Raw genomic sequence first — 56,604 nt, 5'->3', positions numbered from 1 at the left:
ATATGACAATGTCACACTTGGAATCGGACCTGTCATCGAAAATGGATTTTACTATGATATGAAGCTAAATCAAACATTAAGCGTAGAGGATTTGGCAGAGATTGAAAAAGAGATGGAAAAGATCATAAACGAGAATCATCTCATCCAAAGAAAGGAGGTCTCTTACAAAGAAGCTGAATCGTTGTTTGCACATGATCCATATAAGCTGGAGATTTTAAAACGACTCCCATCTGAAGAAGCCATCACAGTGTATCAGCAGGGTGAATTTATCGACTTATGCCGCGGGCCTCATTTACCTTCTACTGGGTTCGTAAAGTCATTTAAACTAACACGTGTTGCAGGTGCTTATTGGCGGGGTGACAGTCATCAAGATGTATTGCAGCGAGTGTATGGTGTAGCGTTTCAACTTCCAAAACATCTAGCTGAGTATCTTCATTTCATGGAAGAAGCAAACAAGCGTGATCACCGGAAATTAGGGAAACAATTATCTCTGTTCATGTTTTCGGAAGAAGCGCCAGGTATGCCGTTTTATTTACCAAAAGGTCAGCTTGTCAAAAATGAATTAATGGCTTTTTCTAGAGAAGTGCGAGGCAAAGCGCAATATGAAGAAGTGAGCACACCGTTTATGATGAACCAAGAGCTTTGGGAAAAGTCGGGACATTGGGATCATTATCATGAAAATATGTATTTCTCAGAAGTAGACCATACAAGCTTTGCTTTAAAGCCTATGAATTGTCCAGGACATATGCTCATGTTTAAAAACAGCTTATTTTCATACAGAGACCTTCCGATCAGGATGGCTGAGTTTGGTCAGGTGCATCGTCATGAATTTAGCGGAGCATTAAATGGATTGTTCAGGGTCAGAACATTTTGCCAAGATGATGCCCATATTTTTTTGAGAGAAGATCAAATTGAAGCTGAAATCAAACGGATTTTCCAATTAGTTGATCATGTGTATCGGACATTTGGGTTTGAGTACTCTGTGGAACTATCCACTCGTCCTGAAAAAGCGTTAGGCGATGATGCCATTTGGGATATCTCTGAATCAGCGCTAAAGAATGTGCTTGATCGGCTAAAAGTCGATTATCAGCTAAATGAAGGAGATGGGGCATTTTATGGCCCGAAAATCGATTTTCATATAAAAGATGCCTTGCAGCGGAGCCATCAGTGCGCCACAATTCAGTTAGATTTTCAAATGCCTGAGAAATTTGATTTAACATATATCAATGAAAAGAATGAAAAGGTACGGCCAGTTGTCATTCATAGTGCCATTTTCGGTTCTCTGGATCGTTTCCTTGGCATTCTCATCGAGCATTTTGCAGGCGCCTTCCCGTTATGGCTGGCACCAGTACAAGTACAAATCATCCCTGTCTCAACGGTTCACCTTGATCACTGCCTTGAGGTGCAGCAGCAATTAAGAAAGATCGGAATAAGAGTGATAATCGATGAACGGGATGAAAAACTCGGCTATAAAATGAGAGAAGCACAAATGCAAAAAATCCCTTATATCGCTGTCATTGGCGATACAGAAATGGAAGAAAAAACACTGAACATCAGACAGCATGGAGAAAAGACATCTAGACAGCTGTCTGTTGATGACTTTAAACACCTGGCAGCCCACCAAATAAAAAACAGATCAGCTGTTCAAATATGATGTGCTGATTTCATGAAGAAAGATAAGACGTTCATTGAATGATGGGCGTCTTTTCATTTGCGAAAAAAGCCGAATTGACAGTAGAAAGGGAAAATATTGAAACATTTTTTCGGTAAAATCGTAATAAAGATAGAGCGTTCAACAGAAACATTTAAAACGGAGAGGAGTATTACATGGAACAAGCTGCACTGAAAAAGATGAGGACAAAACAAATAGCTGTCTCTAATTTGATATTCGGACTTATGATCATCGCTTTTTTTATGGTGATTCAAATCTTTAATATCCAACTTACACATTTCTTTTTGTGTTTAGGCATTTTAATGCTTCTCCAAGGCATTATAGGCTTTATCAAAAAAGGAAAAACAAAGTTTTTCATACCTATTTTTGAGCAGGTAGCTATTTATGAAAAAGAGAAATTAGGAAAAGAGTGGGAGAAAGAAAAATTTTTAGAGAATGTTTGGAAAGTCGTATTGAGTGGCATTATGTTTTTTCAATCATTTAGTTTTCAAAATGTAACGAATCCATTTAGTGACATCGAGCCTGTATTTACCATTTTCTTGTTTTTAATCGTTCTAGCCTCTATCAATATAAGCATGCTTTTTCGCTTTCGAAAAATCGACAGATCGACTGAAGGAGAATTAACAGGCTATACAAAAGAGTCTAACATGATGGGAATTGCTTTAGGGTTATTGATGGCAATCATCATCTCTATCTTTATCGTAATTTTTCTTCTTCCATAAAACATCATTATTTTGAGGTGAAACCATTGAATGCAAAAATTAAACAACTGATTGATCAGACAAAGGCGAAATTTGGCTTAGATCTTTATCATCTAAAAAGACACAGCTTTCATCGTTACGTCAATATGTTTAATGAAACGATTTATACATTCAATATGGAATGGTTCCCCTCTCATGAAACGGAACCTGAGGACGACGATTTAAACCCAGACGGCACAGCCATTATTGAAGTGAATTTGAATACGGGACAGGTGGAAACAGTTATTTTTGTCATGGACAAAACCTATGCGCAGCATGGTGTCACATTTAAGAGACCATATCCAGCTCATGTCATTCAATGGATCGAACAAGAAACAGGGTTGATCTATGGTGAGCATTTTCACATGCATCAGAAGGAGAAAGGGGGACTTTTTTTCGAAGAAGCAATAGATGGTGTGAAAGTGACGCCTTCAGGCAGAATTGAGGTGAAATGGGATGAACATGGACAGCTCATGTACTTTACACACCACGGACCATTTTTAGCCAAAACATTACTGAGAGCTGAGGAATATGTGCTTTCTATTGATAAGCTGGAGAACTTAGCCGAGCAGCAAGTGCAGCAGTTTCAATGGCCTTCCTTCGAGCACAATCGAATTCGAACAATTTATGCATTAGAAGAAATCTATGTCAAGAACGATGGAACAGGAACTATACCGTTTGAAATTGGGCGTGAAGAAACACTTTGTATACACATGAATGAGATCATTGAATGGAATGAACCGTTAAACAAAGCCTTTGAAAAAAAGGAAATGAATATCCATGAGGACATTTCAGCTGAACAAGCTTTCTCATTGGAGCCTTCACCGGATACCATCCCGATATCAAAAGAAGAGCAAGCTGAGTGTATAAAAGCAGTCCGAACCTTTTTGGCGCAAAAATATTCAAAGGATACAGGAAAGTGGGTTCTGAAAACACTCCATCGTGATCATGGATACATCCATGCGATATTAAAAATGAACGGGCAAGAAGGCAGTGGATTTATGGACAAGATCAAGGTCTTCATTGATGCCAGCTCGTTTGAAGCCGTTAATTACATAGATAAAAAAGAAATGTTTCAAGTGTGCGGGATACTGAGTCCCTCTCAAGCGGCAAGTGAAATTACTGTATCTCAGAAAGAAGCCTTTGAAAAATTGAGAGAACGTCTTGAACTGACACCTATCTACGTCTATGACGAAGCGCAAAAACAATATGTTCTATGCGGAAAGCTCGATTGCCATGATGGTGTTGATGCAGAGAGCGGCGAAGTGTTTTCTTTGAAAGACCTCTCATAATGTCTGAAAGAACAGTGAGGAGCTGTTCTTTTTTGTCTCATTGCACCAATTTTTTGAAGAAATTTGGAATTTTGTAGCAGGAAGTTGTCGTTTCATCACGAAAGAAACAGATAAGAATATGATCATAGGTCCATCGGTTGGAATATAGTAGACGTCATACATAGTAAACACTCCTGACAGTAAAGTTGAGCTACAATGCTTTTTGAAGAAAAATGAAATCGTGTCTCTAGTAGTATACGACATTTGGTGGACTGACATCATAGGATGACTTGAACACGTTTGTTTTTAGGTAAGCTTGAAGCCATGATAGAAGAAAGTGAGGATATCTACCTTGAGTACATTGGAAGTGTTTCGTCAGTTTTTGGTTGACCATTATCCTGCGTTACAAGATGAACTTTGGCTGAAAGATGTTGATACCCTTCGAATCTCTCCTATTCTTCATCCTTTTCTGAAAAGCAAGCTGCCAGAGGGGATCGAAAAATTCACTTGTGTACTATTCACGCAGCAGACAGATCAAACCGCTGCACCGCTCAAAGTATACCTTCTATTAGATGAATATGAGCAATCACTTTACGCCATTGATTTGATGAATGAACAAATCGTGCTTCATTAATACAGAAGCAAAAAGCTGCTTGAGAAGCTCTCAAGCAGCTTTTTTTGAATGAAGATTAGTCGATCATATCAACCAATCTTCGGTTCAAGTTGTCCAATTCTTTCTTTGTTGGAAAAGAGCTGATCAGCAGTGTATATCGTCCAAATTGAATAGGGAGCTCGGTATCGGTCACGATCATATCAATCCCAAGTTGATCCATCGTTACATCATTTAATGTATTTTCTGGACTTGTAAAAGTGTGAATGAGAGGAGGCACGCTTAATTTAATTAAATCTGCTATAAACAAACTATGATAATAGCCTAATGTTGAAATAACAAATATGTTCAACACGTTTCTTCGCTCCATTTCAAATTGAACAAGCCCTCTCCAGGTAGACGTAATGATACGGATCAATTCCCGTTCATTTTTCACAAAAGAAGCGAGTATATCGTCTGTTTTTAACTCTTGGATGATATGAGTAATCCTCGAATAGAAGTAAGGAAGCTGCTCTTTCACCTCTGATAAATAACTCGATTTCTTTTTGAAAAGGAATCCATCTCTCACGGTAATTTCCTTAGAATACACATAATATTGGAGAAGAATCAGTGTCATCACCTTGCGATTAGCCACCTCTTGATGATAAATCAACTCCAATTGATTGATAAATGAATGAATGGCTTCAAAGAGGTGTGGTGTATGCGATTGAAAGAACGTCAACTTTTCTTCGACAGATTCAATTGATTTAAAGTGGCCAATAGCTGGTTCGATCAATAGTAAAAAGACAAATTCGTGATGATCCAGTGTAATACCAAAAATGTCCTTTGTCATTTGGCAAATATGCTCTTCCCAGTTTTTGATTTGATTATAGATACCTTTGGCTGTAGAGGTCTGTTTTTCTTCATTCATCGAGTACGTATAATTGCGTCGTATGGTAAAATTTTTCCTCACTCGGTGAATGGAAACACCGAGCCACAGGCAGTATTTATCTATAGCCACATCTGGTACATTGACTTCGAGCACCTGAAATAGCTCTTGTAATAAATCAACTGCGTCTTGCTTTTGAATATCATCGAATGGCCAAAGCCGGCTTCCATACACTTCAAACAAAAACTCAACAAAGAATTGACGAATCTCCTTCTCATTCCCATGGAACTGCATACTATCTGGGCGTAACTCGATGTCATAGGATGTAAGGATCGAATTGATTTTATGAATGGTGTTATACAATGTGGATCTACTAATATTAAGCGTGTCCATCCATTCATAGAAAGACCTGTTTTGTTCGAAAAAAATGCCGTCAATCAATCGAATTTCAATCGTATCTTTTAAAATTTCTTTGATATAGTAGTCTACTCGTATCGTCTGTGTATAACAAATGGATATGCCTTGTCTTGGCTTTATGTGGATTAACGGCTCTCCATTCTCTGTTTTGAACGATTTCATTTGTTCTAAATCGCTTTGAATGGCACGAACCGAACCGATATGTTCATTCGATATTTCTTGAAGGCTCCACCACTTATTTTTGGATACAAGCAGTTTTAAAATTTTTATCCATCTCTTTGATTTATTATCAATGAGCTCCATCAAACAACTAACTCCTTCCCTTGGCTTGCCTCTATATTATGAAGTTCACTTAAAGAACATTTGATTCTCAAAATAGGCATGAAATGATTGTAATGTTTAGGCTAAATCGTTTTGTCTTCACTTTTGATGATAAAAGAGAAAAAAATTAGACGAAAACAAATGTTATGCGCTGATTCTCCATATTTTTCTTTTAAAAGGTGATAAGTAAGCCATGAATCCTATAAAAATGGATCATTTTAGATATTTTGTTTATTTTTTTGCTGTTGAAACGGTAAATGTAAGAATAAAACGGAGAAGCTTTTTGATTACCATATGAAAGGGAGTAGAAAGGAATGCGATCTATATGATGCTGAACTGTCTCACCATACATACCATATGATACATGCTTGTTTCATATGAATGAACCATATGTGAATATATGATTATATAAGCATGTAAACATCATTTATTGTTCATTCCAGTATAAATAGAAAATTCACATTTATTTTTTCATGATCCCTCTCACTATTCCCCATTTCTATAGACCCCTATCCAGTTACTATATCCACTACTCATGATTACCTTTCAAGCTCATGATTGATCATCTCATTTTATTCATAGGGTCTTAAGGTGCAATTTTTAGAAAATATTTGATTAGAAACGGAGTGGTTTATCAGACAAGATACAAATGGTTTTTTATCGTTGTTGAAAATTAATTTTAGAAAAGGGTGGATGTATTGAAAAGAATATTGTCATTGGCTCTCATCGCGGTGTTAGTCATACAGTCTAGTATATTAGGAATCTTGCCTCTGGCAGGGGCACAAGCCAAAGAAAGCCAAGAAAACATTTATGGGGATATTGAGTTTGCTGATAGCGAAGGAAACAAGTTATCAAACATGGAAGATCAGCAAGTAAGAAAGGCCACTGTCCATTGGTCTATAAAAGGAATTGATCTAAAAAAGCAATATCCGTATGTTCTCTCTCTTCCTTCAGCCATTCAGGTAGAGAAGGAGCAGAATGAACCAATTATTGTCAATGAAGTATCTGTTGGAGAGTATACCGTTTCAAAACAAAATGAAGTGACGGTCATATTTAAAGAAGATGTTGAGCTTGATCCAAATTTAGAAGGAGCAATAGACATCGATGTCACTAGTATATCTGAGCAAAAAGAGAAAACAAAGCAAAACGAGCGTAAAGAAAGCCTTCCAAAAGATGACACAACCTCAACTGAGAAAGACAAAGCAGCTAAGAATCAAGAAGCCGCTCAAACGAAACAAAGCGATGAGGATGAATTACTAAAAAACAAAGTGAGCATATCTAAGCGTGTAGGGCTGCAAAGTGTTTCAAAACAAATGCTGATACAAGAAAATCTCCTCACTGATGCGAAATTGATATTTGAAGATCAGGAAGGAAATTCAGTTGATAGGCCTGATATCAACTCGCTGATTTCCATTAACTATAAGTGGGCCATCCCGAATGGGCATAGCTATAATGGCGGTGATGAATTCCATTTCAAGGTTCCAGAGGAATTAGTGATTTACGAAAAAATCGATCGTCTCGAGATGAAATTTAATCAAGCAACCATTGGTTATTTTTCTGTAGATGAAAGTGGAAATGCCTCCATCGAATTCACTGACTTTATCAAACAATATTCAAATATCCATGGAACACTTCAAGTGTGGACGCAATTAGATAAAAAAACTGTCATTACTGAAGAAAAAGAAGTGGTCATTACTCCAATTGAAGGCAAAGATACGATATCGATCCCGATTCAATACATTCCAAATGGCCCAAATGTCTCTAAAAAGGGAAAACCCAATCGATCTTACAATGCTGAAACCATTCAATGGACAGTCGATTTTAATATGGACTTAGACGATGTGAAACAAGCGAGACTGTTAGATCCGATTCAAGAAGGTCAAGCGTTAAAAAAAGATTCAATCAAGCTTTACCGTGTTGATACAAAGCTAAATGGTGAAACCTCGCTTGGTCAGCTGCTTGACGAAAACCACTACACAATCGGCCAAACAGCAGATGGTCAAGATTTCACGATTGAATTTAAAGATGACGTGCATCTAGCTTACCGTTTAATGTATGAAACGGACATTACGAATCAAGATCAGTCTGCGTTTCGTAATAAAGCGTCCCTTGTCTCTGCTGATAAAGTGATTAGTTCAGCAGAAGGAACAGTGAATGTGACAAGAGGCAGTCCTTTAAGTAAAAAAGCCGCCCACTACGACCCAGTCACACAAATAATTACGTGGGAAATTCGTTATAACTATAACGAAAAAAAGATTGCTGAAAAGGATGCTTTGTTAGAAGACTTCTTTAATGGCACACAGGCGCTGATTTCTGATTCATTTCAAGTCAAGGAAGTCACAATTGATCAGGATGGCAAAGAATCAGGAACAAAAGCGTTTGGAAATTATGTGGTTCAACCTCAAAAAAAGGATGAACAAAACGGGTTTACCTTGCAATTCAATCAAGATATTCAATCTGCTTATCTCATCACATATCAAACAAAAGCAACCGAGCGGATTTTTGAAGCTGAAGAGATTATCAATACTGTAACAGCTGGCAAAGAGAGCAAACAAGGGAAGCAAAGAATTGACCAACAAATCCTAACGAAAAATCATGGAACACCGAATTACAAAAACAAGACCATTCCATGGCGTATCATCTTCAACAAAGATCAACAAACCATGAACAACCTGATATTAAAAGATACGTTTACAAACGAAGGATTGACGCTGCAAAAAGATAGTTTAAAAGTGACGACAGGAAATACAGTGCTTGAAGAAGGCACAGATTATCAAATAGTTGAACATGCAAATGGATTTGATATTCAATTTACGAAAGAAATAAAGACAGAACATGTAGTCACATATACAACGTCTTTTGATTATGAAAAAAGAGCAGATAAAGATCAAAAGAACTTGCGTAATCATGTAAAGCTTGAATGGGTAAATGAAGATGGCAAGGAATTGACGAAGGAAAATCAGTCTGTCTTCACGCCTGACACATATACGCAGTCAAATGGGTTCAAGAACGGAACATATGATGCAAAGAAAAAAGAGATCACCTGGAATATCGGTGTGAACTATAACTTGAAACATTTAGAAGAGGCGAAAATCGAGGATTTCATTCAAGGAAATCAGCGTTTGCTTAAAGATTCAATCACCATCTACTCGCTTGATTTACATGGCGGGGAAAATGGAGCAGAAGAAAAAGAGGTATTAGCGAAAGAACATTATGACATCAAATTCCTTGAAAATGAAAAGGGAGAATCAGGCTTCGAAGTCATTTTCAAAAATGCCATTGATTCCCCATACAAAATCACGTATCAAACAAGTGTTGAAGGAATGGATTTAGTACAGAAAACCTACGAAAATAAAGCGGCCCTTTATGATGGAAAGACGAAAGAATCAGATGTGAACGCTGTAGTGTCCATTCCAAATGGAGGGAAATACACGAGCAAATCAGGAAATCAGCAAGGGAAAGTTATTGATTGGAAACTGAATATCAATTTTGGTCAATCAACAGTCCAAGATGCGACGATTATAGACCATCCGAGCAGTAACCAAGCCATAATAGAAAACTCATTTCATCTCTATTCGACGACAATAGATGAAAAGGGGCAAGTGACCAAAAAGGAAGAGCTGGAAAAAGGGAAGGATTATGAGCTAGACCTTGAATTCGATCCAGACTCTTTTCAAATCAAATTTAAAGAAGACATCACCAGACCATATATTTTAGAATATCAATCTCTCATTTTAGATAAGGTGGGAAGTACACTTCAAAACGAAGTAACGTTTAGAGGTGAAAATGTAAAAGAAATAAAAAAGGAATCCGAAGCCTCAATTGTGGTAAAACGCACCGCTGGCATGGGAGATGGCACGGGAGCGATTGGCGCTTTAACCATTAAAAAGGTAGATGCGAGTAGTGGAAAAGTGCTAAAAGGAGCAAGCTTTTCTCTGACAGATGCTGCGAGCGGTATCGTCATTGGAACAAAGGCAACAGATGAAGAAGGAGCTCTTCGATTTGATCGTCTCTTGTATGGTGACTATATAGTGACAGAGGTGAAAGCACCTGATGGTTATATGAAGACCAAAGAACCGATCCATGTAACGATTGATCAGCCTTACGAATCAGGAGATCAAGCGAAAACAGGAAATAGCATGACGGTGCAGAACCAAGAAATCCGCCAGCATGTCAAGTTAACAAAAAAAGACAAAGAGACGGGTGCAGCATTAGAAAATGCAGAATTTGAACTAAGAAATGAATCTGGAGATACCGTCCAAACCCATTTGAAAACGGATGAAAAAGGAGAAATTCTTTTCAAACATCTTGAGCCAGGTTCCTATTATTTCGTTGAGACAAACGCACCGAAAGGCTATCAATTAAATCAGCAAAAATGGCCGTTCACAATTAAAGAGAATCAAACAGATACAACGACTGTAACCGCAGTAAATGACATGATAAAAGGCTCTGCAGAATTGAGCAAAATAGGCGAAGGCGGAGAGAGACTAGAAGGTGCACAATTCAAGCTCTTAGATCAAGATGGGCATGAGCTAAATGGTTCGCTTGTCACAGGAGAAAATGGCAAGGTCACGATAAATGAACTAAGACCGGGTACGTATCAGCTCATTGAAACAAAAGCACCTGATGGTTATGTATTAGATGAAACGCCAATCAAATTTGAAGTACCACTCGATCCAAAGGAACCAGTCATCATTTCGAAAAAGAACCTCTATGAAACAAGTGCATTAGAAGTGATGAAAGAAGGGGAAGATGGCAAGAAGCTTCAAGGTGTTCGATTTGAAATCATGGATCAAAATGATGAAGTTGTGCGTAAAGATTTGACAACAGATGAAGATGGGAAGCTTTTGGTCGACAACCTCAAACCGGGCAAATATCAGCTCGTGGAGACAGAGAGTATTGATGGTTACCAAAAGAAAAATAAACCTTATCCTTTTACCATCGAAGTCGCACAAAAAACTCAGGCAGAGATCAAAGTAATCAATGATCTTAAAACTGGAGCTGTCCAGCTCACGAAGCTCGGTGAAAAGAATGATGTGCTTAAAGGAGCAGAATTCAAGCTTTTAGATGCAAATGGAAAAGAGATTGAAACGGGTCTCGTCTCAGATCAGAACGGGCAGATCACAATCAGCGATCTTAAACCTGGAACCTATCAGTTTGTTGAAACGAAGGCTCCATTCGGTCATGAGCTTGACGAAACACCTGTCACTTTTGCTATTCCATTTAACCCACAGAAGCTGGTCAGTGTCACAAAAGAAAATAGCCGCACAACAGGCGGAGTGCTGCTGCACAAAAAAGGCGAAGATGGGAAATCTTTAGAAGGGGTTGTCTTTGATCTATCTGATGCTAAAGGAAAGATAGTGGCAGGAGGAGAAGGGATTACAACCAATCAGGATGGAAAAATCACCTTCACAGGTCTAAAACCTGGAACCTATCAATTTGTTGAAAGAAAGAGTCTTGAAGGCTATGAATTGAATGCGAAACCACTTGTCTTTCAAGTTGAATTAGGTCAAAAAAAGTTGATTCAAGTGGAGGCAATCAATCAGCTCAAAAAAGGTGCTGTAGAACTAACAAAAATAGGGGAAGAAAAAGAGAGATTGAAAGGCGCAGAATTTACCCTTTTCAATGACGATGGCAAAGAATTGATGTCGGGTTTAACAACCAACGAGAAAGGCATCATCACTGTCAACGATTTGAAACCAGGCGCTTACCAATTGGTTGAAACGAAGGCTCCTTTTGGACATAAACTTGATGCAGAACCAGTAGACTTTAAGATTGAATTCAACCCAAATCAACTGGTGAAAGTGACAAAAGAAAATATTCGGACGACAAGTGCTGTGAAGCTTCAGAAAAAAGGAGAAGATGGTCAGTTGCTCAATGGAGTGACCTTCGATCTGCTTGATGAGCACGATCAACGTATAAAGAAAGACTTAAAGACAGACAAAAACGGTCAACTGACAGTCGATCAACTGAAGCCAGGCACCTACCAATTTGTCGAAACAGCAAGCATTGCCGGCTATGAATTGGATCAGACACCTGTCTCATTTACGATTCGTTTAGGTCAAGACAAACCAGCAAAAGTAGAAATGATCAACAAACTGACGCCGGGAGCAGTGGAACTGACCAAAGTGGATGATGAGGGACATACGCTGGAAAATGCTGAGTTTGTTCTTCTAAGTAAAGAAGGGAAAACGTTGAAGAAATCACTTGTAACGGATCAAAAAGGAAAGCTCCACATCAACCATCTAAAACCGGGAGAATATCAATTCGTTGAAACGAAAGCACCTCACGGCTATCAATTGGATGATCAGCCGATCCTGTTTACAATTGAGAAAAATCAGCAGAAGCCACTTCAATTAACAGCGAAGAATCACTTGATCTTAGGAAGTCTGCATATCATAAAAGTAGATCAGCAGACAGATAGAACCTTAAAAGGTGCAGCCTTTGACATTCGTACAAAAGCCGGGAAAACCATAAAATCTGTGACAACAGGAAAAGACGGAGAAGCCATTGTAAAAGGGCTTAAACCTGGTGAGTATATACTCACAGAGACGAAAGCTCCAAATGGTTATGTAGCTTTAAAGAAGCCGCTCATCTTTACAATTCAAATGGGAGAAGTGGAGATCAAGACAATGATTGTGAAAAATGCACCAGTGAAGAATGAAGAGGAACACACGAATCCTCCAGCCTCATCTAAATGGGATCAACATCCGCCTCATGACTCAAACGGTGAGCTGCCAAAGACTGGAGAAGAATGGCTGCGTTATTTGATGTATGCAGGGATTTTACTAGTAGCTTCTGGAACTGTTCTTCTTGTTGTCAGAAGAAGAACCATTCAGTAAAAGGAAGGAACGAGTTTATTGATGAAAAAAAGAACCTTATTAGGCAGCTTTTTGGTGTTCACAGGGCTGATGCTCATCTCCATTCCTTTTATATATGAGTGGCGAACTTCTCAAGAGACAGCGGCAATGGAACAGGCATTAAAGATGATTGAAGAAAATGACAGTGATGCCCTTTCTTCTATTCCACATTTAACTGTGTCAGAGGAAGACCTACGAGATGTGATGGAGCTAGAGATCCCGTCAATTGATTTAAACGAAAAAGTGCTTCCAGTTACATCAAAAGAAAATTTAGGTATTGCACTGACTCAAATCAAATCTCATCAAATGCCAGGTGAAGGGAATTTCACGATTGCAGGGCATAGAGGGTATAGAGGTGATCGTCTTTTCAGGCAGCTGCCAGAGGTGCCGAAAGGAGAAAAAGTCGTCTTACATCATCAAGCGGAAACATATGAATATAAAATTGTCAGCTCAGCTACGATTGAACCGACGGATGTTGATGTACTAAAGGATCGCGGGAAAAATGAACTGACATTGATCACTTGTACTCTTGATGGTCAGAAACGATTTGTCTTAAAAGGAATACGAGTCAATGCTTCAAAGGGTGAGCAACCGTCGGATGTATAACACCAACATAATAGATGATGGGTACGATGGAAAAGCAGCGCTCACGACCGACATGTTACACCAATTGTTATCAGAGCATTATCCAACATTAAAAAACGAACTTTGGGATGTTGATGTAGATACAATTCGGACTTCGCCTATTCTTCATCCTATATTAAAAAGAAAGCTTCCAATTGGTATCGAAAAATTCACCTGTGTTTTGTTCACGCAGCAAACAGCAGCTTTTGGAGAGCCTTTGATTGTGTACTTTTTATTAGATGAAAAAGGCGAATCGATTTACGCAATGGATCTCTTGCTCGAGCAGCATGATCCACATTAAACGAGAAATAAAAAAGGAAGGGGCTTTGACTCCCTTCCTTTTTTGTCATTCAATTATGCAAACAACTTCAGCCCGACCACACCAATCACGATCAGCAGCAAGCTGAGTATACGAATCATGTTTTTCGGCTCTTTAAATAGAATCATATTAAACAAGACAGAGCCCGCCGTTCCAAGTCCAATCCAGACCGTATAGGCAACGGATACTTGAACGGAAGAGAACGAGGCGTATAAAAACAAAAAGGATAAGGCAAATCCGCCAACAAATAAAATGCCTGTCGTGATTTGCTTTTTCTTACTAAACATATTGAGGCCAATGGTTCCGCCAATTTCACAGGCAGAGGCTAACAGTACAAAAAACCAGCCCATTTATACCGCTTCTCCTTTCTGCTCATGTGCATCCCCATCAGACACTTTCAGTCCAATAATTCCGAGAATTAAAATGCCCATAAATAAGAGCTTTTCTAATGAAAATGAACCGCCAAACAGCGCATAATCCATCAAAGACGTACCAATCGTTCCAACTCCGGCAAACACGGCGTACACGGTCCCTGTCGGCAGCTTCTCGCAGGCTTTCATTAAAAAGTAAAAATCAACTGGGATCAGGCATATAATGATCGCCCACTCCCACACAGCATCAGCTTTATTTAAACCAAACACCCAAAGTAATTCGAATAAACAAGTGAGTGCGACATACATCCAGCTTTTTTTCATCCTATTTCCTCCTAAAACTGACGATTCGTCATTTTGAAACCAAAAAAGAGCGTACAGCAAGTGCTGTACTAAGTTAAGGTGTCTCTATGCCAAGTGCGTAAAGAAGAAATTGCTTCACCTCTCGCTTTTGAATCAGAACCTCTTCTGTATCTGTTTCTGTAAATAAGTACATTTGCTCAGCAGACGATTCAAGTAAACCGATAATGAATTTGGCTGCATATTGACAGTTCAAATTCGCACGGACTCTTTTGTCCTGCTTTGCTTTTTCTAAAAAAGCAGCGACCCATTTGTAAATCGGCTCATAAATATCTTCCCATTCCTTTAAATGCTCCGTTGCAGCTAAACCTGAGTAGGTCAGAGCAAGGACATCACGGTATTGTCTTGTAAAAGAGAAGATGAATTCAACAAGCGCATCTGCTTGATCGAGGACATCCGCATGCTGAGTTAATTCCTTTTCAATAGCGGGGACCATCTGTGAGATCAGATATTCTGCGATAGCAGGCATGACAGACAGCTTTGAAGGAAAATATAAATAATACGTCCCTTGCGCCACTCCTGCTGCTTTCACAATATCCGATATGGTCGTCTTTTCAATTCCTTTTTCTTTAAACGCGTCAATGGCAGCAAGCATAACCTTTTCTCGTTTCGACACATCTTCACCGACCTTAAATGACTGAATGTCAGTCAGTTTAGCTGAAAAATGACGATTTGTCAATATGGTATTCTCGTCATTGAATATGAGAATAAGTGATGAATAGATGCGTGCAGGCCTGAATAAGCTGTAAATATGGTCAAGCATCATGTGAGAAAGGGGCAGCTCTCCGTATGACATCCAGTGCTATAGTTTCCATTGCTTATTTTCTCCTGCTCGTCCCGCTCTATCTACATATGAGATACAGACAGGCGAAAAAGCAAAAACGATTTATCTATTTACGTACAGAATTAGTTCTTGCCTGTCTATTTATTTATACGAATGTTTTATTATATTTGACGGTCTTTCCAAATCGTTTTTCTGCACCAAGGGATCAGGTGAGTGTCAACCTCATGCCTTTGCAGTCCATTTATCAAAATCTTCACGCCTACCATCACGGCTATCCCAATCTTGTTTTTTTAAATCTGGCAGGGAACATTTTGTTATTTGTGCCACTTGGTTTTTTTCTATATCAAGCATTTCGTACCATGCGCTGGCAAAAGGCGATTCTTGCTGGCTTTTTCTTGTCAACAATGATTGAAGTGCTTCAATGGATGTTCTCGCAATCTGGTATCATTACAAGAAGCAGCGATATTGATGATATCCTCTTAAATACACTTGGCACAGCGCTAGGTTGTATCTTGTATCGGATGTATCGACGAAGGAAGGAGAAAATCAAGTGAAGCGAGTTTGTATCATTCCATGTGGGGCTAAGAAAATTTGGGACGTCCATCCAGAGGCAGGGAGCCAGCCGGCGAATCTTGTTTATTTAAGTCCGCTGCATCAGTGCACGAAAAGCTATGCCCAAACGTTCTTTTCAGACTGGCTGATCTTATCAGCGAAGCATGGATTCTTAAAGGCAGATGAGATCATTCATGAAAATTATGATGTGGCTTTTGGTACACCGCATGCTGATCAAATGACACGAGAAGCACTAAGGCAACAATTTCATGAAAAACATCTCACTGCATATGATGAACTAGTGATTCTAGGTGGAAAGAAATATCGAAAGGTGATCGATCCTTTGTTACTTCCTCATCAAACAGCGATTTATCCGCTGGCTCCATATAAAGGAATTGGCTACATGCTTCAGGCGTTAAAGCAAGCCGTTGAGACAAAAGTAGAACTTCCGCCGCATATTTAAACCATTCACATCTACTGGTAGGCAGGGTTTTGATCATCAAAAAGAGAATGAATGAAGTAGCGATGCTGATTGTTTCATATCTTTTCAGCAGCCACTAGGATGTCCGCATCGCTTAGAAGAGGTGGCTATTTGAAAAAGGGGGCGTATGAACATGACAACCATCTATTTAGCTGGTGATTCAACCGTTTCATCTTACCCAGACCGTCCTGTTCAAGGAGGATGGGGAGAGTTTTTACATCGCTATACAGCGCAAGGCGTGAGCGTCGAAAACCGTGCAATCGGTGGAAGAAGCTCAAAAACATTCATTGAAGAAGGACGGCTTGATGACATATTGGCTGACATTCAGCCAGGGGATTGGCTGTTCACACAAATGGGGCACAATGATGCTTCAACGGAGAAGCCCGAGCGGCATACAGATCCTTTCACGACGTATAAAAGCTATTTGTCTCAATATATTCATGGAGCAAGAGCGAAAGGAGCAACACCGCTTTTATTAACGCCAGTCGGCCGCTTTCATGAAAAAGACGGTGAATATATCAATGATTTCCCTGATTACTGTGCCGCTATGAAAGAACTAGCCGATGAAGAAGAGGTCCTGCTCGTTGATTTGAATACGGCAAGCCTTCAGTTTTATCAAATTTCCGGCATAGAGAAAACGACCTCTTACTTTATGCTGTCAACAGGCATAGAGGATCGCACGCACTTTACAAAAGAAGGAGCAGATGCGATCGCACGACTTGTTTCGCTTGAATTAAAAGACCTTGGATTAACGATTGTGTGATGGATGACAGGACGAGTAAGCGCTCGTCCTGTTCTTTTTTGCAGAAAGCTATTGATTCCTTTCACCAGAGTAGACTACAATAGATACATATGATAATGAGAATCAATATCACTGACAAATAGATCAATCGATGAAAAACTGGAGGGACTCAAATGACAGAGCAGCTTGAATTGTTTGACGTCACCATTATTGGCGGCGGTCCAGCAGGAATGTACACCGCCTTTTATAGTGGGATGCGAGACTTAAAGACCAAGGTACTTGAATACAACGAAAGCCTTGGTGGAAAAATCCTTCTGTATCCTGAAAAAGTCATTTGGGATGTAGGGGGTTTGCCGCCAACAAGAGGAGAACAGCTGATTCAGCAGCTGGAAACGCAGGCGAAAACATTTGAACCAGAGATTGCACTGAATCAGAAAATCACGTCTTTTGAACGCGATGAACATCATCACATCCTGCTGACGGCTGAAAATGGCGATCGCCATTTGACAAAGACCCTCATATTAGCGATGGGTCACGGTATTCCAGTTCAGCGGAAACTTGAAATCGAGCATGCAGACCGCTATGAAGTGACAAACCTTTATTACACAGTGCAGGAGCTTAAGACATTTGCAGGAAAGCGGGTTGTTATCTCTGGAGGCGGCGACTCAGCGGTTGACTGGGCAAATGCGCTTGTTCCGATTGCTGAAAGTGTGACCGTCGTGCATCGCCGTGACATGTTTGGCGGACATGAGAAAAACGTCGCCAACATGAAGGCATCTTGCACACGAATTTTAACCCCGCATGAACTGACAGAACTTCATGGTCAAGGCGATAAAATTGATGCTGTCACCATCCAAAACATAGAGACAGGTGAAATCGAACGAATGGAAACAGACGCTGTCATCGTCAATCACGGCATGAAAGGTGATTTAAGTGTATTATCAGAATGGGGACTCAAGCAAGGTGAATGGGGACTGATCGAGGTCAATGAAAAAATGGAAACCAATTTACCGGGGGTCTATGCGGTAGGTGATTTATGTACACATAAAAGCAAGGTCCGCTTAATAGCTGGGACATTTGTTGACGGAGTCAATGCGCTCAATAGCGCAAAGCTTTATATCGAACCAGAAGCCGAAAAAGTGGCGTACGTGTCCTCACATAATGAACGCTTTAAAGAGAAAAACAAAGAATTGCAAACGGCTGGAGCTCGTTAAATCATTCAAATCACATCATAAAAGTGCTGCCCGCATGTGGCAGCACTTTTTATGTGGGACTATGAACTGCGGGGCGCAAATAACATCACACTGACCCCGGCTAAATAGATCAAAGCACCTATCCAGTCGTAAGAAAAAGGGAACTTTTTGGCAAATGAGACGTAGTACATATGGAGGTGAAACAGATGAAATCATACATAGAAAAAGAACTATTTCTCTTATCAGTCAGACACGCATGTATTGCATGTTATTTTTTAGTATTTCCGTTTGCTGCACAAGTCCTTTATACCCCATCACCTTTATTGATCGCCCTCATCGCTCTTTTTATGACTCATAACTTAGTAGAATGTATCATTTGGTTTTACAAATCGAGAAAGATCAGGAAGCACCAGTCTGGTGATCTATCGAAACGAGGACATGTCTTTACTCAGCTCATGCAAAGGCTGGAACAGCTGATCATGATCGGTTTTGTTGTTTTCTTTATCACTGAATGGATGCAGGGAGCGGCTGATCTCCAAACTCTTTCACTAGCTGTTTTTCTATTGATGATTTTTTTCCTACAGCACATTCAGTTTTATTACGTCCAGCTATTCTTTAAATCCAAAAGCTGGTTCTCCTATGTTCCTTCATTGCAAAAGGCACGTCCTTCTTATATAGCGAGGGAGCGAAAGGCTTTGAAGAGATCCTAAATGTGCAACCTATCCAAAAACATCAGAAAATTATGATAAAATGTGGAAAAGAAGCATGGAGAAAGGGAGTGCGAGCGAGTGAAAGCCGTTGGACTATTGGAGTACTTACCGATTGAGCATGAGCAAAGCCTGATGGATCAGGAAGTAGAAAAGCCTAAAGCAATGGGCAGGGATATACTGGTGAAGGTAGAGGCAGTCTCAGTGAATCCAGTTGATACAAAGGTGAGGTCACCGAAGGATCAGAAGGAAGAAAAACTGAAAATTCTTGGCTACGATGCAAGCGGCACGGTTGTTGAAGTCGGTGAAGCGTGTACATTATTTCAGCCAGGTGACCACGTATACTATGCGGGAGATATCACGCGTCAAGGCTCAAATAGTGAGTATCAGCTTGTGGATGAACGGATTGTGGCGAAAAAGCCTGCCAATCTCTCCTTTGCAGAAGCAGCCGCGATGCCTCTGACGACCATTACGGCATATGAAGCGTTATTTGACCGGATGCATATGAAGCGAAATGCAGAAGGGGCAACACTGCTAATCATCGGTGGTGCAGGCGGGGTAGGTTCTATCGCCATTCAACTAGCCAAATTAGCGAATGCCACTGTGATCGCCACCGCATCAAGACCTGAAACAAAAGAGTGGTGTCTGTCATTAGGTGCCGATCATATCATTGATCATCATGAGCCGCTTCTCGTGCAGCTTCAGGAAAAAGGAATAGGCGAAGTGGATTTTATTTTATGCTTAAATGACACAGATGGACATTTCAAAGGCATGGCAGAAGCCATAAAACCCCAAGGCACGATCTGTACCATTGTCGAGAACCAGCACAACCTAGACATTCAATTACTCAAAAATAAAAGTGCTGCATTTGTATGGGAGTTCATGTTCACACGCCCTATGTACAAAACAGCGGACATGATCAAACAGCATGAGCTTTTAACAGAGGTAGCTGAGTTATTTGAACAGGGAACATTAACGCATACCTTAACAAAGGTTCTCAGTCCGATCAATGCTGCTCATTTGAAACAGGCACATCAAACGCTTGAGCAAGGAAAAATGATTGGTAAATTTGTGCTGGAAGGATTTTAAGAGAGGGGAGAGCGTATGACGTCATTACAATATCCGATTGGCTTATATGAACCGGTTGAAGAAAAAACGAAAGAACAGCTTGAGGCATGGATTGATCAGTTGGCTGCGATTCCACAAGAGTATGAAGCGGTGACCTATCAGTTGACAGATGGTCAGCTGGATACACCCTATCGGCCTGGAGGATGGACCGTCCGTCAGCTCATTCATCACGTAGCAGACAGTCATCTGAATGCATACTTACGATTCAAGCTTGCACTCACAGAAGAAACACCGCACATACGTCCATATGATCAGACGGGATTTGCCGAGCTTCCAGACACCAAAGCGCCCATCAGCCTATCACTGCCCTTAATCAGCAGTCTGCATCGCAGGTGGGTTACATTACTTCGAGGGATGTCAGAGGAAGACTTCACTGCGTCCTATTATCACCCAGCCGATCAACAAACGGTGTCCTTATATGATGCAACAGGAATGTACGTCTGGCATTCAAAGCATCACCTTGCCCATATCACGGAATTAATGAAAAAAAATCACTGGAATTAAAGGAGTCATCACATGTCTGGTAGAAGAATTGTCGGCGCCATGTTTATTTGCATGGCGGCATTGTTTTATCTAGCGAAATACGTACTTTTCGAGATTCACTATTCTGGAACGAGTTTCGCTGAGGATGTAAATAAATTCCAACTTCTTGAAGAGGTGCTGCCTGGCGGTACGTGGATCAGCATCCTTTTTCTCATCATCGGTTTAGCCTATCTTTTATGGGATGACAGGGGAGTTATTCAAAAAACGTTTATCCTCTCAGATAAACAAGTAGAAGAAGAAATAAAAAAGACGGACCTCAAGTGACCGTCTTTTTTCCTTTTCATGTTTAGCCGCGTTCAGGACGCAGTGCTTTTTCTAAAATAGCTAGACCTTCGTTGACTTTTTCTTTTTCCTCGTCATTGAGCCGTTGCAGGGAATTTTTGATTTTTTCGTGTCCTTTTTGATAAATGCTTCTGAAAATATTTTTCGCTTCCTCCGTTAGTTCTACGACAATGATTCTCCGGTCACGCTCAGAGTGTTTTCGCTCGACAAAGTGAGACTGTTCTAACCGGTCAAGCAGACCTGTCATATTGGATAGAGAAGCGCCCATTTTTTCAGCGATTTCGGATACTTTGAGAGAGCCATGGTTATTGAGCAGCATGAGCACCTTCATTTGAGGCATACTCATATCGAGCTTCATCCATTCTGAAACATCTCCAAGACCTGCAGCTGTGAGTACTTTCATATAAAGCACCCATGTCTTTTTTTCCTCTGGAGATAGAATCTCTTCTTTTAATACAGTGGTGTCATGAATATTATATTCCACGCTTGTTCACTTCCTTTAAGCGGCTCTTTTCTCTATACTACTGATTTTTACTTCTAATTGAAAGGTTCGTCAAGCTTTTGAATGTTAAACTGCATGAATCAAGTGGTATTTGTTGTATAATAATGTTCAGTCTAAATAAATGAAGCAACCTAGAAAGTTGGGGAAAACATGTGGAACAAAAAAACGGGTATGACGATCTTAAAAATGCTTTTTCCGATCGTGATCATCCTTGTCTTAATTTTTGTCGCCAAGCAGGAGCTGAGCGGCCTTTCCATTAAAAAGACGTTTTATATTATTGACAGCTTGAATCGAATGGACTTGTTTATTCTTGTCTTTCTTGGACTTGTCGCAGTGTTATCGATGTCCTTATATGATTTTATTTTACGAAGAAGCCTTAATATGCCCATCAGCGGCTGGAAAACGATTCGCATTTCTTGGATTGCGAACTCCTTTAACAGTGTCCTTGGGTTCGGCGGTCTATCAGGAGCAGGGCTTAGAACGCTTCTATACAAGGAGTACATAACCGATACGAAAAAACTGCTGAAAGGCATTGCCCTTTTGACTTCCTCGGTCCTTTTGGGCTTATCTATTTTCAGTGATCTGATCTTGGTGAGGGTGCTTCCTGTTGAAAGTATTATCAGCCAAGAGCCGTGGCTATGGGCCTTTGTTATCATCTTTGCCTGTATTGTACCGATATATATCATCATGGCATCAATTCGAAAAAGCTCGATTGAGAGCGGTGAAAATGGACTGAAGCATCCAATTTACGCTTATATCGGTGCATCGTTTTTAGAATGGCTGGCAGCTGGTCTTGTCATGTACATGGCTGTCGTCTCTATGGGGATGAATGTCGATGTCCGGATTGTATTAGGCGTATTTGCGATTGCGTCAATCGGCGGTTTAATCAGTATGGTTCCGGGCGGATTTGGTTCGTTTGATCTCATCTTTTTACTCAGCATGCAGTACATTGGGTTTGATAAAGAGATGGTGCTGACGGCGCTCGTTTTGTACCGCTTCGTGTACTCGATTTTCCCGTTTATCCTTGGGCTTTGTCTAGCTGCTTACGATTTAACGGGAACGACGCTTAGACGTCTTGAAGGCAATCCGAGAATGGCACCTGCCATAGAAACAACGAACGTCTTAATTGTGTTGCACCGTGCTTTATTAATCCGTTTATTGTACGGATCATTATCAATTTTAACCTTCGGAAGCGGCTTGCTCATCATGGCGTCTGTTGTGCTTCCTGTCGATCGATTAGGCGTGATTACCAGCATTCCACGCTTTCTGTTATCAGGATTTAATGGTCTTTCTCTAATGTTCGGAATCATTCTGATGATATTGTCCATTGAAGTGTATAAACGAACAAAAAGATCGTACGTGCTGACGATGATCGCCCTAGCAGGCGGCTTTGTGTTTACTTTGTTAAAAGGATTTAACCTGAGTCTCATCTTTATTCTGCCAGTCATCATGGCTGTATTTTTCTCTCTTCGAAATCAATTTGTGAAGCAGCAGGCCCCTTATTCGTTGTATCAGTTTGTGGCGGCCGCCGCTGGATATTTACTCGTGCTGTTTAACTATAATGTCATCGGCAACTTTATTTGGACAAAAATTGGGCATTTCTTGAGTAAGGATTACCTGGTGCATAATGAACGGCATATCACGATGACGAGCATGATTGCTCTCATCGGTGTACCACTTTTCTTTTTCATTAGTAAATTGATTTTTAATAAAAAAGCATTTCCTATTGGAGAAATAGCAGATGAGGAAAAATTAAAAACGTTTTTAGAGGAAAAGGGCGGAAATGCCCTCAGTCATCTTGGCTTTTTAGGCGATAAAAAATTATTTTTCTCAAGTGATGGAGAGGCGATGCTTCAATTTGGACGAATTGGCCGCTGCGTCATTGTGCTCGGAGATCCCTCTGGACGTAAAGCGTCCTATCCACTTGTGCTTGAGGAGTTTTTACAGCAGACCGAAAAAGCAGGCTATCGTGTCGCTTTTTATCAAGTAGAACGGGAAGGGATGGCGCTTTATCATGACTTAGGCTTTCATTTCTTTAAGCTTGGAGAAGAAGCCATGGTCGATTTAGAAACGTTCTCTCTCTCCGGTAAGAAAAAATCAAATTTACGGGCTGTGGCCAATAAGTTTGAACGAGAAGGCTATACGTTTGAAATGCTGGAACCGCCTTTTTCAGATGAGTTCATTTCAACCTTAAAACAGATTTCTGACAGCTGGCTCGGAAAGAAAAAAGAAAAAGGATTTTCGCTCGGCTATTTTCAAGAAGATTATCTTCAAAAAGCACCGGTTGCGATTCTGAAGGATGAACAAGGGGAGATCATTTCTTTTGTGTCACTAATGCCGATGTATCAAGAAGGCGAGATTTCCATCGACTTAATGCGTCATATGCATGATGCACCGAACGGGATGATGGATGCGCTGTTTATCCACCTTTTTCAATGGGCGAAAGAAAAAGGCTACAAATCCTTTAACATGGGAATGGCGCCTTTATCAAATGTAGGGACGTTTCATCAGTCCTTCCTCACGGAGCGTTTGGCGAGTGTCATTTTCAACAACGTCAGATTTATGTACAGCTTCAGCGGATTAAGGTCGTTTAAACAGAAATATAAACCCGAGTGGCGCGGAAAATATTTAGCGTATAAAAAGAATACATCATTACCTGTCACAATGGTGCTTGTCACCAAGCTGATTGGGATGGACCCAAATCGCAACCGGCGTCCATAGATCCAAAACCTTTACCTTTCACTAGGTGAAGGTTTTTTTAGACAAAAGAATAGCAAAAGTGGTAAAGTTGAAGGGTAAGGGGGATGTAAATATGACATTAAATGAATGGTTTACAAAGGGATTAACTGAACGTACATATGTACACAACATGGAGAAAAACCGAGAAAATCTGCTCACGGTGTACAATCAGTACGCAATTCATCAAAAAGAAAAAGAGCTGCTTCAAAAGCTGCAAAAGAAAAAGCTCAGAGCGCTTGTTATCACAGCGGATTGGTGCGGGGATGCGATGGTCAATGTACCAATTTTCATGCGTATCGCGAGTGAAGCACTCATTGATGCGCGCTATTTCATTCGGGACGAGCATCTAGACCTGATGGATCAGTATTTAACGAACGGGACCGCAAGATCGATTCCGATTATCGTGATCATTGATCAGGACGGGAATGAAGTAGGAAAATGGGGGCCACGCTCAACAGAAGCACAGCGCTTTGTTGATGAGAAAAAACCAGACAAGGATGCATCTGATTTTGAAGAAGCTTTTCAAGTATTTGCGAAAGAAGCCGCACATCACTATACGACAGATCGTTACTTATGGAAAGATATTGAGAAAGAAATAGTAGAAGTTTTGGAAAAAATATAAACCAAAAGACTACTTCGCCGCAACGGGAAGTAGTCTTTTTTTATCTTGTTTTTGCGTCTCACCTACAAAACACCGCATAAAGATGTAGAAAAACCGCAGAATTCTACAAAAAACCGCAGAAAACCGCAAAGCATCACGATTTTCCCAACCATTTTTAGTTGAAAAACCTCATATGTGCCATGAAAACCTCAATTTTGCCCTTATCTAAAGGCTCATATAACGCACGTTGGTTTGCTTTTTCCCAATACAAGAGGCCCAGCAACTATAGTAATCTAGTTGTAATCTCCTTTGAACGAACTAAAAAACAAATGACGGAAAAGGGCTGGCGATCAATCTATGAAAAAAATCATTTATCTCGATCAAGAAAAAAAGAAGCTCGCTGAATCGAAAAAAAGAGAACAGCGTTCCATCAAATCACTTAGGCTGCTTGTGTTTTATGACGGGCAAAGTCCTTCATGTGCAAAAGCGATTGACTTGTTGAAAGCTCTCGATTGGAAGAACCGTATTCATTTTGAATCCTTTAGGCATTCGCAACTGCTCAAGCTGAACAAAATAAGTGAAGAGAAGGCAGAAAAACGAATCGTGTCTATTTCCTTAGCCAAAAACCAAAAAAATTCGGGGATCTATACGTGGCTGCGAATTGCCTGCAATATCCCTGCATTATGGGGAACGATCCCATTCATCGTGCTTAGCATTTGGTTAGGCTTTGGACAGCATGCGTATGATTATTTTGCGAGAAAACGGTACATTCATTCTGTCAAACAAGTCACTCGTCCTGGTACAGATCAACAGAAGACCATTTAATGAATAGGAAAAGCATGACCTTCGATCGGCAGAAGGTCATGCTTTTTTGTAATAGGGAACATATGATGCTAAGTGATCAAGCAGCGTTCTCGTATAGGACATATATGCACGTTCGTCAAGCTCAGAAGCCGCATAGGAAAGCAAGGTTCTAAGAGCAAACAAGTACTCACTGTGCAGCTCATTTTGTTTAAAGTAAGGAAGGGCTGCTTCGATCAAATAGGTTTTCAAATCAAGAGGGTTTTCCTCAATCATCAATTTATAGATTTTGATCATATATAAACAATTTGGCTGAATACGAGGCTGTTTTAAGAGCTCGTGTATGTAGGGAAGTGCCTTTTTGCGGTCGTATTCAGCATATAATGTCGCAATTTCATACAATGTTTCACAGTAACGGTCTTCTATCTGTTCTTGATTAAAGTAGTTGAGTGAATCTAGTAAATAAGGCACAGCTGAAGAGAAATCGCCTTCACGTTTTAAGAGCACCCCATAATAAAAATAAGCCGTCATTTTAATATAGGCATCAGGGTGAAGGGACGTGTGCATAATCACTTCTTTTAAATATTTCTTCGCCGTTTGAAAGGCTTTTAGTTCCAGTGAGATCACGCCATGAATGAGTGTACAGTGAATAATCCGCTTGAAATTGTTCTTTTGTCTATATAAATCCATCGCTTGATGTGTCGCTTCAAGCGCATCACCAAGATGTCCCATATTTCCGAGTGCTTTTGCATAGTGATAATATAGGTCACTTTGTTCAACAGACGCGTAAGAAAAGCAGCTCTCAAGTTTTTTTAAGCCTTCTTCAAGCTGACCATTTTTTATTAGATGAATGCCATCTAAATATTCGAAAATTTCTTTTTCTGTTTCAATAAAGGTTTTTTCAAACTTTTTAAGCACGCGGTGTGTTTTTAAGGCAAGCGGCTGTTTGTCCGTTAATAAATAAAATTGAAATAAGGACAGATGATACTGAATGCCTAAATCCAGCGAAAAGAACTGTTCTTCGTGCTGAATGATCATTTCTGCATTTTGTTCAGCTTGATCGAGTGCATAGAAATACATATTCATTTGAAACTCATCCAAGAGTGACAGCAGGTGACGCGCCTTTTGTGACAGCGTTTCTTGACTGATGCCCAGCCGTTCAAGCAGTAAATTGATGGTATCTTGATTGGCCTCCTTTGAGCCATTTTCGATTTTACTTAAATGAGAGACAGAACAAATTCCTTCTGCCAATTCAGATTGGGTCATATTTTGTTTATAACGGTAGAGCTTGATGATTTGTCCGATATTGATTTTCATTCCATCCAGAAGCCTCCCTTCCAATCATGGGTTGAAAGCCTTTTGACAAAATAACCGAATCAGACAAAATGGGAATACCTGAAACCATTTCATCATCCTGGTTTTTTTATCAAAATTTGTTTAAAACGTAATATGATTGTAACATTACTTGAAAAAGTCAAACAACTTTTTAGCAGACAGGAAGGGAAACACCATTTGCAAATTACCCTAAATGATGTTTATAATGTGAATGAGAATCAATTTCAATTAAGATTGATTGAAAGGATGACAGATATGCCAGAAATCAAACAACAAACAGAAGCGTTAACGATTCGAGACGCTGTCAGATATAGACGATCCATTCGAAAATTCAAAGAGACGCCGGTGACCATTGAGCAGCTTCAGCCGTTATTAGAGGATGCAGTCTATGCACCGAACCATAAAATCACGGAGCCATGGCGCTTTCTATATGCGGTGACGGATGAGGCCAAAGCAACTTTTGTTGATCGCTTCATTGCGTTCTTTCAGCGCAACAACCCAGATGCAAAGGAAGAAAAGATCAATCAATATAGAGATTACTTTTCTAAGGTCCCAGCGCTTTTACTTGTCGTGCTAAAAGAAGACGAGAACCCTGTGGTGAGAAATGATGATTTTGCCGCCGTGAGTGCGCTTATTCAAAACTTCCAGCTGCTTGCGTGGGATAAAGGGATCGGTATGGTCTGGAAGAGCGGCCGCATTTTATATGACAAAGGCTTTCAACAAGACATGGGCTTAAAGGAAAACGAGCGTTTTGCTGCGATCCTTCACATTGGTTATCCAGAAGAGGTGCCTGAGGTAAAATCACGTCAGAAAGCATCAAGTCTTTTAACTGAAATTCAATAAAAGAAAAGCAGACCGCTACTAAAGGGTCTGCTTTTTTACTTATTGTTTTTTGGCGCGCTGGTCGGCTGCTTTCATACGTGCCATTGCTTTTACGTCATTCGGATCTGCAAGTTCTTTGGAAAATTCAACATATTCGCCATCCGTCTCTTGTGCTGCAAGCTCATGATTGGATTTTTGGTGTTGGTCTTTTTTCAAAGCCTTTCCCTCCTTTACAAGATCACTTTAGTTATGTGCTTGTTGGAGTGGAATATCCATCTTATTTGTTTCTTTTTTCTGCTGCTCTTTCCGCTTTTTTGAATTCCTGCTGATACAGGACTTCCTGGGTTTTCTTCAGCTTTGAAGTTGGCTGGTGTTCTTTTTTCTTCATCAAAATTGCCCCCTCATCTCATTTCTAATAGGATGGGTGTTTTTGACAAAATTTATTCCTCTGAATGCAAAATGGTTTCTTTTAATTCAGGATGCAAAAAGTCATAAGAAGAAAGCAATGCCTTTTTCGGCAGCGCACGCTGGCCTTCTAAAACAAGTAATGACATTTCGCCAAGTGCCGTTTGAATGACAAAGGATGGGACCTTCAGCCAGTGGGGGCGGTGAAGGGCAGACGCAATCGTTTGTCCGAGCTGCTTCATTTGCACAGGATTCGGTGATGTGACATTGAGTGGACCTGAGATGTCGTCATGGTGTATCGCATAAGCAATAAGGTGTGCCACATCTTCGACATGAACCCATGAAACCCATTGCGAACCAGAGCCGATCGTCCCGCCGGCAAACAGCTTATATGGCAGAGTCATCAGTGGCAGTGTACCATTTTCTCCTAACACGACACCAAAGCGTGTGTAGACGGTACGAATGCCAAGTGCTTCAATCTTTTGCCCCTCAGCTTCCCAACGCTTTGAGGTATGGCTTAAGAAATCAGTATCCGCAGGAGGTGATTCCTCCGTAAAATCTCCTGTTTGAGACATGCCATAAATTCCGACAGCACTAGCTTGAATGAGCACAGATGGTTTCGATTCCTGCGCTTCTATAATGCGTCTCACTTCTTGTGTGGATTGAATACGGCTAGAGAGGATGCCTTCTTTTGCCTTGTCTGTCCAGCGGGTGAAAATGGATTTTCCAGCAAGGTTAATCCAGACATCAATGGCAGGCAGTTCATGCTCAGGCGCAGCACCTTCTGTCAGCCACTGCACATAGTGTAAATGATTTTGTTCGGATTCCTTTGGATTTCTTGTTAAAATATATAGATGATGTCCTTCAGCAGCGAGCACTTTAGTGACGTGCTGGCCGATAAAACCGGTTCCTCCGGTGATGGCGATATTCAATTGACATCTCTCCTCTCATATACATACCTATATTTTTCACGATTTTGAATCAGAAGAAACATCCTGATTGTTTTAAAAAAGGAGTGATCACAGGATGCCCTATATTACAAAAATCTCCGCTCAGAAAAACAATACGGAGCGGGTGAACATCTTTCTTGATGAAAAGTACGCCTTTAGCGTTGATCTAGATGTGCTCGTCCAGCACGATTTGAAAAAAGGGAAAGAGCTGGACGAAGCAGATATCATTGAAATTCAATTCGGTGATGCTGTGAAAAAAGGATTTCAGCAGGCCGTCGATTATTTATCCTACCGAATGAGATCGGTGAAAGAAGTGACCGATTATTTGACGAAAAAAGAAATTCCAGCGCCTGCTATTAGTGAAATTATACACAAATTAAAGCATTACAAGTATGTAAATGATCTTGAATTTGCGGAAGCCTATGTAAGTACCCACCGTAAAACGAACAGCAAAGGGCCGTCCGTCCTGAAAAAAGAGTTAAAGCTTAAAGGCATAGACGATGACACCATTGAACAAGCGCTATCGCAATATCCTGATGACTTACAGCTGGAGGAAGCCGTCAATCAGGTTCTCAAGCTTGTGAGAAAAGAAAAGAATCGTTCTGCAAAAGAGATCGAGCAGCGCATCAAGCTTCAGCTTCAGCGAAAGGGATTTTCGTTTGGGATCATTGATAAAGCCCTTCAAGAAGCCTATGATGGACAAGAAGAGGAAAAGGAAGAAGAAGCCCTCCTCTATATGCTGGAGAAGGCAAAACGCAAGGTAGGATATGACGGATCATTTGAAAAGAAGATGAAAGTGAAGCAGTTTTTATTCAGAAAAGGCTTTGATCTCGATACAATTGATCACGTTTTAGACAAAGGGGAATGACAGATGGAAAAACGTTATAGTGAGATGACGGAATACGAATTGAAGCAGGAAATTGCCTCTCTTTCTGAAAAAGCACGAAAGGCTGAGCAGCTTGGCATTGTCAATGAATATGCCGTCTTAGAACGGAAAATCGATATGGCCAAAGCCTACTTATTAGATCCCGCCCTCATTCAAACCAAAACGACTTATCAAATCAAAGATACAGACGAGCAATTTTACGTGGAATATTTAAATGGCGTATTTGCGTGGGGATACAGAGTATCGGCTCCAAATAAGGAAGATGCCCTGCCGATTTCAATGCTTACGAAAAAGGACTGATCCAGCTGTAGGCAAACCCTCGCATTCGGTGTCAGGTCTGTACGCCGGTGCTCGTCCTTCCTAGGGCTGCAAAGGTTTTCTATCACGCTGAAAAGAAGACAAAGGACTGATCCTAGAGATCAGTCCTTTTCTTTACTTCGAACGCTGTTTACGGACGTTGTTCTGAAGTACGATGTCGTGCTGCGTTTGCTGCGTTTCTCCGTTGACCTGAGAGGCAGAATGCTTTGCATTCGCCCATGGTTGAGGGTAAGCGGTTGTCCTTAATTGAACAAAGTCTTCCATATACGATTTCCCATTTGAACTCATATCTCAAGCACTCCCTTTGGAAAAATTAGCGTTTCCCTGATGCCCTCATACGTTCCTGTGGACGTGTATTCGTCTCACCATTCGGCCTTTTAGACGCATAAGCATCTGTGGCGCCTGGTTCGCCTTCAAATTTGTGATTCACTTGATTTGGAAAGCCTTTTGCTTTATTACGCATATCGATTCCCTCCAAACAATACAAATCATTTGCGTCTTTTGAAGACGTAAGGGTAGTATATGAAAAAAGAGGTTTTTTTAAAAAGGCACTTTCTGCTAGATGAAGGAGGAACCGACATGGAACAATACTTTGAGCGACTAACAGAACAACTCATGGAAAAAAACAATATGCTGACATATGAAGAAGCACGTACATGGGTAGAGCTGCTTTGGAGTGATTTTGAAACGACCTATGCAAAGGCTGGCCGCAAGTATAAAGGACAGGAAACAACAGAACGGATTGTCCAAGAATGGATTGAGAGCTACGGTGCACAGCTGCATTTATTTCAAAATAAACAATCAAAGGCAAACGAGCATCTGCAAGGGCAGAACAAAGGGCTGCTTCATTAAAAGAAGTGCCCGCTCATCTTTTTCAATAAATAGGAAAATATATAAATAAGCAAACAATTTTATGATACAATACCCAGTCTGTGATCGAAATTACAGGCTTTTTACAATGGTTAAACTTAAAATTACATTAAATTCATCTTACTGAAAATCACTGGAAATAAAACTTTGATATAATGGAACGATTAAAGAGACATGTAATTTATGGATAATAAAAAAGGGTTTCGTTTTCTGACAAAAAAGGAATAATGAACATAACAGACTATGTGAAAAAAGTGAAGAGAAGGTGCGATATGGAACGAGAATTGCTCTCTGTTATAATTCCTTCTTACAATGAAGGTGAAAACATCAGACGAATCTTTGAGGCACTCGAGGAAGAGTTTCGCGATTTTCATTATAACTTTGAAATCATCTTTGTGAATGATGGAAGCAAGGACAACACACTTCAATACATGAGAGAGCTCTCTCGCAAAAGTGCAAAGGTCAAATACATTTCCTTCTCGCGTAACTTTGGGAAGGAAGCCGCTATTCTGGCAGGACTTGAATATGCGAAGGGAGTAGCTGCGATCATCATGGACGCCGACCTGCAGCACCCAACGTATTTGATTCAGGATTTTGTCAGAGGGTATGAAGAAGGCTATCATCAAGTCATTGCCAAACGGAACCGTAAAGGAGACAGCAAGCTTCGCTCTTACTTAGCATCCATGTACTATAAAGTGATGAACAAGGTAGTAGAAGTGGACTTGCGTGATGGCGTCGGGGATTTCCGTTTAATTTCACGCCAAGCAATCGATGCATTGCTTCAGCTGAAAGAGGGAAATCGTTTTTCAAAAGGGCTTTTTTGCTGGATTGGGTTTGAAGAAAAGGTCATCTATTATGAAAATGTAGAAAGACAGCATGGTGATACAAAATGGTCACTGAAGAAGTTATTTAACTATGGCATAGATGGCGTCATTTCTTTTAACAACCGCCCGCTGCGTATTTGTTTTTATACTGGCATACTGATCTTATTCCTCTCTTTGATTTACATCGTGGCCACCTTTATTCAAATTGTCAGAACGGGCGTGATGGTACCGGGTTATTTCACTTTAATATCGGCTGTGCTTTTCCTCGGAGGTGTCCAGCTTTTGAGTCTAGGTGTGATTGGAGAATATATTGGCCGTATTTATTATGAAACGAAAAAGAGGCCGCATTATTTGATCCAAGAATCAAATGTCATGCAGCAAGAGACAAGCTCAAAGGAACAAGACCGAGTGTTAACACAGTTATTTAAATAACGTGGAGTCAAATAACCGGCAAGCACGAATCGCTTGCTGGGTTGTTTTGTTTCAAAGAACAGTGGATCTTTTGTGGAAAGGATTTAGATGATGAAACGTAGATGGATAATCATTGGAATGTGCCTCATTCTTGCTTTATTAGGACACTCCTTTTTCTTATATGAATATACGCAAGGCCGGTACATGACAGGAGATGGGGACGGCATCTCGCAAATGCTCCCATTTAAAAAGCTGCTTTACGACGAATATGTCAAAGGGAATTTCTTTTATTCCTATCAATTCGGTCTAGGCGGCGGTACATACACGCAATTAGGGTATTATTTCACAACGTCGACGGTCTTTATGGTGACAGTCGCTGTCGTCTGGATGATGAATGCGCTTCATCTCATACAGTCAACGGACATTCATTTCTGGGCAAATGCCGTGATTTGGCTGAGCGTGATCAAGCTGACGCTCATTCTAATCATCGCTTACCGTGTGCTTCTTTCAATGGTTCAAAATAGACTAAGTGCATTGACAGGTGCCGCAATTTACGGACTGTCTATTGTGTATTTTCGGCATCAAACATTTTGGGAGTTTTTTACCGACAGCATGATGTGGCTTCCGCTGCTTGTGCTTGGGGTTGAACGGATATTCAAAACGGGTAAGCCGGCTTGGTTTATTTTGGCTTGCAGCCTGATGCTCATCAACAACTTTTACTTTGCTTATATTCATTTTATCTTTTTAGCGATCTATCTTGTCTTCAGATATATGATCAAGCTGCGAAGTGAGGAGCGCGGGTGGAAGGTGTTCTGGACGCTTGCGATCTCTACGCTGTTATCCTTTGGGATCAGTGCCGCTTTTTTTATCCCGTCTGTTTATGGCTTTCTCAATAATGTAAGACCACCGTATGAACAGGCCATTCCTTGGTTCGAGCTGCATGATCATCTGCTGTTTGCAAGCAGAGTGTATTTATTACCTGTGATTTTTCTGAGTTGTATGTTCCTCGTTCCGCTTTACCGAAACAGATGGTTTTTCATGTTCACATCCATCAGTATGCTGCTCATTGCTTTTCACTTTAGCCCAAAGATGGCGAGCGTGTTTAATGGTTTTTCAGCACCGCAGTACAGGTTTGAATATATTCTTGCCTTTACAGTTGGAGCGGTCGTTGCCATCACGATCAAGCATTTCTCACAAATCGAGTGGAAGTGGAAAAAGCGTGCGGTCTTAGGCGCGTGGATCGTGTTCCTTCTCGCAGTCGCTCTTTCAGAACGAGCAAAGGGAAACATGGATGTCGTTGTGTATACAGGCATAGGACTGCTTGTCATCAGCTTGTTCTTCCTATGGATGCATGCGGAAAAACGTCAGCACCTTCGTCTCTTTTCAGCTGTACTTATTGCCATTAGCCTACTGACAGCAGGCGTGTATCAGCAGGGCTACTTATCTGAAAGAAGCAATATAAAGAGCGTATCAGATACGTATCTGAATAGTGAGGCATATGCTGGACATGAGCAAATGAAGCTCATTCAGCAGATTCAAAGCCACTCAAAAGATCCGCTTGCCCGGATTGATTGGATGAACGGCGTGCGCAACAACACCCCGTTATTTGAAGGCTTTCAAGGCATGAGTGCGTATTCAAGTATATTGAATCAGCATTTGCTCAATTTCTACTGGATTGACCTGCAAATCGATATGGGACGGGAAAGTGTCAGTCGTTATGCAACAATGGGGGACAGGGCGAATTTATACAGCCTGACCTACGGAAAGTATTATATGAGAAACAACATGATGCCTTACTCACCACCAGCTTATTTTAAGCCAATTTTGAAAAGTGAGCATTATGAGGTATATGAAAATACTCGGCCGCTGCCATTTGCAAGAACAACAAGCACCGTTTATTCAGAACAATCCTTAAAGAATGCCTCAGCACTTGATAAAGAGCATGCGATGCTGCAAGGCGTCATTTTAGACAAGAAAGGCAACGCTGAAATCGAGCGCGCAGCAAATCGCGTCAAAGATACGAATATCCATACGGAACAAGCTGTATACGAACACGGTGTGCTTGATGTATACGGGGAAATGGGCGGTCTGAATATCACACTGCCAGATGACATCGCTCGCGCTGGGGATGTGTATGTGAGCTTTTATGTGAAGCGGACCGACCGTAACGCAGGGTTTCAGTTATCCGTTGACGACTACGTCACCTCACGAAAAAGCAATACATCCATCTACAAAACAGGCGTAAATGAAGTGACGATTCGAGTCCCTGCGGAAAAGATCCTCTCCATTCGAGTACCAAAAGGGACATATGAGCTCAATCAAATGAAGCTGTATCAAGAACCTTACCGCGTCCTAGAAAAAGCATATGAAAAAGAAAAACAGGATGATGGCAGCCAAAAAGTAAAGCTTAAAAATAACCGCTTTACGATTTCATATGATAACAAGCTCGGCGATAATTATATGATTCTGCCTGTTCCATATGAAAAAGGCTGGGAGCTCACGGTGAACGGACACCAAACCGATATTGAAAAAGCCAACTACACTTTTATTGGTTTTCCAATAGAAAAAGGAAAAAACGAGATTGTGCTAACCTACTATCCGCCTTATATCAGAATTCTCGCATTGATTTCATTGATCAGTTTGATTGGTGCGATCCTCTATGCACGGAGAAAACACAAGAAACACCACTTTTCATCATAAGTGGTGTTTTTTTATCTTTCTCAAAATTGATACAATCAACATAAAAGCATGAGAATGGGGGAAAACCATTTGACGTTAAACAAAGAATCCATTACTGATCATTATGAACACACCCTTGAATGGGTACAGTCACTAGCGGAAATAACAGACGAAGAATGGCGCAGAGCCATTGCTGATGGAAAGTGGAGCATTGCTGAGATCATCGCACATTTCGTTCCATGGGATGAATTTATTTTACACGATCGTCTAAAGGAATTTTGGAACAATCAAGCGTTACCGCAGGCACCTGATGTGCATGAAATGAATCGACAGTCAGCCGAAAGGGCGAGACACGAAGAGAGAAGCGAGACGATTGGACGATTTATTGCTGTCAGAACAGAATTGCTTCAAGAAATGAAGAAAATCGAAGCATCTCGCTGGAATACATCCTTTTTGATCGGTCAATCCGAGCTGACGTTATCAAGTTATTTTCAAGGACTGATTGATCACGACATCCATCATATGAAGCAGATCAAAGAAGCGCTTTCTCCAGAAAGACGATAGAGAGTCATGAAGCTTCTTTCTCAAACGGAAACGTCGCATAATCAAACAAAAAATGAAACAACCAAAGACTAAGGGCAAAAAGAATTTCCTCAGAAGTAGACAGCCAAATGCCGTCAACCAATTCGTCTGATAAATAAACAGCACCCCAAATAAACAAAAGGTGAAATAAAATGGCATAGAAAACGATGGATCGTTTTTTAGACCGGCACTTTCGAACAAACTGCATGAGCACGTGCTCCAGATGTTCAAAAGAGATCCCGAGTACAACATAGATGCCCATAAACAGTAGTAGCGATAAAATTGATTGATAAAAAGCACCCGTCAAATGAAAGAACAGCACACAAAACAACAAAAATATGTAACAGACAACCGATATCGCCATCAGCCACTTCACCCCTTGCCATAAAGCGTGAACAGATTGCTGCATGGATAAACAACACTCCTTTACATGAAGATACCTGCAAAAAGGACAGCCTTTTTGCAGGAAGGTGGAATTAATCCTCTTTTTTAGGTGCAGCGATGACAGGGTGTTTTTCAGTATCAAGCAATTTCAAGAATTCTTCACCTTGATCTAAATGATCAAGAACAAGCTGTTTCGGTGTGACCGCAAGCCACTGATTGAGTGAAATGTCTGCATAATGGTCGCTCTTAAAGATTTCTAAGAAATAAAGCGGTTCGTCGCCTGTATTCTCTACATAATGCCCCATTGCAAATGGCACATATCCAACGTCTCCCGCCTGATAGTTGAAGGTTCTCGCATGTCCATCAGAAGCAAATACGGTCATTCGTGCCTTTCCAGAAATGAAATATTGCCATTCATCCGTATTTGGATGCCAGTGCAGCTCACGAATGGCGCCTGGATCGACTTTCACAAGAGCAGAGGCAATTGTTTTAGATGCTTTAAAATTGGTAGAATCCGCAATCCACACTTGTCCACCGCTTGACGTAATCGGCTCTTGTTTTAACAGCTCATATTTAAAGGAATTCGGGACCTCTCCTTGCTCTGTTTTCACCTTGTCACATTCAAGGGAACCAGGAATTCCTTTTTGGAAAATATACTTTTCTTTCTCTGGCAGCTTGTCAAACTGCTCCTTTGTCATACCGAAGTTCTTGAGCACGACTTCCTCTGGCGTATGGGCAAGCCAATCCGTTACTTGGAACGTACTATTTTCTGAGAATGACCCATCATCAAACACAAGCAAGAATTCAGCTCCCGGCTCAAGTGCTTGAATAGAGTGCGGCAAGCCTGAAGGGAAGTACCACAAATCACCCTCGGTCACATCCTCTGTAAAATTTCGCCCCTCTGCATCAACTGATGTAATCCGGGCTTCCCCATAAATCATGTATGCCCATTCCGCTTCCTTATGCCAGTGCAGCTCACGAATCGCACCAGGCTTTAGCCGCATATTGACAGAGGCAAGGCTTTTAGAGATCGGCAGTTCACGTACCGTTACCTCGCGGGCGTAGCCGCCTTTTTCTAAGCGATTGTGTGTATCAGAAAAAGAATATTTCATGTTGGAGACCGTTCCATGATCTGTTTCCGGCGGTGTGAGCATATCTGGGTTTTGTCTGTCTCGCTCGAGATTACGTGGAATTTTGACCGTTGCTCCTTTTTCTCCTCGAATCGGCTGCGGTACACCATTTTGCTTTTCACTCATGATAAAATCCCCTTTCAACATCGTATTGTGTGAGGTGACAAAAGGCCTTTCATTTCGCCCTCGTTTTCATAAGGTGAAACGAATCAAGAAGATGTCAATCTGATTCATCATTTTTTTGAACAGCGACCAATTGTTGGATGAGCTTGCTTAATTCATCAAACTTTCGTTCAAAGCGTGTCAGCAAGTAAATCGTCAAAATGGCAGGGAAGCCAGCCTGACCGAGCTGCTTCAGCCACTCCTCCGAAAAAAAGTTCTCCATTTGTCTCACCTCCCAGCGGATGCTCGTCTTCTATATAGGTGGTCTGAAAGAAGAAAAAGGAAAGCAGAGGAGGAGAAAATGATCCATTAGACCCGTTTCATAAAGTTTACTTTTTTTAACTTTTGTCCACTTAATGCAAGTAGAGGGAACAAAGGGGAGGATGCACATGGATTATCGGCTGTTATTGAAAGCAAAATGGAAGGAAATCATTGATCACCCGCTCATTCAGCAATTTTTAAGCAATCCTAAAAACCAGCAGCTTCTCAGGAAAGTCATGGAAGAACCGAACGAAGAGAATGCGAAAAAGTTAGATTCCGAGTTCAAGCAGTTTTATCAAAAAATCCGCATCATTAAGTATATTTCCACAATGATCCGCATCTTTTCAGTCGACTTTGATAAACGAGTCAAAAAAAAGCAGCAGCGTTTTCCGCTCATACTCGATCATCCTGATCATCAAGAAGTGAAAGACCCTGTTCAAACAGATACGTATGAAGCTGTGCTCTTTAACCAACAAGACTTAGGGGAGCACCTGCAAGACAAAACAATGTACAAGGCCTACCAGCAGCTCACAGACAAACAAAAAATGGTCTTAACCCATATTTATGTTGAAGGTCAAACAATGAAAGAAATAGCCGACCGGCTAGGCGAAACGAGACAAAATATCTCAAACATACACAAAAAAGCGCTCAACAAACTAAAAGAAGAAACAGGGGGAGATGTCCGTGAACGAAGAAAAAATGACCAATGGGGAAATGGAAGAACTCATTGAAACCTTCACACCCATGATCAAAAAGAAACTACAAAACACGGCATATCAAGAAAGAGAAGACCTCGAACAAGAACTCTATATCAAACTCATCGAAAAAGTAGACTGGCTGATTTACCAAGAGGGACCTGGCTTTTGGGAGTTTATTGTGGAATATATGACGAAGTTGTAAGATAGTTAAACACAAAAAAAGACTCGCTCACACAGAGCCGAGTCTTAATTTTTTTTGCAGTTTTTCTTCACTGAAAATCCAGCCGGTATAGGAATTTTTGATTTGGTGGTCCATGTCGATATGGCAGATCGCGACAAAAGGGTAGTGACCTTTGCTGCGGTAGCGCAAATCAATGAACCGTACCTCGTAATGATCCTTGTATTTATCCACTTCCCACCGGTAGACAGGGGAGAAGGAGAGAAAGGCTGAGATGTTTTCGTCTTGTTTGGCAATTTTCATAATCTCTGTATCAGGGACCGGCACACGGTTAAAGGTGTCTAAAATGACGACCTCTCCATTCATACTGCGCCCAACATGGAAAGACGATTTACATTTCACGGCAATGCGCCATTGTCTGAACTTCATTGTAGGCGAAATGATAATCTCTTCAATTTCATCGAATCGTGCACGCAGCTGACGTTTAATCTGAAGCTGCATGATGACCCTGACGATATAGTAACAGAAAATCACGGCGTACAGCGTTATGAACGTATAGCCGGGATGACCGCCAATCGCCCAAACGACAATGGCGACAATGTGTGTAAAAAAGATGAATGGATCAAACGTATTAATGATCCCAAGCGCTACCCATTTCTTCGAAAATGGACGAATGGCCTGAGTACCGTATGCGTTGAAAATATCGACAAACACATGAAGCACAACGGCTAATAGTGTCCATAACCAAAGGTGAAGTAAATCCGCCCCCGGCACAAATGGGAAAATCACAGCCGGAATCAGCAATGACCAAAACAGTACAGCCGGAATGGAATGTGTAAATCCTCGGTGATTTCTTATATAAACCGCATTATTTTTTAGTTTTAGCACAGTATCAATGTCTGGTGCTTGGGAGCCGGCGATGGTCGCAATCATCACGGCGTGTGCCATGTGTGGATCTGCGCTGACGGCTGGATCTAAAAGTGCAAGTCCCCCAAGAGAAATGCCCATTACTACATGAGTACCAGTGTCCAATTGATTACCTCCTACTAGTTGTCATGCTTAGGAACAATCATACAAAGTATACGTCTCCAATCAAGACTATGTGCAAAATCACTTTTGCTTTATCCCGATTTAATGTAACATGTTAACGTATCTACAAACAGTATACAACAAATAAGGTTCTATTCAGAACGTTAGCCCTCGGTCCAATGAGAAGGAGTATAGATATGAAAGACATTCAAGAAAAGCTGGACCGCAAAGATATTGCGGGCTTTCAGCATGATTTAATTGATTGGTATGAAAAAGAACAACGGACACTGCCATGGCGTGAAAATCAGGATCCATACCGCGTCTGGGTATCAGAAGTGATGCTTCAGCAAACGAGGGTGGATACGGTCATTCCGTACTTCAACCGGTTTATGGAGCAATTCCCCACGGTGAAAGATCTTGCTTTAGCTGATGAAGAAAAGGTCATGAAAGCATGGGAAGGTCTTGGCTACTACTCAAGAGTGCGTAATTTACAGGCAGCTGTGAAAGAAGTATATGAATCCTACGGGGGCGTTGTCCCTGATTCGAAAGAGCAGTTTTCAAAGCTTAAAGGTGTAGGTCCGTATACGAGCGGTGCAGTGCTGAGTATCGCCTATAACAAGCCGTACCCTGCGGTAGACGGCAACGTCATGAGGGTCATTTCCCGTATTTTGTCTGTATGGGATGATATAGCAAAACCAAAAACGAGAAATATTTTCGAGTTTGCGGTCGATCAGCTCATTTCCCGGGAAAAGCCGTCAGAATTCAATCAAGGGCTGATGGAGCTAGGTGCGCTCATTTGCACTCCAACATCCCCTGCCTGCCTCATTTGCCCTGTAAACATGCATTGCTCGGCACTCGAGGAAGGCGTTCAGCATGAGCTCCCAGTGAAAAGCAAAAAGAAAAAGCCGACTGCGAAATCAATGGCAGCAGCGGTGTTATTTGATGACGCAGGCAACCTATATATTCATAAGCGGCCAAGTACAGGCCTCCTTGCGAATTTATGGGAATTCCCTAACATGGAAACAACAAAGGGAAGAAAAACGGAAAAAGAGCAGCTGATTGATTTCTTAAAAGAGAAGGCGGGTGTACAAGCGGAGCTTGGTGATTTAGAAGGCACCATTCAGCATGTATTTACCCACCTCATCTGGAATATTTCTGTTTTCTTTGGACGAGTTACCTCTGTATCTGATGACACGAAGCTGAAAAAAGTCACAACAGAAGAATTTGAGGCATATGCTTTGCCAGTCTCACACCAAAAAATCTGGAAGATGGCACTTGAAGAGCCTAGTCGTATTTAACCGTTGTACCGTGGGTATAATCAGCTTCATTTCGGTGCAGACCCCCGCGGTCTTCGATTTCAGAAATGATTTCTCGATACTTAGATTGCCCTTCTTCATTCAAATAAGGTAAAATTTGTTGGAAAGCATGATGAAAGTAAGCAAGCTCAGTATCTTTCCATTGATCCTTGGACATCATACCAAGCTGGCTTAAATCGCGTCCGACATACATGAATGTAACCTCCTAATAGGAACTTTCCTATTAGTGTGAAGCGAATGAACGAAAACTATTCAAATCAGGAGATGAACCATAATGAGTCAACGTAAATGTGCATTAATTACAGGAAGCAGCAGAGGAGTAGGGAAAGAAGTAGCCCTTCGCCTCGCTGAAAAAGGATATGACATTGTCATTAACTATGCGAGAAGCAAAAAAGCCGCACTTGAAACAGCGGAAGAAATTGAAGCGATGGGTGTCAAAACATTGGTTGTCAAAGCCAATGTAGGCCAGCCTGAGAAAATCAAAGACATGTTTCAGCAAATTGACGAAACCTTTGGCCGTTTAGATGTATTTGTGAACAATGCGGCGTCTGGCGTTCAGCGTCCAATTATGGATCTTGAAGAAAATCATTGGGACTGGACGATGAATATCAATGCGAAAGCCTTGTTATTCTGCGGACAAGAAGCGGCGAAACTAATGGAGAAAAACGGCGGCGGACATATCGTCAGCATTAGCTCACTAGGCTCCATCCGCTACCTTGAAAATTACACAGTGGTCGGCGTATCAAAAGCGGCACTAGAAGCTTTAACGCGTTACCTATCCGTTGAGCTGTCACAAAAAAATATTGTCGTGAACGCAGTATCAGGCGGTGCGATCGATACAGATGCACTAAAACATTTCCCGAACCGGGAAGAACTTTTAGAAGATGCGAAGAAAAATACACCTGCTGGCCGAATGGTAGAAATTAAAGACATGGTCGACAGCGTGGAGTTCCTTGTATCAGGCAAGGCAGACATGATTAGAGGACAGACCATTATTGTGGATGGCGGACGTTCTTTGCTAGTTTAAAAAAATCATGAATAGGATGTACACCTTCTGCACAAATTAATGTGCGTGGAGGTGATAATGATGGATCAACAACAAAACAAAACAAACGCACAACAAGTGAAGAAACAAAACCAAGCTTCTGCACAAGGCGGTCAATTTGGTACTGAATTTGCTAGCGAGACTGACGTACAGCAAGTAAAAAAATACAACCAAAAAGCTGAGCAAAACAAACAACAAAACAGCTAATCACTGAAACAAAGGAAAGCACTTCATCTACGAATGAAGTGCTTTTCTTTTTGCCTCTCCCCACCATCCGACAAAACCTGTAAAACCTCTACATAAACAGTCAAAGGATTTCCTCCTTCTTTCAAGAAATGGTATACAGACAAAAAGTGGATTCGATGAAAAGGGAGGAGTTAGATGTCTGATTTCGATCAGCTTGTAAAAGAACAAATGCAGCTCATGGATCAACTGCTCAATGTACAGGGAGAACTCGATCTATGCTTAGAAACAGAAAAACAATTGCTCCAGGATGAAAAAAAAGAAGAGTGGACCAGGCTTCATGATCAAATCAAACAGAAACGGGAGGAACTGCAAAAAGTCCAAACCTTATTTACAAAACAGACAGAAGAGGTCATCAATTCATATAAACAGATGGAAAAGAGTTCTAGCGTGATGTAAGTCAGTGTGCCGTTCAATTGGGTTGAATGGCTTTTTCATTTCATTTTTTAATGATGTAACGGTATAATATAATAGAGACATGTTTAGTTGGGAAATTAGGTCTTTGGACTGTTAGGTTTGTTTGTTATAGAAAGTAGGGGAGAAAATATGGGCTATCCCAAGGAAGGAGAAACCATCCAAATTCAAAGCTATAAACACAATGGCTTGATCCACAGGATTTGGAATGAAACCACCATTCTGAAAGCAACGGAATTGTGTATCATTGGTGCAAACGACCGTACAATGGTGACTGAATCCGACGGCCGTACTTGGATGACGAGAGAACCGGCTATTTGCTATTTCCATGCAAAACAATGGTTTAATGTGATTGGGATGCTTAGAGATGATGGGGTATATTATTACTGCAACATCAGCTCTCCTTTTGCGACAGATGAAGAAGCAATTAAGTATATTGATTACGATTTAGATGTCAAAGTCTTTCCAGACATGACGTACAATATTTTGGATGAGGATGAATATGCAGATCATAAGAGGCAGATGAATTATCCAAAGGAAATCGATAGTATCTTAAGAGAGCATCTGAATACATTATTGCATTGGATTCACCAGCGGAAAGGTCCGTTTGCTCCTGAATTTGTGGATATGTGGTATGAACGTTTTTTACATTATACAAAATAAGCAAGAGCAGCAAAAACCTGTTTGGCTTTTTAGGCTAACAGGTTTTTGACTGCGTACGGATAAGAGGCACTGATAGATTGGGAAGGAGATTTACATGGGGGTCATTAAACGCTACATGGCTTTTGTTACACCGTATAAAAAACAGATTGCATTGACAATGGTCATCGGGATGATCAAGTTCTCGATTCCCTTAACATTGCCTCTGCTTTTAAAGTATGTCATTGATGATGTCATTCAAGGCTCGGGGTCGGCTGAAGAAAAGACATCATCTCTATTGATCATTATGGGAATCATGCTCGTCTTATTTTTAGTGATGAGGCCGCCTGTTGAATACTATAGACAATACTATGCGCAGTGGACAGGCAGTAAGGTATTATTTGATATTCGGGAAAAGCTGTTTTCGCATATTCAAAAGCTCAGCCTTCGTTATTATGCCAACACGAGAACAGGAGAAATCATTTCAAGAGTCATCAACGATGTGGAGCAGACAAAGGAGTTTGTCATCACAGGTCTTATGAACATTTGGCTTGATTTGATGACCGTGCTGATCGTGATCGCCATTATGTGTACACTGGACATCAAGCTCACCATCGTGTCTGTCATTATTTTTCCGCTATATGCGTTTGCAGTGAAGTATTTTTACGGCAGGCTTCGCAAGCTGACAAAAGAGCGGTCGCAGGCGCTGGCTGAAGTGCAAGGGCATCTGCATGAGCGGGTACAAGGTATGCCAGTCATTCGGAGCTTTGCCATTGAAGAATATGAACAAGAACATTTTCATGATGAAAACAAAAATTTCTTAAACAAAGCGATCAACCATACGAATTGGAACGCCAAAACATTTGCCGTCGTCAATACCATCACTGACATTGCACCGCTATTAATCATTGCATTTGCTGGCTACACCGTAATTAATGGATCACTTTCGATCGGGACCATGATTGCCTTTGTCGGCTATATTGACCGGATGTACAACCCGATTCGCCGTCTCATTAACTCATCCACGACTTTAACCCAGTCAGTGGCGTCAATGGATCGTATTTTTGAATTTATTGATGAGCCATATGAGGTAACAGATCGGCCGAATGCAAAAGAAGCTGATCATTTAAAAGGTGAGGTCGAATTTAAAAATGTGTCGTTTCGTTATGAACACACACAGGAAGAGATTCTGCACAATATCTCCTTGAAAGTAGAAAAAGGACAAACGGTTGCGCTTGTAGGAATGAGCGGTGGAGGGAAGTCGACACTCGTCAGCTTAATTCCAAGGTTTTATGATGTCACAAACGGGTCACTTGAAATTGACGGCATCGATATCAAAGAGTACAAAGCAAGAAGCCTTCGAAATCAAGTCGGAATGGTGCTGCAGGATACATTCTTATTCAGTGACACGATTAAAGAAAATATTGCGGTGGGAGACCCAGAAGCATCTTTTGAAAAAATCGTTTCGGCTGCAAAAGCGGCAAATGCCCATGATTTTATTATGTCTCTTCCTGAAGGATATGACACGAAGGTAGGAGAACGGGGCGTGAAGCTGTCAGGCGGTCAAAAACAGCGTATTTCAATTGCAAGGGTCTTTCTTAAAAATCCACCGCTTTTGATTTTAGATGAAGCGACGTCTGCACTTGATTTAGAAAGTGAACATTACATTCAAGAAGCGATGCAAAAGCTAGCGAAGGACCGTACAACCTTTATTGTCGCGCACCGCTTATCGACGATTACTCATGCTGACCTCATTGTCGTCATGGAACAAGGCGAGATTGTGGAAAAAGGAACACACGAAGAATTAATGAACAGAGACAGCCACTATCGCCATCTATTTACCATTCAAACATTAAATTAGTAGAAGCCTATCCGATTCTAGCGGATAGGCTTTTTTATGCTTGTCAAAAACATGACATATTTCCCAGCTTGTCTCAATACAATTTTAAAAAGTATGACGGGGTGGTGAATATGTGAAAGAACAAGACGTGCTGCTAGATGTCAAACAGCTGTCCATTGCGTTTCAGCAAAAAAAGCAAAAAGTACCCATCGTCCATCACATATCGTTCTCGATTCAAAAAGGGGAAACCTTAGGGATTGTTGGCGAATCTGGCTGCGGGAAAAGTATCACATCTATGTCATTAATGGGCCTGAACCAACAAACAGACACAACGGGTGAGGTTCAATTCGAAGGGCAAAACCTGCTGTCGCTTTCAGAAAAACAGTGGCGAGAGATAAGAGGGAATGACATTTCGATGATTTTTCAAGAGCCAATGACCTCTCTGAACCCATTAATGACCATCGGCAAACAAATGACGGAAGCCCTTTTCACACATCAAGCAATCGGTCAAAAAGAAGCAAAAGCAAAGGCGGTTGATCTGCTTCAGACAGTTGGATTGAAGCAAGCCGAATCGTTGCTTAAAAAATACCCGCATGAATTATCAGGCGGCATGCGCCAGCGTGTCATGATTGCGATGGCGATGCTTTGTCACCCAAAGCTCATGATCGCAGATGAACCGACAACTGCACTTGATGTGACCATCCAAGCGCAAATCCTTCGCCTGCTCAAAAAGCTAAACGAAGAGATGGACACCGCTATTTTATTTATAACCCATGATCTAGGCGTCGTGCGGCAAATATGCCAGCGAGTCATGATTATGTATGCCGGTCGAATTGTAGAAGAAGGAACCGTTGACCGTATTTTTCAAAAACCTCTGCATCCCTACACAAAAGGTCTTTTCGCCTCAGTTCCATCGTTTAAAGAGAAAAAAGAAAAGCTCATCTCTATTACAGGTCATGTACCTAAGCCGGGAACCATTCGATCCGGCTGTCAATTTGCCGCGCGCTGCCCTTATCAAATGGCGCAATGTCTTGAAGAAGATCCAGTTTTGCAATCCATTGAACAGGATCACCGCGTCGCATGTTTTCTAATGGAAGGAGGAGAAGACACTGAGTCGCCCACTCTTGCAAGTGAATCAGCTGACAAAACGGTATGACACAGCCGCTTTTTTTTCTAAACATAAACATTCGACTTTGGCTTTAAATCAAGTGTCCTTTCACGTGAAGGAGGGGGAAACGCTTGGCATTGTTGGTGAATCGGGTTGCGGGAAATCAACACTTGGCAAAAGCTTAATGAGATTGACTGAACCGACGTCAGGCTCTATTCAACTGAAAGGGCAAGATGTGACTCTTTTGAAAGAAAGAGAGATGCGTTCTTTAAGAAAAGACATTCAAATGATTTTTCAAGATCCATACGCTTCATTAAATCCACGAATGAAAATCAAAGATATTTTAGAGGAACCGCTCATTGTTCACTGGCATGGGACGAAAGAAGAAAGACGGAAGCGGGTCAAAGAGATGCTGCACATTGTCGGATTTGATCCTTCCTACGGGGAACGTTATGCGCACCAATTCAGCGGCGGACAAAGGCAGCGCATTGGTATCGCTAGAGCACTCATTACCCATCCAAGTCTTGTCATTGCGGATGAACCCGTTTCGGCTTTAGATGTATCCGTTCAAGCCCAAATTTTGAATTTGATGCTTGAATTGCAAAAGACGCTTTCTCTGACGTATCTGTTTATTTCTCACGATCTTGGCGTTGTCAAATATATGAGCGACCGAATCGCAGTCATGTATGCTGGCCGCATTGTTGAGATGGGGCCTGCCGAAGACGTGTTTCACAGCCCGCTTCATCCTTATACGTCGCTGCTTCTGAAATCCATTCCACATATGGATCACGTGCTAGAGACGCAAGATGTGTCAGCAGAAGAGTCCACAATGACGATAGAAGGCGGCTGTCCTTTCTACAAAAGGTGTCCAAAAAGGTGGGAGAAATGCCTAAAAGCAGTCCCTACTTTGTATGAGGAGGAACCGGGGCACGCAGCGGCGTGTTACTTATATCAAAAGGAGGAACACAATGAAGAAGACATGGTTGTTCAGTAGTTTCATTTTTGTGCTGGCACTTGCACTGTTTTTGGGGGGATGCTCGTCCGCACCGTCATCAGAAGAAAAAGCAACAAAAGACACCCTCGTATTTGGCAGAGGAGGAGACTCCACTTCACTAGATCCGATCACAACGACAGAAGGCGAAACCTTCAAGGTCACAGAGAATATGTTTGAAAAGCTACTGAATTATGGTGAGAAAGACACGACCATCCATCCTGGTCTCGCAACAGACTGGGATGTTGCAAAGGACGGAAAATCATACACATTCTACTTAAGAGAAGGTGTGAAATTTCACGATGGCACAGACTTTAACGCAGAAGCAGTGAAATTCAACTTTGACCGCTGGATGAATGGTGATGCAGAAAAATTTCCTTACTATGGCATGTTTGGCGGCTATAAAAAAGATAAAGGACATGTGATTAAAGACATCATCGTCAAAGGAGAGCATGAAGTTGAATTTCAGCTAAAGCGCCCGCAGGCGACATTCCTTAAAAACATTGCTATGTCACCGTTTGGCATCGCAAGTCCTGCGGCTGTTGAAAAAAGCGGTGATTCTTTTCGTGAGAATCCAGTGGGAACAGGACCATTCAAGTTTAAAGAGTGGAAGCAAAACGACCGTATCGTGTTAGAAAAGAACGAAGATTACTGGCAGAAGGATAAACCAAAACTGAATCAAATCATCTTCCGCTCTATTCCAGAAAACTCGGCTCGTTTAAATGCCCTGAAAACAGGTGAGATCGATTTGATGGATGGCGTGAATCCGTCAGATTTAGATGGCATTAAAACTGATAAAGCACTCCAGCTTATTGAAAGACCATCAATGAACGTAGGCTATATCGGACTGACCGTCACAAGAAAGCCGCTTGATAACAAGCTCGTTCGTCAGGCACTCAATTACGCGGTCGATAAAGAATCCATCATTGAGTCATTTTATGGCGGACTTGCCGAGCCAGCAAAAAATCCCCTTCCCCCAGCTTTAGAAGGCTACAATGACGACATTGATCCATATCCGTATGATCCAGAAAAAGCGAAGGAACTTTTGAAAGAAGCGGGTTTTCCTGACGGCTTTCGCATCAAGCTTTGGGCGATGCCTGTACCGCGTCCATATATGCCAGATGGGATGAAGGTAGCAGAAGTCATTCAATCAAACTTTGAAAAGGTCGGCGTCAAAGCAGAAATTGTGACATATGACTGGGCGACCTATTTAGATAAGGCAAGTAAAGGGGAAGCAGATGTGTTCTTATTAGGGTGGACAGGGGACAATGGTGATCCTGATAATTTCATCTACACACTGCTGGACAAAGACAGCATTGGCGGCAACAACTATACATTCTTCGAAAACGATAAAATGCACGACATCCTCATTGAAGCGCAAACAAATACAGATCAAAAGAAACGAAATGACCTGTATAAAAAAGCGCAAGAAATCATTCATGATGAAGCACCTTGGATTCCATTGGTGCATTCGATCCCAATGCTTGCAGCATCTAATGATTTAAAAGGCTATCAGCCGCATCCAACTGGTTCAGAAGCTTTAACTGACGTGTATTTCGAATAAGCAAATAAGGGAGATCTTGTCTCTCCCTTACAGCGTGTAGACAAACCCTCGCATTCGGTGTCAGTCCTGCGTTCCGGTGCTCACGAATGTCAAATTCGCTTCGCGCCAGTACTCGTCCTTCCTAGACTGCAAAGGTTTTCTATCACGCTGAAAAGAAGACAAAGAAAAAGGCGGTGAAAGCTGTTTGTTTGCTTATTGTATGAAGCGGGCAGGAATGCTTATCCCAGTATTGATTGGAATGACATTGGTCGTGTTTTCAATTATTCGGTTTATTCCAGGGAACCCAGCACAGGTCATCTTAGGACAGCGGGCAACGAAAGAGGCAGTAGAACAATTAACCATCCAGCTCGGTTTAAACCAGCCTTGGTATGTTCAATACGGACATTACATGCTGGGTCTTTTAAAAGGGGACTTAGGGACTTCGATACGAACAGGAGCGGCTATTGCCCAGGAAATGAAGCCTTACTTATTTGCGACGTTAGAATTGACCTTTTTTGCCATGGTGCTGGCGATTGTTGTGGGAGTGAATGCCGGAATCATTAGTGCTTGGTTTAAGCATTCCATCTTTGATTATGTCGCAATGTTTATTGCACTCATTGGAGTGTCTATGCCGATTTTCTGGTTAGGCTTAATGGGGCAGTGGCTGTTCTCGATCGAATTAGGTATTTTGCCGACGACGGGCCGAGAAAACGTAAGGAATCCAGTGGAGTCGATCACGTATATTCATACGCTGGACACGCTTTTGCAAGGCCGGTTTGATCAATTCACTGACAGCATCAAGCATTTGATATTACCAAGTACAGCTCTTGCGACAATTCCTGCTGCGATTATTGCAAGGATTACAAGGGCAAGTATGCTAGAAGTGCTTCATTCAGATTTTATTCGAACCGCAAAAGCAAAAGGGGTACGTTCATTTTTCATCATTTATCAGCATGGCCTGAAAAATGCGCTTATTCCGATCTTGACGATTATTGGTCTTCAAACAGGCCTCTTACTTGGCGGAGCCATTTTAACAGAGACCATTTTTGCTTGGCCGGGAATTGGCCGATATATATATGACGCCATCAGTTATCGTGATTATCCAGTCATTCAAACTGGCATTCTCGTCGTTGCGCTGATATTTGTCCTGATCAATTTCATCGTGGACATCTTGTATGCAGTCATTGATCCTAGGATTAAATATTAGGGAAGGAGAGTGACAACATGGAAGCACAAAAAGAGCTTGAACCACCTCAACCAAAAGAAGAACGCTCTCAATCATTGATTCTTGAATCGATGAAGCAGTTCTTTCAGCACAAGCTGGCGGTCATTGGCAGTGTGATTGTCTTTTTATTTCTTATCCTAGCGATATTCGCACCGCTCATTGCTCCTTATGGAATCAATGAACAATCTCTTGGTGAGCGATTTAGCGCCCCTTCAGCTGCGCACTGGTTTGGTACGGATGATTTCGGCAGAGATATATTTTCAAGAGTTGTGCATGGCGCGCGGATTTCCTTATGGGTTGGTTTCTTCTCGGTTCTCGGGTCTGTCATTTTAGGCACACTGCTTGGATTGATAGCAGGCTATGGCGGAAGAGTGCTAGATGCTGTGATCTCGAGATTGTTTGATATTTTACTCGCTTTTCCTAGTATTCTACTAGCGATTGCGATCGTCTCCATTTTAGGCCCCTCCTTACAAAATGCCCTTATTGCCATTGCGATCATTAATGTCCCAACCTTTGGACGGCTCGTTCGTTCAAAAGTGCTGAGTATTAAACAAGAAGAATACGTGCTGGCAGCAAAGGCGGTTGGGATGTCACACCGCCGCATCGTGCTGCGTCACATACTGCCAAATAGTATGGTGCCGGTCATCGTACAGGCGACGCTTGCGATCGGAACGGCGATTATCGAGGCAGCCGCTTTAGGCTTCTTAGGATTGGGTGCACAGGCACCAAGCCCAGAGTGGGGGAAAATGCTCGCCGATGCGAGACCTTATCTCGTGCAAGCCCCCTGGACATTAATTTTCCCAGGTGTAGCGATTATGCTGACAGTTTTGGGCTTTAACTTGATGGGAGATGGATTAAGAGACACACTGGATCCTAAAATGAAGAAAATAAAATAAGACCGATTCTAGTAATCGGTCTCAGCGCGCAGACAAACCCTCGCATTCGGTGTCAGTCCTGCGTGCCGGTGCTCACGAATGTTCAATTCGCTCCACTCCGGTACTCGTCCTTCCTAGACTGCAAAGGTTTTCTATCACGCTGAAAAGAAGACAAAGGGCTAAAATCAAGATCATTTTAGCCCTTTGTCAACAATCTAAGACCGATTCTAGGAATCGGTCTTTTCTCATTTTATGCTTCTTTTTCATCTGTCTCAATTTCACTGTCTTTTGGGTGATACGTCTGGAAGCTTGTAATCAATGTATCTAAATGCTCTAGTTCATCACGGTATTCGATGATGCTGGACATGACATTCAGCATATTGTAATCGAGCAAGTCGTTTTCTTGGTTTTGCTGATGCTGGATAAATGATTTCGTTAACGTTTCAAGACGAAGAGAGCATTCATTTTGAAATTCATCGTCCTGCGGTTTCATTTTACCGACGAATTTCATCAAGGTACGCTCATGCCAATACAGTAAGTAATCAATTTCATCTGTTAAGCTTTCCCTGAAATGCTCTGGCATCAAATGAATTTCATTTTCTAATTTATGAAGCTTTTTCAGCAAGTAAAGAGCGCGATTCGATGCCATAATGGCCTGTCTAAACAAAACGAGCTTTCTTGATTTTACATAGGTTGTTTTCTTTAAATAGCTTCGTTCCTCTTTGTATAACAAGTAAATGTGATCTAATTTGATCATGCGTTCTTTTATTTGATCGATGTCATCCTTTAAAGTGGAATGATCAGTAGACTGTCTGGAGCTCAGACGGATCCATTTTAAAATCTCCTCCGTATTTTCCATAATGTGATGAACAAGCTTTGTTTCATACTTTGGCGGCAGGAAGATTAAATTCACTAAAAATGAAGAAAGAACTCCTAACACCACAGTAGCTGTTCGAATTAAGGCAAAGGAAAGGAAATGATCCCCAGCACTTTCTAAAATCGCAATGACGGTTACAAGTGCAATTGGAATCGTGTGTTCAATCTTCAGCTTTAAATTAATGGCGATGACCATGACGGCGGTTAAACCGATAATGACTGGCCCAGTGCCAAAAAGCAGGCCGAACGTAATGGCAAGTGCTGCTCCAATAATATTGGCTTGCACTTGATCAACAATCGTTAAAAAAGATCGATAAATAGATGGCTGGATAGCAAATACAGCTGCAATTCCCGCGAAGACGGGCGTTGGCAACCCAAGCCATGTTGCCAGGTAAAGCGCGAGTACAATGGCAATACCAGTTTTTAAAATACGGGCTCCAAGTTTCATTGGTTTTGTCCCTGCATTCCTTTCTTTTTGATAATAGATGATCACTCGTCATTTATCATCAATATTTTGATGAACAACTAAGTAATATACAGCGGTCTTCCGAAATATTCAAGTGATTTTTGAAAGTTCATGAAAACATCAAAAGAAGGTATTGAGAAGAAATGTAACAGATTCGCACGCTTTTGACAAACAAGAGCTGATAAATAAAAAAACAGGCGCATTTTTTTTCGCCTGTTTTTGACCCTATTATGATTGTTTTAACTGTTCAAACGCATGATCTACTGCTTGCAGCGTCTCAGAAATATCTTTTTCAGTATGTGCGATCGTTAAGAACCAAGCTTCATATTTAGAAGGAGCGAGGTTAATCCCTTGAGAAAGCATTAATTTGAAGAAGCGGGCGAACATTTCGCCATCCGTATTTTCCGCCTGTTCATAGTTTACAATGATTTCTGTTGTGAAATAAATCGTGAGAGCCCCTTTTAAGCGGTTCACCGTAATATCTACTTGATGTTTTTTTGCATGGGCTAAAATGCCTTTTTCTAGCATAGCGCCAAGCTGATCAAGGCGCTCGTAAACACCATCTTGTTTTAACACTTCCAAGCATGCAATACCAGAAAGAATGGATGCAGGATTTCCTGCCATCGTGCCAGCTTGATAGGCTGGTCCAAGAGGAGCGACTTGCTCCATAATTTCTTTTTTACCGCCGTAAGCACCGATCGGAAGTCCGCCGCCAATGATTTTTCCTAATGCAGTGAGGTCAGGTTTTACTTGAAGCAAGTCCTGTGCTCCTCCGTACATAAAGCGGAAAGCTGTAATCACTTCATCATAGATCACAAGTGCGCCCTTTTCATGAGTGAGGTCATTGACCTGCTGCAAGAAGCCGTCCTTAGGCTCCACGATGCCGAAGTTCCCGACAATTGGCTCGACAAGGACAGCTGCGACTTCATCACCCCATCGATCCAATGCTTCTTTGTAGCTGTCAATATCATTAAATGGAACGGTAATGACTTCATTGGCGATGCTCTTTGGTACGCCTGCTGAATCAGGGGTTCCTAAAGTGGAAGGACCAGAGCCAGCTGCCACAAGCACAAGATCAGAGTGGCCATGATAGCATCCGGCAAACTTAATGATCTTTGTTCTGCCTGTATATGCGCGCGCGACACGAATCGTTGTCATCACCGCTTCTGTTCCTGAATTGACAAAACGAACTTTGTCCAAAGCAGGCATGGCTTCCTTCAGCATTTTAGCAAAAGTGACTTCATGCTTCGTTGGCGTTCCGTAAAGGACACCTGTTTCAGCCGCTTTTGTAATAGCTTTTGTAATATGCGGGTGAGCATGTCCTGTAATAATTGGACCGTATGCTGCTAGATAATCGATATAGCGGTTTCCATCAACATCCCAAAAATAAGCGCCTTCTCCTCTTTCCATAGCCACGGGTGAACCGCCGCCTACTGCCTTATATGAACGAGACGGACTGTTGACACCTCCAACAATATGCTCCAGCGCCTCTTGATGTAATTTTTCTGATTCTGTGAATTTCATAAATAGCCTCCTATCTCAACGTATCACGTCGTCTATCATTATTTTAACATGCCGATGCAAGCGTCCTTAGTTGAATATCCTCTCAAAATTGGATAGGCTAATTAAAAAATAGGTTGGAGGGATTGTGTCATGACAATCGAAATAGGCCAGCAAGTACCTGAAATCGAATTAACCGGTGACAATGGGGAGAAAGTAAAGCTTTCTGACTTTAAAGGAAAACATATTGTCCTTTATTTCTATCCAAAAGATATGACACCAGGCTGTACAACAGAAGCATGTGATTTCCGCGACCGCCATCAAAGCTTTGCAGAATTAGATGCTGTCATTATCGGCGTAAGCCCAGACAGTCAGGACAAGCACCAAAAGTTTAAAGAAAAACATGATTTACCGTTCCTGCTTCTTGTAGACGATGAACAGAAATTATCTGAAGCCTTTGGGGTATGGAAGCTGAAAAAGAACTTTGGCAAAGAATACATGGGCATTGAACGTTCAACGTTTCTTATTAATAAAGAAGGAACGCTTGTGAAAGAATGGCGAAAAGTCAAGGTGAAAGACCACGTAGAAGAAGCGCTTGAGGAACTGAAAGCTCACGCTTAATATCATCACAGGATGAGATCGGCAGACATGCCGGTCTTTTTTGTGAAGAAGAATAGGTAAAAAAGAGGATTGTAATTGACAAAGATTCGGCTCTGGGGGTACACTATTTATAAAGATTATAATATAAGAATATTTTTGAAGAGAGGTGCATGATGAAATGGCTGCTCACGAACTAAAAGACGCTTTAGATGCTTTAAAAGAAACCGGTGTTCGAATTACTCCGCAGCGCCATGCCATCTTGGAGTTTCTCGTAAATTCTATGACTCACCCAACCGCGGACGATATATATAAAGCACTTGAAGGAAAATTTCCAAACATGAGTGTCGCAACGGTTTACAACAATTTACGAGTCTTCCGGGAATCTGGATTAGTAAAGGAATTAACGTACGGTGATTCCTCAAGCCGATTTGATTTTGCGACATCTGACCATTACCATGCGATTTGTGAAAACTGCGGAAAAATAGTGGACTTTCATTATCCTGGCCTTGATGAAGTTGAACAGCTTGCATCCCATGTGACGGGCTTTAAGGTCAGTCATCATCGCTTGGAGATCTATGGAACTTGTCAAGAATGTGCGAAAAAAGAAAATCATTAATGAAAAAGCTGACCGGTTAAATGGTCAGCTTTTTTTATGACTTTTTTCGATTGTAGGATTCATCAAACTCTTTGCCTTCTAATGCTGGATCGAGTGTAAGCGGCTCTCTGCAATGCATGCACATATCCACCCGCCCAAGCACTTTTGTTTCTTTCTCACAGCCTGGACAAACGACACGTACTGCCTTCGTAGAAAGCATACCAATCCAAAAGTAAACGGCTGTACTTAATCCGATCGATAAGACGCCGAGCAGCATAAAGAAAGTCGACAGCCAGATCGATTCCTTGAAGAACACACCGATATACATGATCAGAAAGCCAACAAAAACCAAACTAAGTGCAAATGTTCTGATTTTATTAATTTTACTGGAGTATTTCGCCATCCCTAGTCCCCCTTGTCTCCAATATAGCACATTTTACCTTTCCGTTTGAATTAGTTATAGAGTTTTGTGAATAAATTGCTTATAATGATTCAATGATCTTTTTTCTTGTATTGAAGGAATTTTGATTCTATGAGGAGAAATACATAGCATTAGAGAAGAACTTTACACCCGAGTATTGGAGGAATCACTATGGAAAATCTTCTCCGTCCTATTTATCAAGAGAGAGCAAGCCATCCAGACACATTAGCTGTGATTATAGTAGAAAGAAGACATAAAGTATCTTCTGAGACGGATAACTTTGATGCAGCACTTTTAGTCATCGTAAAAGAAGCGGAAGAGCCGTTATTTATCAAGCACTATGAATCCGATCACCAAACAGCTTCTTTAAATGTTGTCACAGATGATCAGCTGAAGGAATGGATTACCCTCGGCACTAACCGCCGAATCATTGATTGGATTTTAAATGGGAAAGTCCTATTTGATCGAAATGAATATATTTTCAACTTGATTGATGAACTGAGTACATTCCCGTTTTCAAACCGCAAACTTAAAATCGGTTTAGAATACGGCAAGCTCATTCGCAGATATATAGAAGGAAAAGCATTTTTTGAGTCAAATCAATTCCTTGATGCATATAATTCAATTGTGCATGCTCTGCATCATTTGGCACGTATTGAAGTGATCGATAAAGGCTTCCACCCAGAAGTGACGGTTTGGAATCAGGTGCGTCATATGGAACCGGAAGTATATAAACTTTATTCAGAACTCATTGAAAGCCACGAAAGTCTGCATAAGCGTTTGGAACTTTTATTTTTAGCAAATGATTTTTTGATCCATTCAAAAGCAGAAATTGGTGCCGCTCATTTGCGTCATGTCATGGAACAGCAAGATATATGGCTTTTTGGCGAGCTTCTCGCGCATCCTGATCTCAAGTATTTCACGCCTGACCTTAGCGTCATGATTGATTTCTTTGTGGAAAAAGGAATTGTTCAGGTGGAGCCGATTGAGACAAAGGGACAAAAAATCTATCATCGAGGATATTTTGTGAAAAAAGATATTGACGCATGAATATTATGATGGTATATTATTATACGTCGCTAACGAGCAACCAAGTTGCTTCGAAAGAAAAGCTGACAAAAAGAAATTGTAAAAAACACTTGACGCACACAGCGCCGAAATGTTATATTGAGAAAGTCGCCTCTGAGCGACAATGAAGATGATCTTTGAAAACTAAACAAGACAAAACGTACCTGTTAATTCGAGTTTTTATAAAAAATCCTATGATACATCATAGGTAGTCAGTCAAACTGGCGAGGCAGGAAATGATCACATGCTAAGTTCGCTACTTCGTGTAGCAACGCATGTGTGATATGCATCCTGCATACCTCGGAGAGTTTGATCCTGGCTCAGGACGAACGCTGGCGGCGTGCCTAATACATGCAAGTCGAGCGGACAGAAGGGAGCTTGCTCCCGGATGTTAGCGGCGGACGGGTGAGTAACACGTGGGTAACCT

General features: G+C 41.3%; 60 protein-coding genes, 1 rRNA gene and 1 pseudogene (1 of these 62 only partly in view). 42 read left to right on the top strand and 20 right to left on the bottom strand.

Annotated elements, in window-relative coordinates:
- The 4 genes from thrS to C6Y06_RS15395 form a co-directional block, all read left to right on the top strand.
- A protein-coding gene (gene thrS / locus C6Y06_RS15410) for a threonine--tRNA ligase (RefSeq protein WP_106037243.1) crosses the window boundary here: on the top strand, nucleotides 1–1,654 show its 3' portion. Its footprint begins 269 nt before the window's first position; the window shows 1,654 of its 1,923 coding nt (coding positions 270–1,923); its start codon lies beyond the left edge, outside the window; it ends in the stop codon at nucleotides 1,652–1,654.
- Between the two features lie 173 nt (nucleotides 1,655–1,827).
- Entirely contained in the window at nucleotides 1,828–2,394 is a 567-nt protein-coding gene (locus tag C6Y06_RS15405; protein ID WP_060595794.1) for a hypothetical protein, read from the top strand.
- A gap of 26 nt (nucleotides 2,395–2,420) precedes the next feature.
- Nucleotides 2,421–3,704, top strand: a complete 1,284-nt coding sequence (locus C6Y06_RS15400) for a hypothetical protein (protein ID WP_106037173.1) — start codon at nucleotides 2,421–2,423, stop codon at nucleotides 3,702–3,704.
- A gap of 331 nt (nucleotides 3,705–4,035) precedes the next feature.
- Nucleotides 4,036–4,317, top strand: a complete 282-nt coding sequence (locus tag C6Y06_RS15395) for a hypothetical protein (RefSeq protein ID WP_003217864.1) — start codon at nucleotides 4,036–4,038, stop codon at nucleotides 4,315–4,317.
- 55 nt (nucleotides 4,318–4,372) lie between these two features.
- Here the strand turns inward: C6Y06_RS15395 and C6Y06_RS15390 are convergent, their stop codons facing one another.
- Nucleotides 4,373–5,881, bottom strand: a complete 1,509-nt coding sequence (locus C6Y06_RS15390; RefSeq protein WP_060595796.1) for an AcpB/EbpR/MafR family transcriptional regulator — start codon at nucleotides 5,879–5,881, stop codon at nucleotides 4,373–4,375.
- A gap of 716 nt (nucleotides 5,882–6,597) precedes the next feature.
- Here C6Y06_RS15390 and C6Y06_RS15385 point away from each other — a divergent pair.
- The 3 genes from C6Y06_RS15385 to C6Y06_RS15375 are packed head-to-tail and all read left to right on the top strand — an operon-like array spanning nucleotide 6,598 to nucleotide 13,684.
- On the top strand, nucleotides 6,598–12,741 hold the full coding sequence (locus tag C6Y06_RS15385) for a SpaA isopeptide-forming pilin-related protein (RefSeq protein WP_106037172.1): 6,144 nt from the start codon (nucleotides 6,598–6,600) through the stop codon (nucleotides 12,739–12,741).
- Between the two features lie 21 nt (nucleotides 12,742–12,762).
- Nucleotides 12,763–13,365, top strand: coding sequence for a class D sortase (locus tag C6Y06_RS15380; protein ID WP_060595823.1), 603 nt, complete (start codon nucleotides 12,763–12,765; stop codon nucleotides 13,363–13,365).
- Nucleotides 13,358–13,684, top strand: a complete 327-nt coding sequence (locus tag C6Y06_RS15375) for a hypothetical protein (RefSeq protein WP_060595798.1) — start codon at nucleotides 13,358–13,360, stop codon at nucleotides 13,682–13,684. The genes C6Y06_RS15380 and C6Y06_RS15375 overlap by 8 nt, the downstream gene beginning before the upstream one ends.
- A 53-nt stretch (nucleotides 13,685–13,737) precedes the next feature.
- Here the strand turns inward: C6Y06_RS15375 and C6Y06_RS15370 are convergent, their stop codons facing one another.
- From C6Y06_RS15370 to C6Y06_RS15360, 3 genes are all read right to left on the bottom strand, one after another.
- On the bottom strand, nucleotides 13,738–14,052 hold the full coding sequence (locus C6Y06_RS15370; protein WP_003217878.1) for a DMT family transporter: 315 nt from the start codon (nucleotides 14,050–14,052) through the stop codon (nucleotides 13,738–13,740).
- A complete protein-coding gene (locus tag C6Y06_RS15365) occupies nucleotides 14,053–14,397 on the bottom strand; it encodes a DMT family transporter (RefSeq protein ID WP_017358819.1) in 345 nt (114 codons plus the stop codon).
- Nucleotides 14,398–14,470: 73 nt separating this feature from the next.
- The gene (locus tag C6Y06_RS15360; RefSeq protein WP_106037242.1) at nucleotides 14,471–15,049 is read right to left on the bottom strand and encodes a TetR/AcrR family transcriptional regulator; all 579 of its coding nucleotides are present in this window, start codon (nucleotides 15,047–15,049) and stop codon (nucleotides 14,471–14,473) included.
- A gap of 173 nt (nucleotides 15,050–15,222) precedes the next feature.
- Here C6Y06_RS15360 and C6Y06_RS15355 point away from each other — a divergent pair, with 173 nt between their 5' ends.
- The 4 genes from C6Y06_RS15355 (at nucleotide 15,223) to C6Y06_RS15340 (ending at nucleotide 18,206) form a co-directional block, all read left to right on the top strand.
- A complete protein-coding gene (locus C6Y06_RS15355) occupies nucleotides 15,223–15,771 on the top strand; it encodes a VanZ family protein (RefSeq protein ID WP_034665053.1) in 549 nt (182 codons plus the stop codon).
- The gene (locus tag C6Y06_RS15350) at nucleotides 15,768–16,232 is read left to right on the top strand and encodes a DUF6884 domain-containing protein (protein WP_060595799.1); all 465 of its coding nucleotides are present in this window, start codon (nucleotides 15,768–15,770) and stop codon (nucleotides 16,230–16,232) included. Before C6Y06_RS15355 ends, C6Y06_RS15350 begins: the two co-directional genes overlap by 4 nt.
- A 151-nt stretch (nucleotides 16,233–16,383) precedes the next feature.
- A complete protein-coding gene (locus C6Y06_RS15345) occupies nucleotides 16,384–17,013 on the top strand; it encodes a rhamnogalacturonan acetylesterase (protein ID WP_034665049.1) in 630 nt (209 codons plus the stop codon).
- Nucleotides 17,014–17,165: 152 nt separating this feature from the next.
- Nucleotides 17,166–18,206: an NAD(P)/FAD-dependent oxidoreductase gene (locus C6Y06_RS15340; protein WP_060595800.1), complete on the top strand. Its 1,041-nt coding sequence runs from the start codon at nucleotides 17,166–17,168 to the stop codon at nucleotides 18,204–18,206.
- Between the two features lie 59 nt (nucleotides 18,207–18,265).
- Here the strand turns inward: C6Y06_RS15340 and C6Y06_RS15335 are convergent, their stop codons facing one another.
- Nucleotides 18,266–18,376, bottom strand: a complete 111-nt coding sequence (locus C6Y06_RS15335; protein ID WP_106037171.1) for a YnfA family protein — start codon at nucleotides 18,374–18,376, stop codon at nucleotides 18,266–18,268.
- Nucleotides 18,377–18,391: 15 nt separating this feature from the next.
- On the opposite strand from C6Y06_RS15335, the gene C6Y06_RS15330 reads away from it, so the two are divergent.
- The 4 genes from C6Y06_RS15330 to C6Y06_RS15315 all read left to right on the top strand — a co-directional run bounded on the left by C6Y06_RS15330 (nucleotide 18,392) and on the right by C6Y06_RS15315 (nucleotide 20,827).
- A complete protein-coding gene (locus C6Y06_RS15330) occupies nucleotides 18,392–18,895 on the top strand; it encodes a hypothetical protein (RefSeq protein WP_106037170.1) in 504 nt (167 codons plus the stop codon).
- A 78-nt stretch (nucleotides 18,896–18,973) separates the two neighbouring features.
- On the top strand, nucleotides 18,974–19,981 hold the full coding sequence (locus tag C6Y06_RS15325) for a zinc-binding alcohol dehydrogenase family protein (protein ID WP_106037169.1): 1,008 nt from the start codon (nucleotides 18,974–18,976) through the stop codon (nucleotides 19,979–19,981).
- A 15-nt stretch (nucleotides 19,982–19,996) separates the two neighbouring features.
- Complete coding sequence (locus C6Y06_RS15320; RefSeq protein ID WP_106037168.1) at nucleotides 19,997–20,524, top strand: YfiT family bacillithiol transferase; 528 nt, start codon at nucleotides 19,997–19,999, stop codon at nucleotides 20,522–20,524.
- A 12-nt stretch (nucleotides 20,525–20,536) separates the two neighbouring features.
- The gene (locus tag C6Y06_RS15315) at nucleotides 20,537–20,827 is read left to right on the top strand and encodes a hypothetical protein (RefSeq protein ID WP_106037167.1); all 291 of its coding nucleotides are present in this window, start codon (nucleotides 20,537–20,539) and stop codon (nucleotides 20,825–20,827) included.
- A 22-nt stretch (nucleotides 20,828–20,849) separates the two neighbouring features.
- Here C6Y06_RS15315 and C6Y06_RS15310 read toward each other — a convergent pair whose 3' ends face one another.
- Nucleotides 20,850–21,329: a MarR family transcriptional regulator gene (locus tag C6Y06_RS15310; protein WP_003217817.1), complete on the bottom strand. Its 480-nt coding sequence runs from the start codon at nucleotides 21,327–21,329 to the stop codon at nucleotides 20,850–20,852.
- 168 nt (nucleotides 21,330–21,497) lie between these two features.
- Between C6Y06_RS15310 and mprF the strand changes: the two genes are divergently transcribed.
- The 3 genes from mprF (at nucleotide 21,498) to C6Y06_RS15295 (ending at nucleotide 25,512) form a co-directional block, all read left to right on the top strand.
- The gene (gene mprF / locus C6Y06_RS15305) at nucleotides 21,498–24,068 is read left to right on the top strand and encodes a bifunctional lysylphosphatidylglycerol flippase/synthetase MprF (RefSeq protein WP_034665032.1); all 2,571 of its coding nucleotides are present in this window, start codon (nucleotides 21,498–21,500) and stop codon (nucleotides 24,066–24,068) included.
- Between the two features lie 91 nt (nucleotides 24,069–24,159).
- Entirely contained in the window at nucleotides 24,160–24,708 is a 549-nt protein-coding gene (locus tag C6Y06_RS15300) for a thioredoxin family protein (protein WP_106037166.1), read from the top strand.
- Between the two features lie 336 nt (nucleotides 24,709–25,044).
- Nucleotides 25,045–25,512 (top strand): thiol-disulfide oxidoreductase DCC family protein, encoded by a 468-nt coding sequence (locus tag C6Y06_RS15295; protein ID WP_034665027.1) that lies wholly within the window; start codon nucleotides 25,045–25,047, stop codon nucleotides 25,510–25,512.
- A gap of 36 nt (nucleotides 25,513–25,548) precedes the next feature.
- Here the strand turns inward: C6Y06_RS15295 and C6Y06_RS15290 are convergent, their stop codons facing one another.
- Complete coding sequence (locus tag C6Y06_RS15290; RefSeq protein ID WP_034665024.1) at nucleotides 25,549–26,805, bottom strand: transcriptional regulator; 1,257 nt, start codon at nucleotides 26,803–26,805, stop codon at nucleotides 25,549–25,551.
- Nucleotides 26,806–27,078: 273 nt separating this feature from the next.
- Between C6Y06_RS15290 and C6Y06_RS15285 the strand changes: the two genes are divergently transcribed.
- Nucleotides 27,079–27,666, top strand: a complete 588-nt coding sequence (locus C6Y06_RS15285; protein ID WP_223251463.1) for a nitroreductase family protein — start codon at nucleotides 27,079–27,081, stop codon at nucleotides 27,664–27,666.
- A gap of 39 nt (nucleotides 27,667–27,705) precedes the next feature.
- Here C6Y06_RS15285 and C6Y06_RS15280 read toward each other — a convergent pair whose 3' ends face one another.
- The 3 genes from C6Y06_RS15280 to C6Y06_RS15270 all read right to left on the bottom strand — a co-directional run bounded on the left by C6Y06_RS15280 (nucleotide 27,706) and on the right by C6Y06_RS15270 (nucleotide 28,982).
- Nucleotides 27,706–27,861 carry a YfhD family protein gene (locus C6Y06_RS15280; protein ID WP_034665021.1) on the bottom strand — a complete coding sequence of 52 codons (156 nt, stop codon included), beginning with the start codon at nucleotides 27,859–27,861 and terminating at the stop codon, nucleotides 27,706–27,708.
- 61 nt (nucleotides 27,862–27,922) lie between these two features.
- On the bottom strand, nucleotides 27,923–28,033 hold the full coding sequence (locus tag C6Y06_RS15275; protein ID WP_017358836.1) for a YfhE family protein: 111 nt from the start codon (nucleotides 28,031–28,033) through the stop codon (nucleotides 27,923–27,925).
- A gap of 52 nt (nucleotides 28,034–28,085) precedes the next feature.
- On the bottom strand, nucleotides 28,086–28,982 hold the full coding sequence (locus C6Y06_RS15270; RefSeq protein ID WP_106037164.1) for a TIGR01777 family oxidoreductase: 897 nt from the start codon (nucleotides 28,980–28,982) through the stop codon (nucleotides 28,086–28,088).
- Between the two features lie 94 nt (nucleotides 28,983–29,076).
- Between C6Y06_RS15270 and recX the strand changes: the two genes are divergently transcribed.
- Together recX and C6Y06_RS15260 are read left to right on the top strand one after the other, a co-directional pair.
- The gene (gene recX / locus C6Y06_RS15265; protein WP_106037163.1) at nucleotides 29,077–29,868 is read left to right on the top strand and encodes a recombination regulator RecX; all 792 of its coding nucleotides are present in this window, start codon (nucleotides 29,077–29,079) and stop codon (nucleotides 29,866–29,868) included.
- Nucleotides 29,869–29,871: 3 nt separating this feature from the next.
- On the top strand, nucleotides 29,872–30,186 hold the full coding sequence (locus C6Y06_RS15260; protein WP_060595807.1) for a YfhH family protein: 315 nt from the start codon (nucleotides 29,872–29,874) through the stop codon (nucleotides 30,184–30,186).
- Between the two features lie 132 nt (nucleotides 30,187–30,318).
- On the opposite strand, the gene C6Y06_RS15255 is transcribed toward C6Y06_RS15260, so the two are convergent.
- Both C6Y06_RS15255 and C6Y06_RS15250 read right to left on the bottom strand, forming a co-directional pair.
- The gene (locus C6Y06_RS15255; RefSeq protein WP_003217811.1) at nucleotides 30,319–30,492 is read right to left on the bottom strand and encodes a YpzG family protein; all 174 of its coding nucleotides are present in this window, start codon (nucleotides 30,490–30,492) and stop codon (nucleotides 30,319–30,321) included.
- 25 nt (nucleotides 30,493–30,517) lie between these two features.
- Nucleotides 30,518–30,667: a small, acid-soluble spore protein K gene (locus C6Y06_RS15250; RefSeq protein WP_003217849.1), complete on the bottom strand. Its 150-nt coding sequence runs from the start codon at nucleotides 30,665–30,667 to the stop codon at nucleotides 30,518–30,520.
- Between the two features lie 116 nt (nucleotides 30,668–30,783).
- Here C6Y06_RS15250 and C6Y06_RS15245 point away from each other — a divergent pair, with 116 nt between their 5' ends.
- The 4 genes from C6Y06_RS15245 to C6Y06_RS15230 all read left to right on the top strand — a co-directional run bounded on the left by C6Y06_RS15245 (nucleotide 30,784) and on the right by C6Y06_RS15230 (nucleotide 35,552).
- Nucleotides 30,784–31,056: a YfhJ family protein gene (locus C6Y06_RS15245; RefSeq protein ID WP_034665009.1), complete on the top strand. Its 273-nt coding sequence runs from the start codon at nucleotides 30,784–30,786 to the stop codon at nucleotides 31,054–31,056.
- A 290-nt stretch (nucleotides 31,057–31,346) separates the two neighbouring features.
- A complete protein-coding gene (locus C6Y06_RS15240; RefSeq protein WP_034665005.1) occupies nucleotides 31,347–32,330 on the top strand; it encodes a glycosyltransferase family 2 protein in 984 nt (327 codons plus the stop codon).
- Between the two features lie 87 nt (nucleotides 32,331–32,417).
- A complete protein-coding gene (locus tag C6Y06_RS15235) occupies nucleotides 32,418–35,009 on the top strand; it encodes a YfhO family protein (protein WP_106037162.1) in 2,592 nt (863 codons plus the stop codon).
- Nucleotides 35,010–35,057: 48 nt separating this feature from the next.
- Nucleotides 35,058–35,552, top strand: coding sequence for a DinB family protein (locus C6Y06_RS15230; RefSeq protein WP_106037161.1), 495 nt, complete (start codon nucleotides 35,058–35,060; stop codon nucleotides 35,550–35,552).
- A gap of 4 nt (nucleotides 35,553–35,556) precedes the next feature.
- Here the strand turns inward: C6Y06_RS15230 and C6Y06_RS15225 are convergent, their stop codons facing one another.
- The 3 genes from C6Y06_RS15225 to C6Y06_RS15215 all read right to left on the bottom strand — a co-directional run bounded on the left by C6Y06_RS15225 (nucleotide 35,557) and on the right by C6Y06_RS15215 (nucleotide 37,469).
- On the bottom strand, nucleotides 35,557–35,979 hold the full coding sequence (locus C6Y06_RS15225) for a regulatory YrvL family protein (protein WP_060595810.1): 423 nt from the start codon (nucleotides 35,977–35,979) through the stop codon (nucleotides 35,557–35,559).
- Between the two features lie 67 nt (nucleotides 35,980–36,046).
- Nucleotides 36,047–37,210 (bottom strand): oxalate decarboxylase family bicupin, encoded by a 1,164-nt coding sequence (locus C6Y06_RS15220; protein ID WP_106037160.1) that lies wholly within the window; start codon nucleotides 37,208–37,210, stop codon nucleotides 36,047–36,049.
- 94 nt (nucleotides 37,211–37,304) lie between these two features.
- The gene (locus C6Y06_RS15215; protein ID WP_106037159.1) at nucleotides 37,305–37,469 is read right to left on the bottom strand and encodes a YvrJ family protein; all 165 of its coding nucleotides are present in this window, start codon (nucleotides 37,467–37,469) and stop codon (nucleotides 37,305–37,307) included.
- Nucleotides 37,470–37,635: 166 nt separating this feature from the next.
- Here C6Y06_RS15215 and C6Y06_RS15210 point away from each other — a divergent pair, with 166 nt between their 5' ends.
- Nucleotides 37,636–38,238, top strand: coding sequence for a sigma-70 family RNA polymerase sigma factor (locus tag C6Y06_RS15210; RefSeq protein ID WP_106037158.1), 603 nt, complete (start codon nucleotides 37,636–37,638; stop codon nucleotides 38,236–38,238).
- Entirely contained in the window at nucleotides 38,186–38,407 is a 222-nt protein-coding gene (gene rsoA / locus C6Y06_RS15205; RefSeq protein WP_034620885.1) for a sigma-O factor regulator RsoA, read from the top strand. The genes C6Y06_RS15210 and rsoA overlap by 53 nt, the downstream gene beginning before the upstream one ends.
- Nucleotides 38,408–38,434: 27 nt before the next feature.
- On the opposite strand, the gene C6Y06_RS15200 is transcribed toward rsoA, so the two are convergent.
- Nucleotides 38,435–39,415, bottom strand: coding sequence for a metal-dependent hydrolase (locus C6Y06_RS15200; RefSeq protein WP_106037157.1), 981 nt, complete (start codon nucleotides 39,413–39,415; stop codon nucleotides 38,435–38,437).
- Nucleotides 39,416–39,609: 194 nt separating this feature from the next.
- Here C6Y06_RS15200 and mutY point away from each other — a divergent pair, with 194 nt between their 5' ends.
- Nucleotides 39,610–40,710 (top strand): A/G-specific adenine glycosylase, encoded by a 1,101-nt coding sequence (gene mutY / locus C6Y06_RS15195; RefSeq protein WP_106037156.1) that lies wholly within the window; start codon nucleotides 39,610–39,612, stop codon nucleotides 40,708–40,710.
- Here mutY and C6Y06_RS15190 read toward each other — a convergent pair.
- On the bottom strand, nucleotides 40,697–40,921 hold the full coding sequence (locus tag C6Y06_RS15190; protein WP_003217808.1) for a hypothetical protein: 225 nt from the start codon (nucleotides 40,919–40,921) through the stop codon (nucleotides 40,697–40,699). The genes mutY and C6Y06_RS15190 overlap by 14 nt on opposite strands.
- Nucleotides 40,922–41,002: 81 nt before the next feature.
- Here C6Y06_RS15190 and fabL point away from each other — a divergent pair, with 81 nt between their 5' ends.
- The 10 genes and pseudogenes from fabL to C6Y06_RS15140 all read left to right on the top strand — a co-directional run bounded on the left by fabL (nucleotide 41,003) and on the right by C6Y06_RS15140 (nucleotide 50,672).
- Nucleotides 41,003–41,755, top strand: coding sequence for an enoyl-[acyl-carrier-protein] reductase FabL (fabL, locus tag C6Y06_RS15185; RefSeq protein WP_024425211.1), 753 nt, complete (start codon nucleotides 41,003–41,005; stop codon nucleotides 41,753–41,755).
- 75 nt (nucleotides 41,756–41,830) lie between these two features.
- A pseudogene (locus tag C6Y06_RS15180) lies at nucleotides 41,831–41,980 on the top strand (gamma-type small acid-soluble spore protein); the annotation flags it as partial.
- Nucleotides 41,981–42,154: 174 nt separating this feature from the next.
- The gene (locus C6Y06_RS15175; RefSeq protein ID WP_060595816.1) at nucleotides 42,155–42,415 is read left to right on the top strand and encodes a YgaB family protein; all 261 of its coding nucleotides are present in this window, start codon (nucleotides 42,155–42,157) and stop codon (nucleotides 42,413–42,415) included.
- A 147-nt stretch (nucleotides 42,416–42,562) separates the two neighbouring features.
- Nucleotides 42,563–43,093 (top strand): nucleoside tri-diphosphate phosphatase, encoded by a 531-nt coding sequence (ntdP, locus tag C6Y06_RS15170; RefSeq protein WP_012009337.1) that lies wholly within the window; start codon nucleotides 42,563–42,565, stop codon nucleotides 43,091–43,093.
- A gap of 94 nt (nucleotides 43,094–43,187) precedes the next feature.
- Nucleotides 43,188–44,930: an ABC transporter ATP-binding protein gene (locus C6Y06_RS15165; RefSeq protein ID WP_060595817.1), complete on the top strand. Its 1,743-nt coding sequence runs from the start codon at nucleotides 43,188–43,190 to the stop codon at nucleotides 44,928–44,930.
- Nucleotides 44,931–45,042: 112 nt separating this feature from the next.
- The gene (locus tag C6Y06_RS15160) at nucleotides 45,043–46,065 is read left to right on the top strand and encodes an ABC transporter ATP-binding protein (RefSeq protein ID WP_106031309.1); all 1,023 of its coding nucleotides are present in this window, start codon (nucleotides 45,043–45,045) and stop codon (nucleotides 46,063–46,065) included.
- Nucleotides 46,034–47,011 (top strand): ABC transporter ATP-binding protein, encoded by a 978-nt coding sequence (locus tag C6Y06_RS15155; protein ID WP_106037155.1) that lies wholly within the window; start codon nucleotides 46,034–46,036, stop codon nucleotides 47,009–47,011. Before C6Y06_RS15160 ends, C6Y06_RS15155 begins: the two co-directional genes overlap by 32 nt.
- Nucleotides 46,986–48,572 carry an ABC transporter substrate-binding protein gene (locus tag C6Y06_RS15150; protein WP_060595820.1) on the top strand — a complete coding sequence of 529 codons (1,587 nt, stop codon included), beginning with the start codon at nucleotides 46,986–46,988 and terminating at the stop codon, nucleotides 48,570–48,572. Before C6Y06_RS15155 ends, C6Y06_RS15150 begins: the two co-directional genes overlap by 26 nt.
- A gap of 184 nt (nucleotides 48,573–48,756) precedes the next feature.
- Nucleotides 48,757–49,758 (top strand): ABC transporter permease, encoded by a 1,002-nt coding sequence (locus C6Y06_RS15145; RefSeq protein ID WP_060595826.1) that lies wholly within the window; start codon nucleotides 48,757–48,759, stop codon nucleotides 49,756–49,758.
- Nucleotides 49,759–49,775: 17 nt separating this feature from the next.
- Nucleotides 49,776–50,672, top strand: coding sequence for an ABC transporter permease (locus C6Y06_RS15140; protein ID WP_106037154.1), 897 nt, complete (start codon nucleotides 49,776–49,778; stop codon nucleotides 50,670–50,672).
- 229 nt (nucleotides 50,673–50,901) lie between these two features.
- Here C6Y06_RS15140 and C6Y06_RS15135 read toward each other — a convergent pair whose 3' ends face one another.
- Together C6Y06_RS15135 and C6Y06_RS15130 are read right to left on the bottom strand one after the other, a co-directional pair.
- A complete protein-coding gene (locus C6Y06_RS15135) occupies nucleotides 50,902–51,975 on the bottom strand; it encodes an FUSC family protein (RefSeq protein WP_066031775.1) in 1,074 nt (357 codons plus the stop codon).
- Between the two features lie 246 nt (nucleotides 51,976–52,221).
- On the bottom strand, nucleotides 52,222–53,517 hold the full coding sequence (locus C6Y06_RS15130) for a glutamate-1-semialdehyde 2,1-aminomutase (RefSeq protein ID WP_066031127.1): 1,296 nt from the start codon (nucleotides 53,515–53,517) through the stop codon (nucleotides 52,222–52,224).
- Between the two features lie 129 nt (nucleotides 53,518–53,646).
- Here C6Y06_RS15130 and bcp point away from each other — a divergent pair, with 129 nt between their 5' ends.
- Together bcp and perR are read left to right on the top strand one after the other, a co-directional pair.
- The gene (bcp, locus tag C6Y06_RS15125; RefSeq protein WP_034664955.1) at nucleotides 53,647–54,114 is read left to right on the top strand and encodes a thioredoxin-dependent thiol peroxidase; all 468 of its coding nucleotides are present in this window, start codon (nucleotides 53,647–53,649) and stop codon (nucleotides 54,112–54,114) included.
- A gap of 157 nt (nucleotides 54,115–54,271) precedes the next feature.
- Nucleotides 54,272–54,709, top strand: a complete 438-nt coding sequence (gene perR / locus C6Y06_RS15120; protein ID WP_012009347.1) for a peroxide-responsive transcriptional repressor PerR — start codon at nucleotides 54,272–54,274, stop codon at nucleotides 54,707–54,709.
- Nucleotides 54,710–54,743: 34 nt separating this feature from the next.
- On the opposite strand, the gene C6Y06_RS15115 is transcribed toward perR, so the two are convergent.
- Nucleotides 54,744–55,091, bottom strand: coding sequence for a YgzB family protein (locus tag C6Y06_RS15115; protein ID WP_024425201.1), 348 nt, complete (start codon nucleotides 55,089–55,091; stop codon nucleotides 54,744–54,746).
- 189 nt (nucleotides 55,092–55,280) lie between these two features.
- Here C6Y06_RS15115 and C6Y06_RS15110 point away from each other — a divergent pair, with 189 nt between their 5' ends.
- Nucleotides 55,281–56,159, top strand: coding sequence for a nucleotidyltransferase-like protein (locus C6Y06_RS15110; RefSeq protein ID WP_034664951.1), 879 nt, complete (start codon nucleotides 55,281–55,283; stop codon nucleotides 56,157–56,159).
- A gap of 315 nt (nucleotides 56,160–56,474) precedes the next feature.
- A 16S ribosomal RNA gene (locus C6Y06_RS15105) occupies nucleotides 56,475–56,604 on the top strand; the annotation flags it as partial.

This window comes from Bacillus sp. MZGC1, assembly GCF_002998605.1.
Taxonomy (GTDB): domain Bacteria; phylum Bacillota; class Bacilli; order Bacillales; family Bacillaceae; genus Bacillus.
Note: the sequence above shows the minus strand (reverse complement) of the source record. Positions and strands in the feature narration are given on the sequence as shown.

Excerpts from the sequence above, each read along its gene's own strand:
- C6Y06_RS15405 (WP_060595794.1), top strand. The coding sequence starts at position 1,828 with ATGGAACAAGCTGCACTGAAAAAGATGAGGACAAAACAAATAGCTGTC.
- C6Y06_RS15390 (WP_060595796.1), bottom strand. The coding sequence starts at position 5,881 with ATGGAGCTCATTGATAATAAATCAAAGAGATGGATAAAAATTTTAAAA.
- C6Y06_RS15380 (WP_060595823.1), top strand. The coding sequence starts at position 12,763 with ATGAAAAAAAGAACCTTATTAGGCAGCTTTTTGGTGTTCACAGGGCTG.
- C6Y06_RS15375 (WP_060595798.1), top strand. The coding sequence starts at position 13,358 with ATGTATAACACCAACATAATAGATGATGGGTACGATGGAAAAGCAGCG.
- C6Y06_RS15370 (WP_003217878.1), bottom strand. The coding sequence starts at position 14,052 with ATGGGCTGGTTTTTTGTACTGTTAGCCTCTGCCTGTGAAATTGGCGGA.
- C6Y06_RS15365 (WP_017358819.1), bottom strand. The coding sequence starts at position 14,397 with ATGAAAAAAAGCTGGATGTATGTCGCACTCACTTGTTTATTCGAATTA.
- C6Y06_RS15355 (WP_034665053.1), top strand. The coding sequence starts at position 15,223 with ATGACATCCAGTGCTATAGTTTCCATTGCTTATTTTCTCCTGCTCGTC.
- C6Y06_RS15345 (WP_034665049.1), top strand. The coding sequence starts at position 16,384 with ATGACAACCATCTATTTAGCTGGTGATTCAACCGTTTCATCTTACCCA.
- C6Y06_RS15340 (WP_060595800.1), top strand. The coding sequence starts at position 17,166 with ATGACAGAGCAGCTTGAATTGTTTGACGTCACCATTATTGGCGGCGGT.
- C6Y06_RS15335 (WP_106037171.1), bottom strand. The coding sequence starts at position 18,376 with ATGTACTACGTCTCATTTGCCAAAAAGTTCCCTTTTTCTTACGACTGG.
- C6Y06_RS15330 (WP_106037170.1), top strand. The coding sequence starts at position 18,392 with ATGAAATCATACATAGAAAAAGAACTATTTCTCTTATCAGTCAGACAC.
- C6Y06_RS15320 (WP_106037168.1), top strand. The coding sequence starts at position 19,997 with ATGACGTCATTACAATATCCGATTGGCTTATATGAACCGGTTGAAGAA.
- C6Y06_RS15315 (WP_106037167.1), top strand. The coding sequence starts at position 20,537 with ATGTCTGGTAGAAGAATTGTCGGCGCCATGTTTATTTGCATGGCGGCA.
- mprF (WP_034665032.1), top strand. The coding sequence starts at position 21,498 with ATGTGGAACAAAAAAACGGGTATGACGATCTTAAAAATGCTTTTTCCG.
- C6Y06_RS15300 (WP_106037166.1), top strand. The coding sequence starts at position 24,160 with ATGACATTAAATGAATGGTTTACAAAGGGATTAACTGAACGTACATAT.
- C6Y06_RS15295 (WP_034665027.1), top strand. The coding sequence starts at position 25,045 with ATGAAAAAAATCATTTATCTCGATCAAGAAAAAAAGAAGCTCGCTGAA.
- C6Y06_RS15290 (WP_034665024.1), bottom strand. The coding sequence starts at position 26,805 with ATGAAAATCAATATCGGACAAATCATCAAGCTCTACCGTTATAAACAA.
- C6Y06_RS15285 (WP_223251463.1), top strand. The coding sequence starts at position 27,079 with ATGCCAGAAATCAAACAACAAACAGAAGCGTTAACGATTCGAGACGCT.
- C6Y06_RS15275 (WP_017358836.1), bottom strand. The coding sequence starts at position 28,033 with ATGAAGAAAAAAGAACACCAGCCAACTTCAAAGCTGAAGAAAACCCAG.
- recX (WP_106037163.1), top strand. The coding sequence starts at position 29,077 with ATGCCCTATATTACAAAAATCTCCGCTCAGAAAAACAATACGGAGCGG.
- C6Y06_RS15260 (WP_060595807.1), top strand. The coding sequence starts at position 29,872 with ATGGAAAAACGTTATAGTGAGATGACGGAATACGAATTGAAGCAGGAA.
- C6Y06_RS15255 (WP_003217811.1), bottom strand. The coding sequence starts at position 30,492 with ATGAGTTCAAATGGGAAATCGTATATGGAAGACTTTGTTCAATTAAGG.
- C6Y06_RS15250 (WP_003217849.1), bottom strand. The coding sequence starts at position 30,667 with ATGCGTAATAAAGCAAAAGGCTTTCCAAATCAAGTGAATCACAAATTT.
- C6Y06_RS15245 (WP_034665009.1), top strand. The coding sequence starts at position 30,784 with ATGGAACAATACTTTGAGCGACTAACAGAACAACTCATGGAAAAAAAC.
- C6Y06_RS15240 (WP_034665005.1), top strand. The coding sequence starts at position 31,347 with ATGGAACGAGAATTGCTCTCTGTTATAATTCCTTCTTACAATGAAGGT.
- C6Y06_RS15235 (WP_106037162.1), top strand. The coding sequence starts at position 32,418 with ATGATGAAACGTAGATGGATAATCATTGGAATGTGCCTCATTCTTGCT.
- C6Y06_RS15230 (WP_106037161.1), top strand. The coding sequence starts at position 35,058 with ATGAGAATGGGGGAAAACCATTTGACGTTAAACAAAGAATCCATTACT.
- C6Y06_RS15225 (WP_060595810.1), bottom strand. The coding sequence starts at position 35,979 with ATGCAGCAATCTGTTCACGCTTTATGGCAAGGGGTGAAGTGGCTGATG.
- C6Y06_RS15220 (WP_106037160.1), bottom strand. The coding sequence starts at position 37,210 with ATGAGTGAAAAGCAAAATGGTGTACCGCAGCCGATTCGAGGAGAAAAA.
- C6Y06_RS15215 (WP_106037159.1), bottom strand. The coding sequence starts at position 37,469 with ATGGAGAACTTTTTTTCGGAGGAGTGGCTGAAGCAGCTCGGTCAGGCT.
- C6Y06_RS15210 (WP_106037158.1), top strand. The coding sequence starts at position 37,636 with ATGGATTATCGGCTGTTATTGAAAGCAAAATGGAAGGAAATCATTGAT.
- rsoA (WP_034620885.1), top strand. The coding sequence starts at position 38,186 with ATGTCCGTGAACGAAGAAAAAATGACCAATGGGGAAATGGAAGAACTC.
- mutY (WP_106037156.1), top strand. The coding sequence starts at position 39,610 with ATGAAAGACATTCAAGAAAAGCTGGACCGCAAAGATATTGCGGGCTTT.
- C6Y06_RS15190 (WP_003217808.1), bottom strand. The coding sequence starts at position 40,921 with ATGTATGTCGGACGCGATTTAAGCCAGCTTGGTATGATGTCCAAGGAT.
- fabL (WP_024425211.1), top strand. The coding sequence starts at position 41,003 with ATGAGTCAACGTAAATGTGCATTAATTACAGGAAGCAGCAGAGGAGTA.
- C6Y06_RS15175 (WP_060595816.1), top strand. The coding sequence starts at position 42,155 with ATGTCTGATTTCGATCAGCTTGTAAAAGAACAAATGCAGCTCATGGAT.
- ntdP (WP_012009337.1), top strand. The coding sequence starts at position 42,563 with ATGGGCTATCCCAAGGAAGGAGAAACCATCCAAATTCAAAGCTATAAA.
- C6Y06_RS15165 (WP_060595817.1), top strand. The coding sequence starts at position 43,188 with ATGGGGGTCATTAAACGCTACATGGCTTTTGTTACACCGTATAAAAAA.
- C6Y06_RS15150 (WP_060595820.1), top strand. The coding sequence starts at position 46,986 with ATGAAGAAGACATGGTTGTTCAGTAGTTTCATTTTTGTGCTGGCACTT.
- C6Y06_RS15140 (WP_106037154.1), top strand. The coding sequence starts at position 49,776 with ATGGAAGCACAAAAAGAGCTTGAACCACCTCAACCAAAAGAAGAACGC.
- C6Y06_RS15135 (WP_066031775.1), bottom strand. The coding sequence starts at position 51,975 with ATGAAACTTGGAGCCCGTATTTTAAAAACTGGTATTGCCATTGTACTC.
- C6Y06_RS15130 (WP_066031127.1), bottom strand. The coding sequence starts at position 53,517 with ATGAAATTCACAGAATCAGAAAAATTACATCAAGAGGCGCTGGAGCAT.
- bcp (WP_034664955.1), top strand. The coding sequence starts at position 53,647 with ATGACAATCGAAATAGGCCAGCAAGTACCTGAAATCGAATTAACCGGT.
- perR (WP_012009347.1), top strand. The coding sequence starts at position 54,272 with ATGGCTGCTCACGAACTAAAAGACGCTTTAGATGCTTTAAAAGAAACC.
- C6Y06_RS15115 (WP_024425201.1), bottom strand. The coding sequence starts at position 55,091 with ATGGCGAAATACTCCAGTAAAATTAATAAAATCAGAACATTTGCACTT.
- C6Y06_RS15110 (WP_034664951.1), top strand. The coding sequence starts at position 55,281 with ATGGAAAATCTTCTCCGTCCTATTTATCAAGAGAGAGCAAGCCATCCA.